Origin of the sequence: Aeromonas sp. A35_P (assembly GCF_002259925.1) — a bacterium.
Classification (GTDB): Bacteria; Pseudomonadota; Gammaproteobacteria; order Enterobacterales; family Aeromonadaceae; genus Aeromonas; species Aeromonas dhakensis.
The window spans coordinates 1-55977 of sequence record NZ_NEVB01000253.1 but is presented as its reverse complement, the minus strand read 5'-3'; the positions used below and the strand labels follow the sequence as shown (position 1 = coordinate 55977).

Below are 55977 nucleotides of genomic sequence, written 5' to 3'. Positions count from 1 at the left end.
GAGGGCGACCCCGTATTTGGCGAGGATCTCCCGCGCCTTGGCGACCGAGCTCATGTCGATGATGTCATCGGTATCGAGCAGCACGCCGTAGCAATCCTCCAGCTGGGCGATCAGGCCCATGTGGGCGACGGAGTCCCACTGGGGAATGCTGTTGTAGGCCAGCTGGTCGCTGACAGTGCTGACGTCGATGCCGAGGGAATCGGCAAAAACCTGTTCCAACGCTGTAGTCATCTGAAAAATCTCCGTAGCCGTTCTCGAGCGGCATAATAGTCGGCGGGCTGCAGTTCGAGGGCGATGAAGTCGCCCTGTTGCCCCTGTTGGCGATAACCGAGTTGCGCGTTGAGACGCAAAGCGGCGTCGTTGCCGCTGCGCACCAGAGTGCGGATGCAGCCGAGCAGGAAAGTATCGAAGCCCTGATCGAGCTGTGACAGGGCGGCGGCGACGGCCAGCATGGGGTGACGCACGCTGGAGCGGCCCAGATAGAGGCCGGCATCGGCCACCGGCTGCCCCTGCAGCGATTGCCGCGTCTCCCCTTTCAGATTGACGTAGCCAGCCCGCAGGCCGCGGCACCAGAGCACCCAGTGCTGCTGGTCAGCCCGTTCAAGGCTGCTGACGAACCACTGCCGTTGCTGGCGGGGGGAGATGAGCGCCTGCTCCACCATCTGCAACCGCACCTCGTCCAGGTTGCGCCAGCGTCGCAGGGTGGGCAGATCCCAGGGCTGGAGCGGGCGCAATTCGACACCATAACTCATGTTCAATACCAACGACGTCCCATCACTTGCCCATGTTATCGACCATCACCGGGCAATTCCGTAGCAAAGCTCAATAATATAAGATGAAAACTCGGTATAATCTCAAAAATAATCAACGAGTTGTCATCAATTATCCGGCTCGGCGACCACGTCGGGCTCCTCAGGGAGAGAGCATCATGGCCATCGCCATCATCCCGGCACGGGGCGGCAGCAAGCGCATTCCCCGCAAGAACATCCGCCCCTTCTGCGGCTTGCCCATGATTGCCTACGCCATCGGGGCGGCCAGGGACTCGGGCTGTTTCAGTCGGGTGGTGGTCTCCACCGATGACCCTGAGATCGCCGAGGTGGCCCGTCGCCTCGGGGCCGAGGTGCCCTTCCTGCGGGGCGCCGCGCTGGCCGATGACCATACCGGCACCACCCCTGTGGTGATCGACACCATCCAGCGGCTCGACCAGCTTGGCATCCAGGCAGAGCACTACTGCTGCATCTATGCCACAGTGCCGCTGATCCAGGCCGCCGACTTGCGCACTACCCACGCTCGCCTGCTCGCCAGCCAGGCTCCCTTCGTCTACACGGTGGCCGAATTCGGCTTCCCGATCCAGCGAGCGGTACGCATGGACGCGCAAGGCAGGGTCACACCGTTCTGGCCGGAGCAGATGGCGAAACGCTCCCAGGATCTGGAGCCCGCCTATCAGGATGCTGGCCAGTTCTACTGGGGCAGCCGCACAGCCTGGCTGGGAGGGATCAGCCCGGTGGGGGGAGAAGGGATTGGCCACATATTGCCGCGGCACAGAGTGGTCGACATCGATACGCCGGAAGATTGGCACCTGGCCGAACTGCTCTATCAAGTGCTGGCCCAAGATGACGTTTAAGGTTGCCTTCCGGCTCGACGCCGGCGCCGAAATAGGGCTGGGCCACCTGATGCGCTGCCTGGCCATCGCCGATCGGCTGCACGCCGCCGGGGCCGAGTGCCACTTCCTCTGCCGCGATCTGCCGGTACACCTGCTGGCGCTGCTGCGGCCCCATCACCACCATCCCCTGAGCGCGCTGGATGACGCCGGCCCGCTGCCCGGCTTGCAGCCCGATTGGCTGGTATTCGATCACTACCAAATTGACCACACAATCGAACAAAAACTGGCCGCCCACTGCGGCCGCGTGCTGGTGATCGATGATCTAGCCGACCGGCCGCACCACTGCCAGCTGCTGCTGGATCAGGGCCCCTTGCGCCGCGTCGCCGATTACCAGCCCCTCACCCCCGCCGATTGCCGGCTGCTGCTGGGTACCGACTACGCCCTGCTGCGCCCCGCCTATCGCCAGCTGGCGCGGCAACACGCCAGTCAGTGGCGACGGGGGCTTGTCTGCTTTGGCGGCGCCGACCCGGCGGGTGCCTGCCTCGTCACCCTCAACAGCCTGGCCAAGCTGCCCTGGGCCCGCACCATCCAGTGGACCCTGGTGGCGGGCGGCGCCAATCCCTTCTGGCCCGAGCTGGAACAGAGGGTGGCCGAACTGGCCCACCTCGACCTGGCGCTGCTGCGCCAGAGCGACCAGATGGCCGACCTGATGAGCCGGCACGACTTCGCCATCGGCGCCGCCGGCGGCATGACCTGGGAGCGGGCCTGTCTCGGCCTGCCGACCCTGGCGGTGCCCATCGTCGACAACCAGCAGTTCAACGACCAGGTGATCGCCCGCTTTCAGCTGGCCGAGCGGCTGACCCTGAGCGAGCTGGCCGAGCCTGAGCGGCTGCTGCAGGCCCTGCAACGCCTTGAACAACAGTCAGACGACTACCGCCGCCGCGCCCAGCAACAAGTGGATGGACTGGGGCTGGATCGGCTCACCGCCTGGTTGCTGCAACAATCGGATTATCAGCTGTTACCAGATGGCCAACAGTGGCAACTACGCCATGATGACCGCCCGCTGCTCACCCTGACCCTGAATGGCCAGCAACTGACTTGGCAGGCCACCCGGCCACTGCAACCAGCGGAGTGGCAAGAGCTGGCACATCGCTTGCAAACAATTTTCTCCCAATTTCCCCTCTATCTTGCCGAGCCACCGCAGATAGCGCCCCCTGCCCCCTGGCAGCCGGCGCCGCAAGGCTGGCAACTTGGCACAGGAGTCTGAACACAGATGCAGATCGCCCATCAATCCATCGGCCCGGCGCAGGTTCCCTACGTGATCGCCGAGCTGTCGGCCAACCACAACGGCAACCTGGATCGCGCACTGGCCATCATGACCGCCGCCAGGGAGGCCGGGGCCAGCGCGGTCAAGCTGCAGACCTACCGGCCCGACACCATCACCCTCAACAGTGACAGGCCCGAGTTCCAGATCCACGGCGGTTTGTGGGATGGCCACAACCTGTATGACCTCTATGAGTGGGCGCACACCCCCTGGGAGTGGCATCAGGCCCTGTTTGCCAAGGGGCGCGAGCTGGGGCTGACGGTCTTCAGCAGTCCGTTCGACTTCAGCGCGGTGGATCTGCTGGAATCCCTTAACTGCCCGGCCTACAAGATCGCCTCCTTCGAGCTTGTGGATCTGCCCCTCATCCGCTATGCCGCCCAGACCGGCAAGCCGCTCATCATGTCCACCGGCATGGCGAACGAGGCCGAGATCGCCGCCGCGGTCGAGATGGCACTCAAGCACGGCAACGGCCAGCTGGCCCTGCTGCACTGCGTCAGCGGCTATCCGGCGCCGGCAGCCGAATACAACCTGCGTACCATCCCTATGTTGCGCCAACGCTTCGGGGTCGAAGTGGGGCTCTCCGATCACACCCTGGGATCGGCCACGGCAATCGCCGCCACTGCGCTCGGGGCCACCCTCATCGAGAAGCACTTCACCCTGGCCCGCGCCGACGGCGGGCCGGATTGCGCCTTCTCCATGGAACCGGCCGAACTCACCGAGCTGGTAGCCTCGGTCAATACCGCCCATGCCGCCCTCGGGGTGGCCGATTACCAACTCACCGCCAGTGAACAGGGCAACCGCGCGTTTCGCCGCTCCCTCTATCTGGTCAAGGAGATGGCAGCCGGCGAGGTGCTCACCGCAGAACATATCAAGTCGGTGCGCCCCGCCCTCGGCCTGCCTCCCGCCGATTACGATCGACTCATCGGCAAACGGGTCAACCGTAGCCTGAGCGCCAATCAACCGCTGAGCTGGGAGTGGATAGACAAGGATGAGTGATGATCTCTTCAACCAGCACGGCAGGCTCATCAGCCAGCGCTGGCCCGCCCTCTGGCCCCGCCTGCTGGCACAGGATGTGGAAAGCCTGCCGGCCGAGCTGACCGAAGGGCTCGGCTCCACCCTCAGCCTCCACGGCATCCAGCTCACCAGCCGGCACGACCGAGTGAAGGAAGCCGAACTGCAGGCCGCCAGCCTGCCCGAGCAAGCTGTGCTGCACCTCTACGGTACCGGGCTTGGCGATCTGCCGCGCGCCCTGCTGGGGCGCAGCAGCCTCAAACGGCTGGAAGTGAAGATCATGAATGGCGCCCTGTTTGCCCTGGTGCTGCGGCTGCTGGACCAGCAGGACTGGCTGACGGACCCCAGGGTCGAGCTGATGATGGCCGGCGACGAGGGGGAAGTGCGGCTGCCCTTCTTCGCCCTGCCGCCCGAGCTGCTGCTGGTGGAGGATGCCGCCGCCCGCATCCGCGACCGGCTGGTGAGTGAAATAGACTTGCCGTTCGCCCGGGCCAGGTTCGACGCCGAGCACCCCGACGTCACCCGGCGGCTGGCCGAAAACCGTGAACTGGTGGCCGGCGACGGCGATGTGGCATCCCTGTTCGGTCTGGCCCAGGGCAAGCAGGCCCTGATCGTGGCGAGCGGCCCGACCCTGCAACACAACCTGGCCACCCTGCAGACCCAGCTGCAGAGTCGTCGGCAGGACTACCTGCTGATCAGCGTCGATACCGCGCTGGCCTTCTTGCTTGGCCACGGCATCCGACCCGACATCGTCATCACCATAGATGACGCCATCCACGGCAACCGGCTACCCGCCGCCCAGTCGGCCCAGACAACCCTGGTCTATTACCCCACGGTACCCACGGCGGCCCTGCTGGCCTGGCAGGGGCCGCGCAAGACCGCCTACTCCCGCAGCCCCATGTACCAGCAGTTGCGACAGACGCTCCCCAAGGGCGTGCTGCACTCGGGCGGCAGCGTCATTCATCCCGCCGTGGATCTTGCCGTGCAGATGGGTTGCCGCCAGGTCATCCTGCTGGGCACCGACTTCGCCTTTCCCGGTGAGCTCACTCACTCGGGCTGGGCCGATGGCGCCCTCGGCCCCAGCGCCGCGCTGGCGCTCAGCTGGGCCCTCGACGGCCATGGCCGGCGGGTCAAGACCAATCCGAACTTTTCCGCCTACCGCACCGAGCTCGAGCGCTACATAGCGCGCCACCCCGAGGTGCAGTTCTGGAGCTGCAGCCGGGAAGGGGCGGAGATCGCCGGCTGCCACTATCACCCGGAGTACGTGCAATGAAAAGCGGCCAGATCACCCGCCTCACCGCCCTGGCGCACCAGTTTCGGCTGGGGCAGTCGGTCGCCGCGAGTCAGGCATTGCCGGAACTGCTGCAAGAGGTGCTCACCGAGCAGGGCGACCTGCCGCCCGGACTGGTAGCCGCCCTGCTGCAGTGCCAGGAACGCCAGGACTGGCTGGGACTGGCCGACTACCTCGAATATGAAGTGGTGCACTGCCTGTCGACCCCGGCCGGCGCCCCCCCCACAGGAGACCATCGATGATCAAGGCCATGTCCAACGCCTCTGAGCAGGAGTTGTCACGCCGCCAGACCTTCAGCGAGTTGCTGCACGCCAGCCCGCTGCCCGCGGCCGAACTGCAGAACAACCTGGGCCTCTACCTCAAGCGCCAGTCGCTCTCCCGCATCCTGTTCATGCACGAGCTGTATCAGAAGATCGTGCCGGTCCACGGCGTCATCATGGATTTCGGCACCCGCTGGGGTCAGAACCTGGCGCTCTTCTCCTCGTTTCGCGGCATGTATGAACCCTACAACTACAACCGCAAACTGGTGGGATTCGATACCTTCAGCGGCTTCCCTTCCCACGCCCCGCAAGATGGCAGCGACGCCGCCATCCAGCCCGGCGCCTACGGGGTGACGCCGGGCTATGAGCAGCATCTGTCCCAACTGCTCGCCGCCCATGAGGCGGAAAGCCCGCTGGACCATATCGTCAAGCATGAGCTGGTGAAGGGGGATGTGACCGAGACGCTGCCGGCCTATCTGGCCCGTCAGCCGGAGACCATGATTGCGCTGGCCTATTTTGACTTTGATCTCTACGAGCCGACCCGCCACTGCCTCGAGCTCATCAAGCCGCACCTGACCAAGGGATCTGTGCTGGCATTTGATGAGCTCAACTGGCCCGCCTTTCCGGGGGAGACCCTGGCCCTCAAGGAGGTGCTGGGGCTGGATCGCTACGCCATCCGTCGCACCCCGCACAACCCGGGGCCGGCCTATCTGGTCATCGAGTAGTCCGGTTGCGGGCCGAGGCGACGCAGCAGCCCCGCCTCCAGCAGCATCCGTGCCAGCGGCTCCACTCGCCAGAACGGCGCCCCTATGGTCTCGGCGATCTCGAACAGGGTCAGCTTGCCATCGCTGTAGGCCAGCAGATTCATCATCTCCCGCACCTGCCAGCCCGAATAGCGGGTCGACAAATCCGGGTAGAGCCCCCGCTTGCCGAGCTGGGGTTCGCCCAGCACGGTGACCTCGCAGCGCTCGTCCAGCTCCAGACACTCGATGGCGCGGCGCAGCGCTAGGAAGCCGCCAGCCAGCCCGGCCGGCGTCACCAGCGAGAGGTCATCGAGCGAGGTGTGGTACTCGGCATAACAGCCATATCGGCTGCGCATCACAGAGGTGACCGGCAGATCGATGCCGGGCGCGCACAGCTGCCGTTCGTTGGAGCCCCGCTCCAGGAAGCTGTAGGCCTTGTAGCCCGGCGCAAGATGACCGAGCACATGGCGACCGATGCGATCCGCCAGCGTGTTGCCCTGGCGGGAAGGGAGGAAGGAGTAGCTGCGGTCATCGCCAAGGCAGGTCAGATTGAAGCCGGCCAGAGTGTGCTGCTTGAGCTGGTCCAGATGGCGGGAGAGATAGACGATGGCCCCCAGGGTTTCAGGCACCAGCATCAGCCGGTAGCTGTAACGGCGTGTGGGCAGTGACGCCAGCCAGGCCATCAGGAAGACGCCGACACAGGGGCCGGAGAGCTCGTTGTTGGCCATGGAGGGGTGACAGGTGTAGCTCGACAGCAGGATCTCCTGCTCGCTCTCCCCCGGCAGCACCCAGTCGCCATAAGTGAGCGAGCCCGGTGCCAGGGTGGCATCGATCACCACCTGATATTCTCCCTCCGGCAGCGCCTCACGCAGCCGATGGGGCAGACAGAAGCCCCAGCGGCGCTTGTAGTAGGAGGTCACATAGGGAATGGCGTCCGGTTGCTCGGGCAGAGAGTGAAGATGGGGCTGCAACTCGGCCAGCGAGAGGGTGCAGCGCACCGGCTCCGAGTAACCGACCAGATGCAGGTTGTGATCCTGGAAGTCCACCACCCTGCGTCCATCCGGCCCCACTATGTAGGCCTCCCGCACGTTCCACTCGTCAGGCACGGTCCAGTCGAAACACTCGGTGCCACTGGCCACTTCATGGATCTGCAGCTCGGGCAGGCAGTGCTCGCGCCACAGGGCCAGCGACTGCCGAACCCCGTCCCCGGTCAGGCTGCGATTGAGCGGAAACAACAGGGTGAGCAGCCGATGCAGCTGTTCACCGACCTGTACCTGGTCGTCCCAGTCGGTGGGCAGATAGCCGCTCTTGGGTGGAAAACTCATGGGGTGGGTGCCTCGATCAATTCGACAATGTGGCCAAGGGGGCTCAGGAAAAACTGGACGTGGACGCCGCCAAACGCGATGGCCGGCTGGCTGGGCCCGAGGGGCAGGTGGCGCGGTGTGCGCAGCCGTTCGGCACTCTCTCGCAGGTTATTCACCCGATAGGCAAGGTGGTTGATGACGTTGCGCCGGGTCTTGAGCACCTGGGCGACCGGGCTCTCCTCGCCGGCCGGTGCGACCAGCTCGTAGCAGAGGCCATGGTCGTCATGCACGAACTGCACCCAGACCCGTTGCAGCGGATCTTCCACCGCCGCCGAGAAGCGGCTCAGCCCCAGCACGTCGCGGCAATAGGCCACACCGCTCGCCAGGTCCGGCACCACCAGTCCGATGTGATCAAACTGCATGAGGTTCTCCTCCCGCCCGGATCAGGGCGTATGGGGCCGCCGCCAGCAACTCGCCGGCGGCCAGGATGAAGTCACGGCACGACACAGCCCAGACCGGCACCCGCTGGCACAGCGTCTGGCGCCAGGCGCCCCGCTCCTGCAACAGGGCCACCAGCCGGGAGAGGTCGATTTCGCTGGCCAGCGACAGGTCGCGCACATAGTAATCCGCCTGCCACTCTCGCACCCGGCCATCGACGCACACCTGGCCCGCAAACATCTTGTGATAGCGGTAGGGGACGGCCAGCCGCTGCTCCACGTAGTGGGTGAAGGTGATGCGGTCGGGGTGGCAACCCAGCCCCAGCAGCCAGCCGTCCTGCTCCGCCAGCCAGCCGAACGGGCTCTCCTGACCGAAACAGTCGTGACACTCCCGGGCCACCAGCGCAGGCCCCTGCGGGCCGCTGATCGCCATGCTGAAGACGGGATCGAGCGTGCGCACCACCCCTTCCCGCTGGCGGAACAGCTCCGTCATCAAGCCCACCTTGCTCGGGGTCTGCGCAGGGTCGAAGCACTCGTCCGCCATCGGGCTGTAGCTGAAGGTCGGCACCAGCAGGTGCCCGCCCAGCCACTGCTCGAGGCATGTCCAGAAGGCCGCGATGCCTGCGGCGTTGCCCATACCGGCAAACTGGGCCACCACCATGGCATCCGAGTGCACCATCAGGGCGCCGCCTCTGGGGATCCCCAGCTCGGTCAGCGCCTGCTCGAGTGCCTGCTTCACACGGCAACCCCTTTGCTCTGCAAGGCTTGCTGGATGTCGGCCAGACTCTTCAACTCGGCCAGCTCGTGCGGCTCGAACCGCACGGCATAGTGCTGCTCGACCAGCAGCAGCAGGTTGAAGTGACCCAGAGAGTCCCACTCGGGAAAGCTGCCGAGGGCAGACTGTGCGTTGATGCTGGCCTGGGGGAACTGCTGGTGTGCCAGCGCGATAAGGTCATTCATTGGCATAGAACTCCAAAAACGGGAGAGAAAGAGAGCAGAGATCAAGCGTGAGGAACAGCTCGTCCGCCAGCGGCAGCAAGCCCGCTGGAGTGGTTATCGGCCGGGTTGGCAGGCTCGCCAGAAAATCCCGCGCCGGCTGGTTGCGGGTGGTGGCAACCAGGCTGATGACCAGCTCGCTCACCCCTTGCGCCCGCAGATGGTTCGCCAGTTGCGCCAGCAGATGGTTCGCCAGTTGCGCCAGCAGCCAGTATTCAAAGCCGCGCCCCAGCACCCGGCAGCTGATGGCCAGGGTATCCAGCAGCGCCCTGCCCTCCTCGAGCGGGCGTACCACCAGCAGGGCCGTCATGCCGTGATCGGCGAATCGGTCTCGCAGGCTGGCCAGCCAGACCTCACCCCCCTCGCTGGCCAGCCGAGCCAGCTCCGCCGCCTGATAGCGGCGGCCGGAGAGGTTGAACTGATTGGTCTTCTGGCTGAGCTGTTCGGCTCGCAACTGGTTGCCCGGGGAGAGCGGCTGCCAGTCGGCCTGCAGCGCCAATTGCCACAGGAAGACGTGCTCGTCGCCCAGTTGCCGGCGCACCGCCTCGGCCTCGGCCTGGGCCTGATAGGAGTGCTGCCGCAGGCCGTCATCCCGGCTCTGGTGGCGACTGCACAGGGCCGGCAGCGTCAGCAGGACATCCGGCCAGCTCCAGAGATCGGCCGGCGGGGTCATCACCAGCACCTCGGGGCAGTTGGCCCGCACCTCAGCCCGCTCCAGTTCGCTGTCATCCCAGAAGACCAGGCTGTCCAGCCCGACATTGAGGCGCGCGGCCAGCCGCCGCAGCCCCTGGGATTTGGGCTCCCAGCCGATCTCGGCGGCGGCGATCTGCGCCCGTGTCAGCACCATGCCCGGATGATCGTCAAACAGCCGCCACACATCGTCCGCCAGATTCTTGGAGCAGAGCGCCAGCACTATGCCCTGCCCGTGCCAATGACTGGCCGCCTGCTGGAAGGCCTGGTAGAGCCGGCCCATCCCGTCCTGTCCCAGCAGGACGCCGCCGACACCGTCTTCGCCGACCACACCGCCCCACAGGGTGTTGTCGCAGTCGAGCACCAGCACCTTGTGGGCGGGTTGCTGCAACCGCTGCAGCAAGGGGAGCATCCACTGCGCCAGGCTGGCCAGACCGGCCATGGAGAAGGGGCAGGACATCAGATAGAGGTTGCGCCGGTCGAAGCAGTGCTGGCGGCCATGTTGTTGCAGCCAGAGCGGCAGGTGCAGGTCGTCCAGACCGGGTTGCTGCAGGCGCAGGCGGGCCATCTGCTGCTCGAACGCACTGGCCAGCGCGGCGAGCACGGCAGGGGTCGTGCCATAGACACAGAGCGGAGCATGGCTGCAGGCCCCCACCAGCAGATGATCCTGCGGGCGGCGCTGCAGATGCTGCAATAGAGGCTGACAGAGCGCGTCGACAAAGGCGGCGACCGCCAGCTGCTGCTCGTCCTGCGCCAGACGGCCCCACTCCTGCAGGGTCCGGGCGGGCACCAGATCTTCCCACAACCAGATGATGATGTGGATCCCGGCCGCGGCATCGGCGCCCTGATTCATCAGGATCTGCAACCACTGGCCATGGGGGGCCACCTGCACTTCGCCATATTCAGCCAGGGGGCGCTAGGCGAGGTTGCCCGGCATCAAGAACGAACTGCCACTGAGATGAAGCATGGTCATGACCTTCCCCCTGCACTACCGGGACCATCCCGGCAACCGACAAATGGGATGATCGTGTTTGATCTTCATGAAAAACAAAAGCTTTTTTGGCCGTATTCAGTAGTTGATGCTGACGTAGGGCACCTCGTCCACCTGCCACAGCTGCTTGAGGTAGACGGTCAGAACGAAGAAGAAGTTGGCCAGCAGGTTGGCGAACCGATAGAGGATGGGGTCGAAGCACACCCCGCTCTCCTCCAACCGCACCAGCAGCCGCACCACCTTCTTGCTGCCGCAGCGGCACAGGTGCAGGGTCGGGATCGGCTGCGGCCCTTGCGGCAGCACGAAACCGGTGACCCGGCCGCGGCTCGCCTCGTTGTAGTGATCGTAACGCCCCTTCAGCCACGCCAGATCCTCCTCGAAGATGCCGAGCCGGCCGCGCACCGAGCCGTTGAGGTTGTAGATAAGCCGCTGCAGCGCCGCGAGATCCGCCTGCATGGGCGCAATCTCGGCCTCCGGAGCCAGCTGTGACAACACGGCGCCCACCTGGCAGCAGAGCTCGTCGGTGGCGATCTCGTAGTCACACTGGAACTGGGTTTCGAAGATGAAGGGGTAGCAAAGCTCGCGCTTGTCTCTGGGCTTTTTCGGGTTCATGGGCTGGCCGGATCGGGAAAAAGGCCAGTTTGCCAGCCCCTGCAGGAGCTGGCAAACGGCCGGTCATGGTCCTTCTCAATCCAAAACGGTTCAGACGCTCTTGCTGCTGGTATCCGTCGCCGGCTGGAACTGGCCGATCATCCGCAGCGCATCCAGCATCCGCTGGTTGAAGCTGGTGAAGCTGCCCACCTGGGCCGGATCGCTCTGGCCACGGGCCGCCAGCACCGCCGGCGTCAGCGCCTGCTGCTGGGATGCCGGCAGCAGGGCATCCGCCTGCTGCTGCACCTGATCCAGCTTGGGCAGGTAGTCGGCCAGCGGCTTGAGCATCTCCTGCAGGGAGTGCGCCCCCTGATAGGTCTGGCTCAGCTTGAGGCTCTGCTTGAGCTTGAGCGAATAGGAGGCCAGCTGGCTGTCATCCAGCTTCAGCTCGCCCGCCTTCTTCAACAGGTCGTCGAAATTGCCGGAGAAGAAGCTGCCGGCCAGATCGTCGATCCCCTTGACCAGCTTGCCGATGGAGTCCATCTCCTCGCTGCTCAGGTTGCCCTCCAGCGAGAAGCTGAAGCTCTGGCTCGACTTGAGGCTGAACTGGCTGCCGCTGTCATCCTTCTGGGACTTGGTCTGCCAGCTGTCGTTGAAGCGCAGCACCACCTTGTCGCCATCCTTGGTCTGGATCTCCAGCGAGCCCTGCTGGCGGCTGGCCATCTCGGCCTGGCCCATGTCGGTGGTGGAGACCTTGCCGAAGAACTCCTTCTCGAACTGGTCGAGCCCCTCCTGGATCAGCTTGTAGCTCTGATCCATGCCGGTCTTGATGTCTTCGTTGTCCGCCCAGTCGCCAAGCTGTTTCCTGGCGTCATCAAAGCCCTTGTCCACCCCCTTGCGGGCCTGCTCCATCATGCCGGTCAGGCTGTCGTCCGACTTGCCGTCGGCCCGGGCAGCCCCCAGCCGGCCGGTGACGAACTGCAGCACGTTGTCGGCCACCGACTGGAAGTCGAACAGGGTATCCGGGGTCACCGCCTCCGGCTGATCCTGCGCCTTGGGCGCCTTGTAGCCCTGGCCGTTGATCTCCAGCGCGAACTGCAGCGCCTGCTGCACCAGCACCTGCGCCCATTTCGGCGCCTTGTGCAACGAGACTTCATCCTCGTTGTTGGTCTGCTTTGCTTCCGCCTGCTGGGGCGATTTGGGAGCAACACCCACTCCCTTGGGTTGGGCCGCGCCCACTCCGTCGATCTGCATAATGTGTCCTCCCACCATGCCTGTAGATCAGCTATCGGCCTGACTGCACACTTCTTGACCACAAAATGCTGGACAATCCGCAGCGGCCTTTTAAAATCGGGCCCCTTTGGGTGGCCGCAGGCTTCCCCCGATTTCGTCCCGGCCAGACCGGTGTGCATGTGAGGTAAATCATGACCCAATCCCAGCAGGTTTCCGCCGACCCGGAGCCCCTTCGAACCCCGGCCGACTACCAGGCCCAGCTCGACGAGAAGCGCGAGCGCCTCTGCGGGTTGTTCGCCGACTTCACCCTGCCTGCGCTGGAAGTGCACGCCTCCCCCGCCGAACACTACCGGATGCGCGCCGAGTTTCGCATCTGGCACGACGGTGACGACCTGTACCACTGCATGTATGCGCCGGCCACCAAGGAGATCATCCGGGTTGACCAGTTCCCCACCGCCAGCCGCCTCATCAACCAGCTGATGCCGGTGCTGCTGGAAGGGCTGCGCCCGCACCCCGTGCTGCGCCGCAAGCTGTTCCAGATCGACTACCTCTCCACCCAGTCCGGCCAGATCTGCGTCAGCCTGCTCTACCATCGCAAGCTGGAGAGCGAGTGGCAGCAGGCTGCCGAAGCGCTGCAGGCCGACCTGCGGGCCAAGGGATTCGAGCTGCAACTGATTGGCCGTGCCCACAAGCAGAAGATCTGCCTGGGGGAGGAATTCGTCATCGAACGGTTGAATGTGCAGGGCCGCGAGCTGGTCTACAAGCAGGTGGAAAACAGCTTCACCCAGCCCAACGCCGCCATCAACGAACAGATGCTGGGCTGGGCGCTGGACGTGACCAAGGGGAGCGAGGGCGACCTGCTGGAGCTCTACTGCGGCAACGGCAACTTCTCCATCGCCCTGGCGCAGAACTTTAGCAAGGTGCTGGCCACCGAGATCGCCAAGCCGAGCGTGGATTCCGCCCAGTTCAACATCGCCGCCAACGGCGTCGACAACCTGATCATCCTGCGCATGTCGGCCGAGGAGTTCACCATGGCGATGCGCGGCGAGCGGGAGTTCAACCGCCTCAAAGGGGTCGATCTCTCCGCCTACCAGTGCAACACCATCTTCGTCGACCCGCCCCGGGCCGGCCTCGACGACGCCACCGTCAAGCTGGTGCAGGATTACGACAACATCCTCTACATCTCCTGCAACCCCGAGACCCTGCAGGCCAACATGCAGGTGCTCGGCGAAACCCACGAGATCGCCCGCTTCGCCCTGTTCGATCAGTTCCCCTGGACTCACCATATGGAAGCCGGCGTCTATCTCAAGCGCAAGGCGGGTTGATGTCACAGGGGAGAGCACGTCGCCCTGTCCGAACCACTTCCCCCTGGGTTCACTACATGGAAGCCGGCGTCTATCTCAAGCGCAAGGCGGGCTGATACCGCCGGGGCACAGCCCCCGCTCGACCAGCAAAACAAGACAGGGCCCGCGGGCCCTGTTTGATTATTTATCCAAGTGCATGGGGCGGCCGGAGCCGCTATGCTGGCGGCACGCGCATCCGCGCCACAGTCTGGGTGTCATGCCACCATGCAACGCATTCTTTTTGTTGAAGATGATCCCGAGATAGGCCAGCTCATCAGCAGCTGGCTGGCCCGCCACGACACGGAAGTGCTACTGGAGCCGAGGGGCGATCTGGCGCTCGCCAGGGTCGAGGCCGAGCAGCCGGACCTGGTGCTGCTCGACATCATGCTGCCGGGTCAGGATGGTCTCTCCCTGTGCCGGGATCTGCGTCCGCGCTTCGCCGGCCCCATCGTCATGCTCACTTCGCTGGACAGCGACATGAACCAGATCCTGAGCCTGGAGCTGGGGGCCAACGACTACATCCTCAAGACCACGCCGCCCCCCGTGCTGCTGGCCCGGCTGCGGGTCCAGTTCCGCCAGCAGGGGCAACAGGCCCCGCAACCCGTGGTCGCCGGCTCGCCGCCCCAGCGCCTGCAGTTCGGCCGGCTGCAGATCGACGGCCCGGGCCGGGACGTGCGCCTCGACGGCGACAGCATTCCCCTCTCCACCGCCGATTTCGACCTCCTGTGGGAGCTGGCCTGCCACGCCGGCCAGATCCTGGGGCGGGAGGCGCTGTTTCGCAGCCTGCGCGGTCGCGACTACGACGGCCAGGATCGCAGCATGGACGTGGCCATCTCCCGCCTGCGCCGCAAGCTGGGGGACGACACCAGCAACCCGACCCGCATCAAGACGGTGCGCCAGAAAGGCTACCTGCTGGTACCTCAGGCCTGGGAATAAGCCCCGCCGAATGACCTTGATGCTCTCTGCTCCCTTCTCCCCTTGCGGGAGAAGGGTTGGGAATGAGGGGGCAACAAGGCAATGCCCAGACGCAATCCAGGCAAGAGGAGAGCCCGATGCGACGCCTGTTTATCCAGTTCTATCTGCTGCTGATCGGCTGTTTCACCCTGGCCATCCTGCTGGTCGGCATGGTCTATCAGGTCACCGCCGAGCGGGCGGGAGATCGCTATCTGGAGCGGATGATGCAGGGCTCTCTCGGCCTGCTCACCGGCGAGCTGGCCCGCTTGCCGGCCGAACACTGGCCTGCCCGCATGGCGGAGCAGAGCCGCCAGCTCACCCTGCCGCTGCAGATCGGCGCCCTCGCCAACCAGCCGCTGGCCAGCGAGGACCAGGCCTTCCTGGAGGCGGGCAACATCGTCATCGTCGAGGAGGATGACACCTTCCTGCAGCGCATTCCGGGCACCGATCAGGTGCTGATCGTCGGCCCCGTGCCCTATCTCTCCTACCTGCACGAGCTGCACTGGGTCGACGTGGGGCTGCTGCTAGCCATCGGTCTCTCGCTGGGGCTGCCGATCCTGCTCTGGCTACGCCCGCACTGGCGCGGCCTGCAGCAGCTCGAACAGACCGCCCGCCGGGTCGGTGACGGCGATCTCTCCTGCCGCACCCGTTTGCCCCCAGGCAGCAGCCTGGGCCGGGTCGGCCGCACCTTCGACCAGATGACCGAGCAGCTGCAGGCCATGCTGGCCAGCCGCAAGCAGCTGACCGACGCCATCGCCCACGAGCTGCGCACCCCGCTGGTGCGGCTGCGCTACCGGCTCGCCATGCTGGACCCGGCACCCTCGGCCGACGAGCAGCAGGGGCTGGAGCGGGATCTCGGCGCGCTGGACGCCCTCATCGAGGAGATGCTCACCTACGCCAGGCTCGATCGCCCCGAGCTGCCGCTGCAGTGCAGCGAGCTGGAGCTCGGCAGCTGGGCCGGCAGCCGCCTCGCCGACTGGCAGGCGCTGCGACCGGACAAACGGCTCGACTTCGTGCGCCCGGCCATGGCCCTGCCCTGGCGCGGCGACATCCGCCTGCTGGATCGGGCGCTGGAGAACCTCATCGGCAACGCCCTGCGCCACGCCGCCAGCCGGGTGACCCTCAGCATGGCGCGCCAGCAGGATCACTATCTGCTGGAGGTGGCCGACGACGGCGCCGGCATCGATCCGGCACTGGCGCCGCAGATCTTCGAGCCCTTCGTGCGGCTGGATCAGAGCCGCGACAGGCGCACTGGCGGCGCCGGGCTGGGGCTGGCCATAGTGCGCAGCATCGCCCGCCACCACGGCGGCGAGGTGCAACTGCTGCCAAGCAGCAGCGGTGCCCGTTTCTGCCTGATGCTGCCTGTACATTTGGATACAAACCGTCACCAGTCACTCACTGAACCGCGAGTCGAACAGCCCTAGGATGAAGTCATGGAGAAACGCTCCATGTCATCAACCCGAATGAGGAACTGGAATATGAACAAGCTGATCCCCCTGAGCCTGGCTGCTGTCTTCGCCCTGACCTCCGGCTTCACCATGGCTGCCACTCCGACCAAGGCTGCCGCTCCCCAGGCTACCCAGACCAAGGTCGTGAAAAAACACCACAAGGCTGCCCACGCCAAGGCGCCGGCCGTCAAGGTTGCTCCCAAGACCAAGTAATCGACCAGCAAGCTTCCCGTAATGAAAAGGGGCCCCGACATGGGGCCCCTTCTGTTTTCTGCACGCTTGCCGTGACTCAACCCAGCATGTAGTCCGCCGGCAGGGCGATGCGGGCGACGCCGGACTCCACCGCCGCCAGCGCCACGGCGCGGGCGACCCGCGGCAACAGACGGGCATCCATCGGCTTGGGAATGACGTAGTCCTTGCCAAAGGCGAGCTCGCTGACGCCGGCGGCGGTCAGCACCTCGGCAGGCACCGGCTCCTTGGCCAGACCACGGATCGCCTCGACCGCCGCAATCTTCATGGCATCGTTGATGCGGCTGGCACGGGCGTCGAGGGCACCGCGGAAGATGAAGGGGAAGCAGAGCACGTTGTTGATCTGGTTCGGGTAGTCGGAGCGACCGGTACCCATGATGAGGTCGCCGCGCACTCCGTGGGCCAGCGCCGGCTTGATCTCGGGGTCCGGGTTGGAGCAGGCGAAGATCACCGGATTGGGAGCCATCAGCGCTACCGCCTCGGCGGGCAGCACGTCCGGGCCGGAGACGCCGACGAAGACGTCAGCCCCATCGATCACCTCCATCAGGGTGCGCAGAGGGGTGTCGTTGGCGAAGCGCTGCTTGTACTGGTTCAGATCGGTGCGACCGCTGTGGATCACGCCCTGACGGTCCAGCATGAAGATGTTGTGGGGCTTGGCGCCACACTTGATCAGCAGGTCCATGCAGGCGGTGGCGGCAGCGCCGGCCCCCATGCAGACGATGCGGCTGTCGCCAATCTGCTTGCCCTGCACTTCCAGCGCGTGGAGCAGGGCTATATCCGCAGCACGGTGACCATCAACGGGGAAGGGGTCAGGCGGCGGTGACGATGGCGGTGCCGTGCTGGTCATCGTGGAACACCGGAATGTCGCAGCGCTCGATCAGCGCCTGTTCAATCTCGAAGCACTCGGGGGCCTTGATGTCTTCCAGGTTGATGCCGCCGAAGGTGTCGGCGATGGCGGCGACCGTGTCGATGAACTGGGCGCTGGTGTCGTGCTTCACCTCGATGTCGATGGCGTCGATGCCGGCAAAGCGCTTGAACAGCAGGGCCTTGCCCTCCATCACCGGCTTGGAGGCCAGCGGGCCCAGATTGCCCAGCCCCAGAATGGCGGTGCCGTTGGAGATGACGGCCACCAGATTGCCCTTGCCGGTATAACGGTAGGCATCGGCCGGGTTGGCGGCGATCTCGCGCACCGGCTCGGCCACGCCCGGGCTGTAGGCCAGTGCCAGATCGCGGGCGGTCTCGGCGGGCTTGGTGAGGGCGATGGCGATTTTGCCCGGCACGGGCTGGGCGTGGTAGTCGAGTGCCTGTTGGCGGAGATCGTGCTGCTGATCGGACATGGGGGACCCCGATACGGTAGTGAATGAGTGGTGCATTGGCTCGCCCACGGGCGAGGGCTGGGGATCATAAAGAAAACCACCGGGCTTTCACAGAGGAAAGTATCGCCAACCCGCCAATGACAAGCCAGTAATTAGCATGTCACACCACTTACCAATACCTATTTAGTTATAGATATGGTTTCAATCCATGACGGGGATTCCCGCCATGGCCTCCGCCTTCCGGGCGATCGCCTCGGTCATGCCCTGGAAGATGAAGAGGTGGAACGGCAGCATGGCGAGCCAGTAGGCCAGCCCCCAGGCCCCCTGCGGATGCCAGTGAGCCGTCACCTTGAGCCGGGTCAACCCCGATTCCTCCGGCAGTATGTTGAACTCCAGCCGGCCGACACCGGGGGCCCGCATGTTGAACAGCAGATCCAGCCTGCGCCCCTCGTCCACCCCAAGGATCTGCCAGGAGTCCAGCATATCCCCCTTCACGAAGCGATCCGGGTTGGTGCGACCACGGGTCAGCGCCGGGCCGCCGATCAGGTGATCCATCCATTCGCGCACCACCCACAGCTGGTTCATGTAGAAGTAGCGCTGCTCGCCCCCCAGCTGCTGCAGTACCTGCCACACCACCTCCGGCGAGGCGAGGCTGAGGGCATCGCCGCTGGCGGTGCGGTCATAGAAGCCGTACTCGGGGTGGCGCCAGCGCAGGCCGAGCGGGGTCTCCTCCCCCTGCTGTTCGGCGCCGAGCCGCTGCTCCAGAGATAGACTCTCGGCCAGCGCCTCGTCGAAGCTGAGCAGGGTTTGCGGCAGCAGGGCCCGCAACGGGCCATCATCGGCCGGGATGTCGTGCTTGAGGCCGCCCACCAGCGCCTTGGCCACAGGTTGCGGTACCGAGGTGACGAACTGCAGCCACCAGGCGGAGAGGCGCGGGCTCAGGAAGGGGATGGGAATGATGGGGCAGCGCTTGCCGATATGGGCGGCAAACTTCTGCAACTGCTGCTGGTAGCTGAGCAGCTCGGGGCCGGCGGCGTTGAAGATCTGGCCGTCCACCCCGTCGGCCTCCACCAGCCCGCCCAGATAGTGCAGCAGGTTGGACAGTGCAATCGGCGGCGTGCGCGAGCGCACCCACTTGGGGGTCACCATCAGCGGCAGGTTGAACACCAGATCCCGCATCACCTCAAACGCCGCCGAGCCGGGGCCAATGATGATGCCGGCGCGCAGCTCCACTGTCGGTACGCCGGCGCCCCGAAACAGCTCGCCACAGTGACGGCGGGAGTTGAGATGGCGGCTGTTGCACTGTTCCGGCTGGATGGCGCCGAGATAGATGATGCGGCGCACCCCGGCGACGCGGGCGGCAGCGGCGAAGTTCTTCACCCCCTGCTGCTCCAGCCGGTGAAAGTCGGCCCCTGCCCCCATGGCGTGCACCAGATAGAAGACGGTGTCGATGCCCGCCAGCGCAGGCAACAGGGTGATGGGCCTGAGGCTGTCGGCGAGGCGAAACTCCACCCCGGGCGGCAACCGGCAGGGGCGCCGCGCCCCGGCAATTACCCGATAACCCAGCTCCTGCAGATGGGGCACCAGGTAAGAACCTATGTAGCCCGCCGCCCCCATCACCAGACAATTCCTCATTCACTCGCTCCTGCTCTGCATCCCTCGTCAACCACACCACCATAGGGCAAAGCGGGCCCTTACAGAACGCCGACCAATAAAAAAGGCGCCCATCGGGCGCCTTTTTCAGAATTCTTCAGAAGTAAAATTACTTCTTGGTGGTCATCGCACCGAAACGCTTGTTGAACTTGTCTACGCGGCCGCCGCTAGAAACTTCTTTCTGCTTGCCGGTGTAGAACGGGTGGCACTCGGAGCACACGTCCAGGTTCAGATCTTTACCAACGGTAGAGAAAGTGTTGATGACGTTACCGCAAGAGCACTTGGCGGTGATGGCTACGTAGTCAGGGTGGATACCAGCTTTCATGGACAACCTCAAAGTAATAGGCCGTGTCGCCATCCGATCTTCTGTCGGACACCACACGATTGTTGAACACAGTTTCAAAGGCTGCGAATAATATAGGAAATGCCTGAGATCAGGCAAGTGGCTTCGCAGAAAAAATAGGCAATCTCTGGTGAATTCTTCCCAAACGCTGGATCTGGTTCGTGTGGCTGTGCCGGTGCCGTTACGCCGTCATTTCGACTATCTCTCCCCCCTGCCCTTGCCTGCCCCCGGCTGCCGGGTCGAGATCCCGTTCGGCCCGCAAACCCTGGTCGGACTGGTGGTGGATCACCCGGCTGACAGCCTAGTGCCGCGCAACAAGCTCAAACCCATCAAGCGGGTATTGGATGTGGCGCCAGTGCTGGGGCCGGATATCCTGGCGCTGATGAACTGGAGTGCCAGCTACTACCAGCATCCATTGGGGGAGGTGCTGCCCCACGCCCTGCCGGTGCTGGTGCGCAAGGGGGAGCCCGCCGCCTATCGGGAGCTGGAGTTCTGGTTTGCCACCGAGGCCGGCATGGCGGTCGATCTCAACGAGCTCAAGCGGGCGGCCAAGCAGCAGCAGGCCCTCGCCTTGCTGCGCAAGGGGCCGCAGACCCCCTCCGCCCTCAAGCAGGAGGAGATCCAGAGTGCAGCACTCAGCGCACTGGAGAAGAAGGGGCTGCTGGAGAAGCGCTCGCTGGAGCCAAGCCATGAGGGCGACTGGGCCGCCCGCTTCGAGCCGGGCGAGGGGCTGCGCCTCAACGGCGAACAAGCGCTGGCGGTCTCTGCCGTCACCAGCCAGAGCGACAGGTTCGGCGCCTTTTTGCTGGACGGCATCACCGGCTCCGGCAAGACCGAGGTCTACCTGAGCATCCTCGAGCCCCTGCTCAAGGCGGGCAAGCAGGCGTTGGTGATGGTGCCGGAGATCGGCCTCACCCCGCAGACCATCAATCGCTTCCGCCGCCGCTTCAACGTACCCGTGGTGGCGATGAACTCGGCCATGAACGACAGGGAGCGGCTCGACGCCTGGCTGGCCTGCCGCGACGGCGGCGCCGCCATCCTGATCGGCACCCGCTCCGCCGTGTTCACCCCGTTCCACAACCTCGGCATCATCATCATCGACGAGGAGCATGACGGCTCCTTCAAGCAGCAGGACGGCTTTCGCTACCACGCGCGGGATCTGGCGGTGATGCGGGCCCATCGTGCCGGCATTCCGATCCTGCTGGGCTCTGCCACCCCGTCGCTGGAGACGCTGCACAACGCCCGCAGCGGCAAGTATCACCACCTCAGCCTGACCCGCCGCGCCGGCAACGCCCAGACCGCCCGCCAGGTGATCCTGGACATCAAGAACGTGCGGCTGCAGGCCGGCCTCTCACCCCAGCTGGAGCAGCTGATGGCGGAGCATCTGGCGGCCGGCAACCAGGTGATGCTGTTCCTCAACCGCCGCGGCTATGCCCCGGCCCTCATCTGTCACCAGTGCGGCTGGAGCGCTGCCTGCGAGCGCTGCGACGCCTGGTACACCTGGCACCAGGCCGGGCGGCGGCTGCACTGCCACCACTGCGACAGCGTGCGCCCCCTGCCCCACCACTGCCCGGAGTGTGGCAGCGTTGATCTGATCGGATCCGGGGTCGGCACCGAACAACTGGAGCAGCTGCTCGGCACCGTGTTCCCGCAATATCCGGTGGTGCGCATCGATCGGGACAACACCCGTCGTAAGGGGGAGCTGGAGAGCCGCCTCGGCGACATCAAGGCGGGCAAGTACAAGATCCTGATCGGCACCCAGATGCTGGCCAAGGGCCACCACTTCCCGGACGTGACATTGGTAGGATTGCTGGATGTGGATGGCGCCCTGTTCAGCGCCGATTTTCGCGCCGCCGAGAAGCTGGCCCAGCTCTACACCCAGGTAGCGGGCCGTGCCGGTCGCGCCAGCAAGCCGGGGCTGGTGGTATTGCAGAGCCATCACCCGGAGCACTCCCTGCTGCAGGATCTGACCCAGAACGGCTATGGCCACTTTGCCGACACGGCGCTCAAGGAGCGTCGCCTGCTGGGGCTGCCGCCGTTCAGCTATCAGGGGCTGTTTCGGGCCGAGGCCAACGGCCGCGACGAGGTGCAGCTGTTCCTCGCCCGCCTCGCCGACACCCTGCGCAGCGCCCGCTACCCACATGTGCAGGTGCTGGGGCCCATCAGCGGCTTCATGGAGCGCAAGGCGGGCAAGTTTCGCATGCAGTTGCTGGTGCAGGGGCCGAGCCGGGCACCGCTGGCCCAGCTGCTGGATTGGGCGGTGAAGGAGCTGGAGGGGTGGCCCGAGACCAAGCGGGTGCGCTGGAGCCTCGATATCGACCCCACCGAGCTGAACTGAGTCAGGTGCTGGTCGCTGACGGTGAAGCGGTCGCCAACGTGCAGCGTCAGCGACTGGGTTTGCCATGCGGGCGCAGGGCTCAGACCCGCAGGTCGACCTGCTGCACCCAGCCCCCTTGCCCTGCTCGGTCACATAGAGGCCGGACTGGCGCAGCACCCCCTGATTGCCGTTTTCCCCCAGATGGTTGAAGGGGGTGTCGAGGGGATGCAGCAGGATGGCGCCTATCCCCAGCTCCACCAGAGCGATGGGTGACTGATCCGGCTGCCAGAACTGCAGCGCCGAGAACTGGCTGTCCCGCTCGTCCAGCACACCATTGCCATCCTCATCCAGGGTCGCCAGCTCGCCAAACCCGTTGCCGGAACGGGCCCCGAACAGCTCGCCGCCGTCATCTATGGTGCCGTTGCCGTTGCGATCCAGCGCCACGAAGCCGCTCCCCTCACTCAGGCCAGGCAGGCTGTCCGCCTTGCCATCCTGATCGAGGTCGAAATTGACCCGGGCGTCGGTCAGGCCGGCGATTTTTCCATCCAGATTGAGCACCAGCGGATCCTTGAGGGCATTGAGGGTGGTGCGGCGCTGGCTGATGTCGAGCTGACGCCAGTCCAGCACAAACCCAAGATCCAGCTGCAGGGTCTGGCCATCCTGGGTCTGCACATTCGCCGCCGCCACCACGTTGAGCTGCTCTTTTTGCAGCAGGCTGTCGGTCACCTCCACCAGCTGATCCGGCTCGGCGGCAGGCTGGGTCCCCTCACCCGTCGGGGCACTCACCCCCTCCGCGCCCTGCTCGGCCGGCTTGATGGGATCCGGCAGCTCTATCTTGTGGCCCAGCATGGCCTCGATCATCAGCTTGATGAGCCGCTGACGATTGTCGAGCCCGTCGTTGGGCATGCCATCCTGTTCGCTCTTGCCGGTCTCGGTGGACTTGGCCGAGGCAGGTTCAGGGGCGCTCTGAGCCGGGCCGGCGGCAGTGCGGCTGGCCATCTGCAGCGTCAGCAGGCTGCTGCGGGTGAAGGTGAGCTGACTGCCGCCGCCGGCAGCAGCGGGGGCAGAGTCCGCCGGCGCCGTGGCAGGGGACTGCACCTGGCTGGCTGGCGGCACGGGGCCAAGCCTGCGCACCTTGCGGGCCTGGGCCTGCTGTTGCTGGTATTGCACCTCCCCCTGGAGGTCGTAGTGATCGATGCGCATATCTTCGCCCTCGGCGCCATACATCTGGTCAGTTATCGACCAGCTGCCGGGGCGGGCTTAACACCGATTGGCTATATCAGCCGGCAGACACCTCGCCATCGGCACATAACAGCGCCAATGCCAGCGACCTTGCCTGCACCAGTGCCTGCGGTTGTTGATAGCTGTGCGCCATCACCACGGCCCCCTCCAGCAACAGGCAGATGCCGGTGGCTTGCGCCTCGTGGCAGTCGAGCCTGGTGCAGACCCAGTCCAGCAGCGCCTGCTTGTGCGCCACCACCAGCTTGCGAACCGGGTGACGGGGATCGGCAAACTCGGCGCTGGCGTTGATGAAGTTGCAGCCATAGAAGTCGCTGCGGCCAAACCACTCCCCGAAACCGTCGAACAGGGCGTGCAGGCGACTCTCCCGCCCTTCCTGCCCCTGCAGGCGCGCTTCCAGCAGGGCGAAGAACTCCCGCTCGCGGGACTGCAGCACCTCCTCGATCAGGGCATCCTTGGTGGGAAAATGACGATAGAGAGTGCGCTTGGTGCTGCCGGCCTCCGCCCAGATGCGGTCGATGCCGGTGGCGTGAAAGCCATGGCGGTTGAACAGACGGTAGGCCGTCGCCACCAGCTGCTGCCGTTTTTCGCTCATCGCGTTTTTCCTCTTGAAGTACACCGATCTGTCTACCTAATGTGCCTAATCACGGCTGACAAACCAAGAAGGAAACCGTGATGACGAGATGGTATGGCCCCTTGTGGGCAGGAGTGGGGGCGGCACTGGCGATAGGTGTGCTGGGCTGGTTGAACATCAGCTGGCATGCCGCCCTGATCATGGCGCCCTTCGGGGCCAGCTGCGTGTTGCTGTTTTCCCTGCCGACGAGCCCGCTGGCACTGCCGTGGAACGTGCTCGGCGGCCATCTGCTGACGGCCACCGTCGGCTTGCTGATGCAGGAGCTGCCCCTGCCGCTGGAGCTGCAACTGGCTCTGGGCGTGGGGCTGGCCATCGCGCTGATGCAGGGGCTGGATCTGATCCACCCGCCTGCCGGCGCCAACCCTCTGCTGGTGTTGATGACGGGGCAACAATGGCCCTTTCTGTGGCACACGGTACTGCCCGGCGCCCTGCTGCTGATCCTGCTGGGCTACGGCTTCCAGCGGGTCAAATGGCAGCGACGGCTTGGCACCGGCTGAACAGACGAGGGAGGCCTGGGCCTCCCTCGTCGCTCATGCTGACACCCAGGTCATTGCGCCTGCTGGGAGACCCCTTCCAGCCGCACTTCCACCCGCCGATCCGGTGCCAGGCAGGCGATCAGCGCCGGTCTGGAGCCGCTGCTGCAGTTGTTGCCGGTGATCGGAGAGGACTTGCCGCGCCCCTCGACCCGCACCTTGTCGGCAAACAGCCCCTTCGCGATCAGGTAGTCGGCCACGCTGCGGGCGCGCTGCTCGGAGAGCGCCTGGTTGTAGGCGTCGGAGCCGATGCGATCGGTATGGCCGATCACGGTCGCCACCCCGTCTTTCGGATTGGCCGCCACTATCTGGCTGAACAGGGCGTCGAGCGCCTGGCTGGCAGCCGGCTTAAGGGTCGCCTTGTTGAATTCGAACAGTACGTCCGAGCTCAGGCTGAAGGTCTTGGGCACCACCACCACGGCGGGAGCAGGCGCCGCCGCCGGGGCCGGTGCGGGAGCAGCCACTTCGCCGCCCTGCTGGCCGAAGCGATAGAGCATGGCGAAGGCCAGCAGGCCGTTGTCCATCTCGATGCCTGACTCCTCGGGAGAGGTCTTGCCAAGCGGCGTTGTGTATTGATATTCGAGGCGAGCGGCCCAATCACGATCGATCGCGTATTCAATGCCCAACGCGCCCACAAATGCGGCACCATGATATTTGTGCCCCTTGCTATCGAATGAGAGATCGTTGGCCGGATTGGCTGAGTCGCTATACCACCCGGAATAAGCGCTCTCAGTCCAGGCGTAAGCCCCCCCCAGCCTGCCATACACATCCAGCACCGAGGTTGCCGGCAGGCTCATTTTCATCGTGGCCTGCACCATCTGTGCCTTGGCTTCACCATTCAGCCCGGCAGACTGGGTACCCTGTGATACCGTCTTGTCCAGTTTGTACTTGCCCAGCCAGTCATAGCCCAGCTCGAAACCCAGATTGGGATTGAGCTGGTAACCGACAAATGCCCCCACGCCAAGATCACTGTGCTTCTTGTCTGGTTCAACAAGGTCGACAACGGCTTTGACCTGCTCGTTGTAGTCCACACCGTAAAAATTGGACCAGCCGGCCTTGCCGCCGACGTACCAGGTGTTGTCCTGAGCGGCAGCCTGCACGCCCCCGCTGACGAGCAGGCCGCTGACCAGCACGGCAAGTATCGATTTGTTCATGGTAAAAGCCTCTGCAATGAGTCGTGATGGGCGCTCTTGCGCCTCTCTTCCCTGATGGGGCAAACCCGGCCCCGCCCATCAGGTTATCCCATCTGTTGTCAGCCTCAAATGACTTGGGACTCAAGAGTGTGAAGCGCACGGCATTCCCGACCGTAAAACGCCCCAAGCAGGGGTATCCGCGGGTGCGCCGGCAGCGCCATGAAAAAGGGAGGCCGATGGCCTCCCTCTTGCTGCTTGCAGCGCGCCTAGCTGGCCAGAAACAGCCGGTAGGCGGGGTCGTCGCTCACCTCTTTCCAGCCGTAGCCAATCTCGTGCAGGTAGTCGTGGAATGACACCACGTCCTCGTCCGGCAGCTCGAAGGCACAGAGCACCCGGCCATAGTCAGCGCCGTGGTTGCGGTAGTGGAACAGGCTGATGTTCCAGCGACAGCCCAGGGTCTCCAGAAAGCGCATCAGGGCGCCAGGCTGCTCCGGAAACTTGAAGCTGTAGAGACGTTCACCGAGGGGCCGGGCCGGGCGGCCGCCAATCATGTAGCGCACGTGATTCTTGGCCAGCTCGCTCTCGGTCATGTTGACCACCGGGTAGCCGTTGCCGCCGAGCTGATCGATGATCTGGCCCAGCTCCTCGTCACCGCCGTTGAGGCGCACCGAGACGAACAACGACGCCAGCTCGGCATCCGCATAGCGATAGTTGAACTCGGTCACCATGCGCGGCCCCAGATTGTGGCAGAAATCGAGGAAGGCCCCCTTGCGCTCGGGGATGGTCACCGCCAGCATGCCCTCGCGCTTCTCGCCTATTTCACAGCGCTCCGACACGTAGCGCAGGCTGTGGAAGTTGACGTTGGCACCGGAAAGAATGGCCGCCATCCGCCCCCCCTTGACCTGCTCCCGCTCGCTGTAGGCCTTGAGGCCCGCCAGGGACAGGGCACCCGACGGTTCGGCGATGGCGCGGCAGTCGTCAAAGATATCCTTGAGCGCGGCGCAGATCTGGTCGTTGGAGACGGTCACCACCTCGTCCAGATACTGGTTGCACAGGCGAAAGGTCTCCTCGCCGATGCGCTTGACCGCCACCCCGTCCGCAAACAGGGAGACCCGCTCCAGATTGACCGGCTCACCGGCCGCCAGTGCAGCCTTGAGGCAGGCGGAGCCCTCCGCCTCCACCCCGATCACCTTCACATCCGGCAGCAGCTGCTTGATGTAGACCGCCACCCCGGCGGCCAACCCGCCGCCCCCCACCGGCACGAAGACGTGGGTAAGATGGGTATCCTGCTCCAGCAGCTCCTTGCCGATGGTGCCCTGCCCGGCGATCACTTCGACGTCGTCAAACGGCGGGATCAGGGTGTAGCCCTCCAACTCGGCGAGGCGGCGGCTCTCGCCGTAAGCCTCGTCGAAGCTGTTGCCAAACAGCATGACGTTGCCGCCCTGGCGGCGCACCGCATCGATCTTGATGTCCGGCGTGGTCTTGGGCATCACGATGATCGCCTTGATGCCGAGCCTGGCGGCCGACAGGGCGACCCCCTGGGCATGGTTGCCGGCGGAAGCGGCGATGACGCCGCGATCCTTCTGCTCCTGGGTCAGGGTGGCGATCTTGTGATAGGCGCCGCGCAGCTTGAAGGAGTGGACCGGTTGCAGATCCTCCCGCTTCAGGCTGACGTGATTGCCGAGCCGCTCGGAGAGTTTTTTCAGGGTTTGCAAGGGGGTGACCCGCGCCGCCTCATAGACGGGGGAGAGCAGCACCTTGCGTAGATAATCCGCCGCAGAGACCATGACTTATTCCCCCAGCATCGAGCGATCGCGCCACATCAACCCTTTGTCGGCGCAAAGACCGACCAGTCGGGTCGACTGCTCATAGTTCATATTGGAATTCATCTTTATTCCCCCAACAGGGTGCGATCACGCACCGCGCCTTTATCTGCGCTAGTGGCGAACATGGCGTAGGCGCGCAGGGCAAAGGAGACCTGACGCTGGCGATCGAGCGGCTTCCAGCCACGAGCTTCGACGGCAACGCGGCGGGCGGCCAGCACGCTGTCGGCCACCTCCAGCACCATGCTGCGAGCCGGGATGTCGATGTTGATGATGTCGCCATCCTCCACCAGACCGATAGTGCCGCCAGAGGCCGCCTCCGGCGAGACGTGACCGATGGAGAGGCCCGAGGTGCCGCCGGAGAAGCGGCCGTCGGTGATCAGCGCACACGCCTTGCCCAATCCCATCGACTTGAGATAGGTGGTGGGGTAGAGCATCTCCTGCATGCCGGGGCCCCCTTTCGGACCCTCGTAGCGGATCACCACTACTTCACCAGCCTGGACTGTGCCATCCAGAATGCCGGCGACCGCCGTGTCCTGGCTCTCGAATACCCGGGCCGGGCCACGGAAGGTGAGGTTCTCCTCGTCCACCCCGGCGGTCTTGACGATGGCGCCGTTAAGCGCCAGGTTGCCGGCCAGCACGGCGAGGCCCCCCTCCAGGCTGTAGGCATTGTCCAGCGAGCGGATGCAACCCTCGGCTCTGTCCAGATCCAGCTCCGGCCAGCGGTAATCCTGGCTGAACGCCTTGGTGGTGCGGATGCCGGCCGGGCCGGCGCGATAGAAGTCCACCACCTCCTGGCTCGGCTGGCGGCTGACGTCATATTCGGCCAGCAGCTCCACCAGCGAGGTACCCAGCACGTTGCGGGCGTCGCCGTGCACCAGACCCGCTTTTTCCAGCTGGCCCAGGATGGCGATGACGCCGCCGGCACGGTGCACGTCTTCCATGTGGTATTTCTGGGTGGAGGGCGCCACCTTGCAGAGCTGCGGCACCTTGCGCGACATGCGGTCGATGTCGGCCATGGTGAAGTCGACGCCAGCCTCCTGGGCCGCCGCCAGCAGGTGCAGCACGGTATTGGTGGAGCCGCCCATGGCGATGTCGAGCGCCATGGCGTTCTCGAACGCCGCCTTGGTGGCGATGTTGCGCGGCAGCGCCGAGGCATCGTCCTGCTCGTACCAGCGCTTGGCCAGGGTCACGATGCGCTGGCCCGCCAGCTTGAACAGCTGCTCGCGATCGGCATGGGTCGCCAGCAGCGAACCGTTGCCCGGCTGGGAGAGACCGAGCGCCTCGGTCAGGCAGTTCATGGAGTTGGCGGTGAACATGCCGGAGCAGGAGCCGCAGGTGGGGCAGGCGCTGCGCTCCACCTGTTCGCTCTGGGCATCGGAGACCTTGGGGTCGGCGCCCTGGATCATGGCGTCCACCAGATCCAGCTTGATGATCTGATCGGAGAGCTTGGTCTTGCCCGCCTCCATCGGGCCGCCGGAGACGAAGATCACCGGGATGTTGATGCGCAGGGCGGCCATCAGCATCCCCGGGGTGATCTTGTCGCAGTTGGAGATGCAGACCATGGCGTCGGCACAGTGGGCGTTGACCATGTACTCCACCGAGTCGGCAATCAGCTCGCGCGACGGCAGGGAGTAGAGCATGCCGCCGTGGCCCATGGCGATGCCGTCATCCACGGCGATGGTGTTGAACTCCTTGGCGACGCCGCCGGCGGCCTCGATCTCGCGCGCCACCAGCTGGCCCAGATCCTTGAGGTGAACGTGACCCGGCACGAACTGGGTGAAGGAGTTGACCACGGCGATGATGGGCTTGCCGAAATCCTGATCGGTCATGCCGGTGGCACGCCAGAGGGCGCGGGCCCCGGCCATGTTACGTCCGTGGGTGGTGGTGGCGGATCTCAACTTCGGCATGTCTCTACTCCCTGAATGCCCAGCGGGCTCATTATCTTTGGAAATGAAAAAGTGACTCTCGGATCGGGAATCGATCCTGGTGAGGGCACCGCGCAGTACCCTCACCGGAAGCGACTCGGGGAGGCACATCGCCTCCCCTCATTTGTCAGTCAGCCACCGGCGTCAACCAGCCCCACTTGTCTTCGGTCTGGCCGTTGAACAGGCCGAAGAAGGCATTCTGCAGCTGCTCGGTCACCGGACCGCGGCAACCGGCACCCACCTGCATGCGATCGACGGAGCGCACCGGGGTCACCTCGGCCGCTGTGCCGGTCATAAAGATCTCGTCCGCCACATAGAGCGCCTCGCGGGGCAACGCCTGCTCGCGCACCTCGTAACCCAAGTCACGCGCCAGCGTCATGATGGTGTCGCGGGTGATACCGGGCAGGATGGCGGCGGTGGCGGGCGGGGTAAACAGCACGCCGTTCTTCACCAGGAACAGGTTCTCCCCCGCCCCTTCGCTCAGGTAGCCGTTCACGTCCAGCGCCAGCCCCTCGGCGAAGCCGTTACGCTTGGCCTCGCGGCTGATCAGCTGGGACGACAGGTAGTTGCCACCCGCCTTGGCACCGGTGGGAATGGTGTTGGGGGCGAGCCGGTTCCAGGAGGTGACGCACACATCCACCCCGTTCTTCAGCCCCTCTTCCCCCAGATAGGCGCCCCAGGGAATGGCCGCAACGATCACGTCGGCCTTGGCATCCTTGGGAGGATGCAGGCCAAGGCCCACGTTACCGATGAAAGCCAGCGGGCGCAGGTAGCCGCTCTTGAGATCGTTCTCGCGCACCACGGTGCGGCAGGCTTCGTTGATCTCGGCCTCGCTGAAGGGGACCTCCATCCAGTAGATCTTGGCGGAGTCGAACAGGCGGCGGGTGTGCTCCTGCAGGCGGAAGATGCAGGTTCCCTTGGGAGTGTCGTAGGCACGCACCCCTTCGAACACCGAGGAGCCATAGTGCAGGGCGTGGCTCATCACGTGCACCTGGGCATCCTGCCAGGGCACCAGTTTGCCGTTGAACCAGATGTATTGGGGATGAGTGGCGGATTCGGAAGGCTGTGACATTGGCTTGGCTCCTTAAGCTCTGATCCGGGGTTGCTGTTCCAGTGCATCGACCCGGGAGACGTCCACCAGCTTGACCAGCTGGCTCCACAACTGCTGGATGGGACGCACCGACTCGACAGTAACCGTGATCCGCAGTTGTTGGCAATCCTGCTCCATGTTGAGGGCGCAGAGGTTGAAACCGCGGTGACGCACCACCCGCAGCACCCGCTCCATCACTTCGGGTCTGGGCTGGGCATGGATTTGCAAGGTATTGAACTGACTCATGGGCGTTGCTCCATCATTTGGTGGTTGGCGACTCCTGGCGGAACCAAGGGCCAGACGTTTTCTTCCTCTGAAATGGCCACATGCAGCAGATAGGCGCTCTCACTCGCCAGCAGACGGTCGAGGGCCGGGGCTATCTCCTCCTTGCATGTGATGGTCTCGCCCGGAATGCCGAAGGCGGCGGCCAGGGCGACGAAATCGGGATTGTCGGAGAGGATGGTCTCGCTGTAGCGGCCGTCGAAGAACAGCTCCTGCCACTGGCGCACCATGCCGAGGCGCTGGTTGTCCAGCAGCACCATCTTCACCTTGAGCTGGGCCCGGCGGATGGTGCCAAGCTCCTGCACGTTCATCATGAAAGAGCCGTCGCCGCTCACCAGCACCACCTCATCTTCGGGGCGCGACATCTTGGCGCCGATGGCGGCGGGCAGGCCGAAGCCCATGGTGCCGAGACCGGCGCTGGAGAGGTGGTTGCGCGGGCTGGTGAAGCGCATGTGCTGGGCCACCCACATCTGGTGCTGACCCACGTCGCAGGCCACCACGCTGCTCTCCGGCAACCTGGCAGAAAGCTGCTTGAGCAGTGCCGGGGCATAAATGGGCTGGCCGGGATGGTCGTAACGAAAGGCGTACTCGCGGGCCATGTTCGCGCAGTGCTCACGCCATGGGTCGACGGCAAGGGACATGGCGAGGCGCGGCAGCACCTGTTTCAGATCCTGGGTGATGCCCACTTCGGCGGCGCGGCGCTTGCCGAACTCGGCGGCATCCACATCGAGATGGATGACTTTTGCCTCGGGGGCGAACTCCTCCAGCTTGCCGGTCACCCGATCATCGAAACGGGCACCCACCACCAGCAGCAGGTCGCACTGCTGCACCGCATAGTTGGCGGCCTTGGTGCCGTGCATGCCGAGCATGCCCAGATAAACGGGGCTGTCGGGGTCGAGCGCGCCTATTCCCTTGAGGGTGGTGACCGCCGGCATGCCGGTGGCGGCAGCAAAGTTGCGCAGCTGCTGCTCGGCGTTGGCCATCCCCACCCCGCCGCCGACGTAGAGCACCGGGCGCTCGGCGGCGGCCAGCAGGGTGCGAGCGGCCGTCAGCTCGGCCGGATTGAGATGCTCGGGCTCCGCTACCGCAAACAGCGGGCTCTGGGCCGGCACTGCGGCCAGTTGCACGTCCTTGGGCAGATCGATCAATACCGGGCCGGGGCGCCCTTCACTGGCGATGGCGAAAGCCTCGGCAATCACCTGAGGCAAATCCGCCACGTCCGTCACCATAAAGGAGTGCTTGGTGCAGGAGAGAGACATACCGAGCACGTCCACTTCCTGGAACGCATCGGTCCCCACGGCGGCGCAGGGCACCTGACCGCTGATGGCCACCAGCGGTACCGAGTCGAGCAGCGCCTCCGCGAGGCCAGTCACCAGGTTGGTGGCACCCGGGCCCGAGGTGGCGATGCAGACCCCCACCTGACCGGAGGCGCGGGCATACCCCACCGCCGCCATGGCGGCCCCCTGCTCGTGGCGGCAGAGCTGGTGCGCCAGACCGCCGTCATACAGGGCATCGTAGACCGGCATGATGGCCCCGCCCGGGTAACCAAACACCTGGGTCACACCCTGTTTCTTGAGAGCCTGTACCAAAAACTGCGCGCCGTTCATCTGGAAAATCCTGTCCTTTGGTCGAAAAAAACCCCCGGGCCGTGAGGCTCGGGGGTCGCTTGTTTCGTTCTGTCCGGTGGTGGGTCTATCCCTTGTTCCGTGCAGCTAAACGAGCCCCGAGCGGTGAGATAATAATCACCACTAGGACCACAATAATGCTGACGAAACGGGAGGCCATGTTCATAGTTACAACCGGAAATCCTGTGAAATTGGGGCGGTTTTTACCGCGAATGGCTATTAGAACTAGCACGGTGAATTTTATTGGGCAAGCGTTTTTTGCCTGACAAGACTCTGATTTTCACTGAGTCCAATCGCATCGGTTGGAACAAAAAACTAATAAAAAACGGTTAACCAGCATATACATCAAACCAAGGACGGGATTTATGTCATTAGCTGTGGTTTATAGCCGTGCCAGCTTAGGTGTCGCGGCCCCGCAAGTCACGGTGGAAGTGCACCTCTCCAACGGTCTGCCCGCCTTCAACATGGTGGGACTGCCGGAAACCTCGGTGAAGGAGTCGCGGGATAGGGTGCGCAGCGCCCTGCTCAACGGCAATTTCGAGTTCCCCTCCAAACACATCACGGTCAATCTGGCTCCCGCCGATCTGCCCAAGGAGGGGGGCCGTTTCGATCTGGCCATCGCCATCGGTATTCTCGCCGCATCCAAGCAGATACCTGCAAAATACCTGCTGGATCACGAATTTTTGGGGGAACTGGCCCTGACCGGCGAGATCCGCCCCGTGCTCGGTGTGCTGCCCGCCGTGCTCGCCTGCCGCGATGCCGGGCGCACCCTGCTGGTACCGCGAGATAACGGCCCCGAAGCCTCGCTGATCTAGGACGCCGAAGTGCGCACCGCCCACCAGCTGCTGGCCGTCACCGCCTGGCTGGCGGGTCAATACGAGCTGCCACTGCCGGATCCCCAGACCACGGATGCCCTGCCCGATGTACCGGATCTGCAGGATGTGATCGGCCAGTCCCAAGCCAAGCGGGCGCTGGAGATCGCCGCCGCCGGCAGCCACAACCTGCTGTTCATCGGCCCGCCCGGCACCGGCAAGAGCATGCTGGCCAGCCGCTTGCCCGGCATTCTGCCACCGCTGAGCGAACAGGAGGCGCAGCAGACCGCCGCCATCCACTCCATCGGCGGCCTCACCCCGCGCGCCGGTCACTGGCACCACAGGCCCTATCGCACGCCGCACCACAGTGCCTCGGCAGTGGCGCTGGTGGGAGGCGGCAGCCACCCGCGGCCCGGTGAAATATCCCTGGCCCACAACGGGGTGCTGTTTCTGGATGAACTGCCGGAGTTCGAGCGCAAGGTGCTCGACTCCCTGCGCGAGCCGCTGGAAACGGGCCACATCACCATCAGCCGGGCCGCCCGTCAGGTGGATTTCCCCGCTCGCTTCCAGCTGGTCGGCGCCATGAACCCCAGCCCTTGCGGTCACTATGGCGACGGCCAGACCCGCTCCAGTCCGGATCAGATCCTGCGCTACCTCGGCAAGCTTTCCGGCCCCTTCCTCGACCGCTTCGACCTGACGGTAGAGGTGCCGCTGCTGCCCAAGGGGAGCCTGACCGGCAAGGCGGAGCGGGGGGAGTCGAGCGGTCAGATCCGCGAGCGGGTGCTAGGGGCGCGCGAGCGCATGCTGAACCGCAACGGCAAGCTCAACAACCTGCTTGATAGCCGTGAAATCGAAGAAATTTGCCGCTTATCGTCGCAGGATGCCGAGTTTCTGGAGAACGCCATCCAGAGGCTGGGGCTCAGCATCCGGGCCTGGCACCGCATCCTGCGGGTATCGCGCACCATCGCCGATCTGGCGGGGCACGCCGCCATCGAAAGAGAGCACCTGATCGAGGCGCTCGGCTATCGGGCCATGGATCGGCTGCTGTCACGACTGCGCAGCGGTTGATCGACGGGAAAGCATGAGTCCTTCTTCGTGACGGCTCTTAATGGTCTCGCGGGCCATCGGCTGATATTATGGCCACAGATCTGACCACTTGATGGCCCTTTATCGACAGCAAGACGGACCCGACCCATGCCCAACAAGCTGATTGAGCGACTGCGCGGCAGCCTCTCGACCCTGCTCTATTTTCTCAACACCCTGTTCTGGTTTATCCCGATCCTCTCGCTGGGCCTGCTCAAGTTGGTGCTGCCCCTCAAGGGCTGGCGCACCTTCTGCAATACCCTGCTGGATGGCAGTGCAGGCTGCTGGATCGGTTTCAACAACCTGATCCAGAAAACCATCATCAAAACCCCTTTCGATGTGGTCGGAGTGGACAAAGGGCACCGGAATGAGTGGTATATGGTGATTGCCAACCATCAGTCCTGGGTCGACATACTGGTACTGCAGCGGGTTTTTAATCAAAAAATCCCCTTCCTGAAGTTTTTCCTCAAGAAAGAACTGATTTGGGTACCTTTCCTCGGGCTGGCCTGGTGGGCGCTGGACTTCCCCTTCATGCAGCGATATTCCCGTAAACTGCTGGAAAAGAAGCCCCATCTGAAGGGAAAAGACATAGATACCACGCGCAAGGCCTGTGCCAAGTACCGCCACATGCCGGTGAGCGTGATGAACTTCGTGGAGGGCACCCGCTTCACCGCCCGCAAACACGACAAACAGGCAGCGCCCTATCGCCACCTGCTGCACCCGAGGGCTGGCGGCATTGCCTTCACCCTGGCAGCCATGGGCGATCAGCTGCACAAACTGGTGGATGTCACCATCGCCTATCCGGGCGGCATCCCCAGCTACTGGGACTTCATGTGCGGTCGGGTCAAGGAGATCAAGGTTCGGGTCCGCTTTCTGCCGATCGAACGCAATCTGGTGGGGGATTACTTCAATGACCCCGTGTTCCAACAAGAGTTTCAGCAGTGGTTGAACGGGATCTGGCACGAGAAGGACCAGACCCTGAACCAGCTGCTGGCAGACAAGACGCCCCAAACTACGCCATGCTAAGCCTGCTCCCGGGTCCGCTGGTGCTGCTCATAAGCGCCAGCCTGACCATACTGTTTACCGCCCTGTGCGCCAGCCTGATCCTGCTGGTGTCGCTGGTCAAACTGCTGCCCGTTCCGCCCCTGGCCCGTACCTGCAGCCGGCTCAACAACCGCTTCATGCGGCTGTGGCTGGCCTGCAACGCCCTGGTGATCCGCCTCACCACCCGCATCGACTGGCAGGTGGAGGACGACACCCGGTTGCGCAAGGATGGCTGGTATCTCATCATCAGCAACCACATGAGCTGGACCGACATAGTCGTGCTCGGCCACCTGTTTCGCGACCGGCTACCGGTGCCCAAGTTCTTCATGAAGCACGAGCTCATCTACATTCCGCTGCTGGGGCTGGCCTGCTGGGGGCTGGACATGCCCTTTATGCGTCGCTACTCACGGGAGTTCTTGCTGCGCAACCCGCATCTGCGAGGCAAGGATATCGAGACCACCCGCAACGCCTGCGAGCAGTTTCGCCACATCCCCACCACCGTCATCAACTTCGTGGAAGGGACCCGCTTCACCGAGGCGAAGCGCGATGCTTCCCGCTCCCGATACCAGCATCTGATGCCGCCCAAGGCGGCGGGGCTGGCCTTCACCCTGGCGGCCATAGGGGATCAGTTCGACAGCCTGATCAACGTCACCATCAGCTATCCGGACAACGTCGAGACCCCCTTCAAGGACTTCCTGATGGGGCGGATGAAGCGTATCCGGGTGCGGATCGAGGAGCTGCCGGTGGACGAGCAGCTGGTGGGGGATTACTTCAATGACAAGCAGTTCAAGCGCGGCTTCCAGGAGTGGCTGAACCAGCGCTGGCAGGAGAAAGACGCCGTACTGGCGCAGTGGCAGGCGACCGATGCGGCGGCTCAGACCGAGCCGCAGGCAGCCGAGGCGAGCGCCGAGGCCAGCTCGGGCAGCTGATCCTCGCTGAACACGGCGATGCCATGGCGACGCAGCAGGGCAGTGGTCATGCCCTCGCCCGCCACGGATTGCCCCTCGAAGCGGCCGTTGTAGATACGGCCGCTGCCGCAGGAGGGGCTCCCTTCTTTCAGCAGGGCGAAGCGAATCCCCTGCTGCTGACAAGTCGCCAGCGCCAGTGCGGCGCCACGCGCAAACTCCGCCGTGACATCCAGCCCGCTTGCGGTCATCACTAACTCCCCTTGCCGCTCGGCAGGGGGGCGTGGCGTCGGCAGGCCACCCGCCACCTCGGGACAGAAGGCCAATGCCCGCCCCTCGGCGCCCAGCTCGCGCAGCCAGTCGCTGACGATGCCCTTGCTCTGGCCGTCGTAGCGAACCGGCTGACCCAACAGGCAGGCGCTCACCAGCACCTTGTGCACGCTGGTCTCACTCATGCTTTGCTCCCCCGCTGGCTAAAAAACCTGGGCCCTCGTAGCGCAACGAACATGGACCCAGCAGACAGGCGCTTACCAATACCTTGTGCACACCTGCACCACTCATGCTTCCGCTCCGTGCATCACCTGATCGAACATCACGCAGCAGGGGCTCTCCAGCCGGTAGAGGATGGCGGGACGCTGCTTGCCGGTGCGCTTGCGGCCGGTGTCCACCAGGATATCGGCGCGATGGATGCGCTTGCGAAAGGCGGCCGTGTTCATCGGCGTCTGCAGGATGATCTCGAAGGCCCGCTGCACCTCGGAGAGGGTGAACTCGGCCCCCAGCAGTTGCAGTGGCAGGGTGCTGTAACGGCTCTTGATGCGCAGCCGCTCCAGCCCTCTGGCGATCAGCTGGGTGTGGTCAAATGCCAGGCTGAGCCCCGGCAGGGCAGCGAGCGGGTGCCAGCAGCCATGGAGAACCTCCACCTCGGGATCCACCAGACAGAGGTAGACCAGGGTGGTGGACCAGCCACGGGGATCCCGCTCCAGGTTGCCCAAGGTGCAGACCTGCTCGCTGTAACAGTGGCCCAGTCCCCACTCGCTCAGCAGGCGATGGCGAGCCGCGTCCAGATCCCGATCCCGGGTCTCGTCGATGCGCAGGGCCGGCAGTTGCCAGCAGTGGGCAAAGGGCGGGCGATCGCGGGTCTCCAGCAGCAGCTCGAGCCGCTCCTCGTTCAACCGCAGCACCACCATATCCAGACTCATTCTCAACATGCCGATCGCCCTGCTCGCCTTCGATTAATGTTTGGTAGATAATATCACACGAATAGTATGTGCAGGAGCCACTCAATGGGAACCGTCGCCAGCCTGGATATTGATGCGCAGAAGGGGTTTACGCCCCTCTGCCCGAACGAACTGCCCGTCGCGGGCGGGGATGATATTGTGGCTGCGCTCAACGCTCAGGCCACCCTCGCCAGCCTGCGGGTCGGCAGCAAGGATTCACACCCGGCCAACGCCGCCTGGGCCGTCAGCGACCCTGCCGGCATGTTGCTGCCGCTGGATCTGCCCAACGCCGACCTCACCTGGCCGGTGCACTGCGTGCCGGGTACCCGCGGCTTCGAACTGCTCGACGGTCTGCCGGCCCCGGTCGATTACGACTTCTTCGTCTGGAAGGGGGTCGAGCCGGATCTGCACCCCTACGGCACCTGCTTCCACGATCTGGCCGAGCGCCGCAGCACAGGGCTCATCGAGTTTCTGCAGTCCCGAGGCGTCACGACCGTACTGGCCGGCGGCCTCGCCACCGACTACTGCGTCAAGACCAGCGTGCTGCAGCTGCGTCGTGCCGGTTTCCGGGTGATCGTCCACCTCGATGCCTGCCGTGGCATCGCCCCCGAAACGGTCGCTCAGGCCCACTCCCAGATGATCGAGGCTGGTGCCGAACTGGCCCAGACCCTTGCCGATGTACAACGCCTGCTGGACGCCTGATATGCCTCCTATTCTCAACAGCCTGCTCGATACAGATGCTTACAAGCTGCACATGCAGCAGGCGGTGTTCCATCGCTATCCGGATGCCGAGGTGGTGGCCGAGTTCCACAGCCGCAACGAGGAAGATCTGCTGCCCATGATGGGTCAGATCGAGGAGCAGCTGCGTCTCGCCGGCTCCCTGCGCCTGACCCGGCCCGAGCTCAACTTTCTGGCGGAGCGCCCCTTCTTTACCCCTGATTACCTAGACCACCTGCGCCGCAAGCCGCTGGATGCCTCCCTGCTCAAGGTGTTCGAGCAGGATGGTCGCATCAACGTGCGGGTCGAGGGCCCCTGGCAGGACGTGATCCTGTGGGAGATCCCGGTGCTCGCCATCATCAGCGAGATGCGCAACCGCTTCCGCTACCCCCAGTTTGGCGTCAACCAGGCACTGGAGCGGCTCGATCAGAAGCTCGACAAGCTGGAGCGGGAGCTGAGCCGGGAGGAGATGAGCGAGTTCAACCTCATCGACTTCGGCACCCGTCGCCGCTTCTCCCTCGCGGTGCAGGATGCGGTGGTGGGTCGCCTCCAGGAGCGGCTGCCGGCGTTTCGCGGCACCAGCAACTACCTGCTGGCCCAGAAGTACGGCCTGCCGGCGGTAGGCACCCAGGCCCACGAGTGGTTCCAGGCCCATCAGCAGCTCGGCTTTCCGCTCGAGCACAGCCAGCGTGCCGCCCTCACCAGCTGGCTGGATGAGTTCACCAACCACCTCGGCATCGCGCTCACCGACTGCATCACCATGGATGCCTTCCTGCGCGACTTCGACTTCGAGCTGGCCAGCCGCTATCAGGGGTTACGTCACGACTCCGGCGATCCCGTGGTGTGGGGCGAGAAGGCCATCAGCCACTATCAGCGGCTCGGCATCGACCCCACCGAGAAGACGCTGGTCTTCTCCGATGGCCTCAATCTCGACAAGGCCGTCGAGCTGCTGCGCCACTTCCGCGGCCGCATCAACACCAGCTTCGGCATCGGCACCAAGCTCACCTGCGATCTGCCCGGCGTCAGCCCGATGAACATCGTCTTCAAGCTGATCGAGTGCAACGGCGGCCCGGTCGCCAAGATCTCCGACAGCCCGGGCAAGACCCTGTGCCGGGACGCGGACTTCATCCGCAACCTCAAGCAGGCCTTCCACGTCGGGGTCTAACGCCTATTTTTGGGGGCGCATCTTGCGCCAGTGGCCAGTGGCCCCCTACCATTCTCTCCTCGTCAGGTCCGACTGGTGTCGGGCCTTTCTATTGCCCGAACGACAGCCCACCAAGGAATGCACCATGACCCGCAAATGGATATTCGCCCTCACCACCCTGTTCACCAGCCTGAGCGCCATCGCCACCGAACCGCTGCGGGTCTCCGCCATCCCGGACGAGGCCCCCACCGAGCTGCAACGCAAGTTTGCCCCGCTGGGTGACTACCTGGCCGAGAAGACCGGCCGCGAGGTGGTGTTCGTGCCGGTCAACGACTACGCCGCCGTTGTCGAGGCGCTGGCCGCCGGCAAGCTGGACATGGCCTGGCTCGGTGGCTTCACCTATGTGCAGGCCCATCGCCGTGCCGACAAGGTGGTGCCCCTGGTTCAGCGCCAGGAGGATGCCCAGTTCACCTCCAAGTTCATCGCCAATGCCGACAGCGGTATCAAGACCCTGGCCGACACCAGGGGCAAGGACTTTGCGTTCGGCTCCCCCTCCTCCACCTCCGGCCACCTGATGCCACGCCACTTCCTGGCCGAGCAGGGCATCAACCCGGAGCGTGACTTCGCCCACGTCGCCTTCTCCGGCGCCCACGACGCCACCGTCGCCTGGGTCGCCTCCGGCAAGGTGCCGGCCGGTGCGCTCAACGCCTCCGTGTGGGAAAAACTGGTGGAAGAGGGCAAGGTCGACACCGCCAAGGTCAAGGTGATCTGGACCACCCCCACCTACTTTGACTACAACTGGACCGTGCGCGGCGGCCTGGCTCCGGCCCTGCAAGAGAAGATCAAGCAGGCCTTCCTGAGCCTGGATCCGGCGGTGCCCGCCCAGGCCGAGATCCTCAAGCTGCAACGTGCCAGCCGCTTCATCGAGACCAAGCCCGAGAACTACCTGGGCATCGAAGCCGCCGCTACCCAGGCCGGCCTGCTGAAGTGATCGCCGTCGCGCTGGACGGGGAAGGATTGCGGCTCGGCCAGAGCCGCATCCTGCAGCCGTTCAACCTGCAGATAGCCGCGGGCGAGTGCGTGGCCGTCATAGGGCCGAGCGGCGCGGGCAAGACCAGCCTGCTGCGGCTGATCGGCACCGAGCTGCGTGGCGAGGGCAGGCTCACCCTCTGGGAGCAGGATCCCTGGAGTCTCTCCACCCGGGACCGCCAGCGGCTGCGCAGCCGGATCGGCATGGTCTGGCAGCAACCGCCGCTGCCCGCCTCCCAGCAGGTGGTGACCGCCGTGCTGGCCGGCCGGCTCGGCATGGTCTGGCAGCAACCGCCGCTGCCCGCCTCCCAGCAGGTGGTGACCGCCGTGCTGGCCGGCCGGCTCGGCCAGTGGTCCCTCGGCCGCTCCTTGCTCTCCCTGCTGCGCCCCTGCGACCCAGCAGGGGCGCGGGCCGAACTGGCCCGCCTCGGCCTTGCCGACAAATGGCAACAGCGCTGCGGCGAGCTCTCCGGTGGCCAGTTGCAACGGGTCGGCATCGCCCGGGTGCTCTATCAGCAGCCTGATCTGATCCTGGCCGACGAGCCCGTCTCCGCCCTCGATCCCGTGCTCGCCCAGAGCAGCCTGGATGCCCTGCTGGCCCAGGCTAGAGCCCGGGGCAGCACACTCATCGCCAACCTGCATGCGGTCGAGCTGGCGCTCGGCCGCTTCCCTCGCATCATCGGTCTGCGCGAGGGGCGAGTGCAGTTCGACTGTCCGGCGACGGCCGTCACGCCGGCCATGCTGGCCGAGCTCTACGCCGGTGACGACGAGGCGGCCCAGTGCACGCCTTGACCCACCGCTGGCGCCATCCCCTGCCCTGGCTGTTGCTGCTGATCGGCTACAGCCTGTGGCAGCAGGCCGACGGCTGGCTCGGTCTGTTCGACGGCCAGAGCTGGCGGCAGATGGGCAACTTTCTCGCCACCAGCTGGCCACCCCGTTTTGATAGGGACTTTCTGGCCCTGACCCTGACCGCGACCCTGGAGAGCCTGGCGGTCGCTACTCTGGGGCTGGCTGGCGCCCTGCTGCTCGGCGTCCCGTTTGCCCTGCTCGGCTCGCGCGCCCTGTCGCTGGCCGAACTGGGGCCGATTCCCAGCCCGCTGCGCAGCGCCTTGCGGGCCCTCTCGCGCCTCGTCGCCATCGTGCTGCGCAGCCTGCCCGAGCTCATCTGGGCGCTGCTGTTCGTGCGCCTGTCCGGGCTCGGGCCGCTGGCCGCCATCCTGGCCATCGCGGTCAGCTACGGCGGCATGCTGGCCAAGGTCTACAACGAGATCATGGAGAGCGGCGCCCTGCTATCGGCCCGCGCCCTGCTGCTCGGCGGCAGTGGCCGGCTGCAGGCACTCTGGTACGGCGTGCTGCCCGCGGTGCGCCAGGAGCTGCTCTCCTACACCGTTTACCGCTGGGAGTGCGCCCTGCGCGCCTCCGTCATCATGGGCTTCGTCGGCGCCGGCGGGCTCGGCCAGCAGTTCGAACTCTCCCTGCGCATGTTTGCCGGTGGCGAGGTGGTGACCCTGCTGCTGGCCTTCATCCTGCTGGTGACCCTGGCGGATGGCCTCAGCGCCTGGCTGCGCCATAGCCGCTCCCCCGGCCTGCTGTTGCTGACCTGCCTGGGACTGGCCGCCACCTTGGCTTGTTACCGGCTCGACTGGCGCATGCTGAGCTTTTCCTTCGGGGGGCTGGGCTCCTTTCTGGGGGAGTTTTTGCAACCGGACTGGTCATGGCCCTTCCTCAAGACGGTGGCCAGCGGCCTGCTCGATACGGTGCAGATGGCGCTGCTGAGTACCCTCTTCAGCGCCCTGCTGGCCCTGCCGCTGGCCTGCCTCGCTCGCCACTGCTGGCCGCTGCGGCTGCTGTTCAACCTGCTGCGCTCGGTACCCGAGCTCATCTTCGCCAGCCTGCTGGTGATCGCGGTCGGGCTGGGGCCGGTGGCGGGCATACTGGCGCTGACCCTGCACACCAGCGGGGTGCTGGCGCGGTTGTTCGTGGAGACCCTAGAGAACGCAGATCCCGCCCCCCGCCTCGCCCTGCAGCTGAGCGGGGCCGGGTCCATTGCCAGCTTCTGGTACGGGCTGTTTCCCCTGGTCACGCGCCAGTGGCTGGCCTACAGCCTCTATCGCGGCGAGATGAACCTGAGGGCTGCCACCATACTCGGCGTGGTCGGCGCCGGCGGGCTGGGGCAGCAGCTCTATGTCTCCCTGAGCCTGTTCCGTTACGATCAGACTTCCACCCTGCTGCTGGCCATCCTGCTGCTGGTCTGGCTGGCGGAGGCCATCAGCCGCCGCACCCGCTTGCCGCGCCCGGCCCCCACTCAGCGGGATTGCCAGATCTGACGCAGGCTCCTGATAAACAAAAAGCCCGCCGGTTTGCACCGGCGGGCTTTTTTCATGGGATCAGACGAGGTCAGTCTTTCTTGGCCAGCAGGAATTTCACCAGCTGGTTGAACTGCTCCTGGGAAGTAATGGATTCGATTTTCACCATGTACTTGCCATTGACCAGGAAGGCCGGCACACCGCGGATGTTGTAGCTCTCGGTGTTGCGGTCAAACTGGGAGACCATGCCGGAGACGGCGAAGCTGTCGACGGCACCGTCGAACTCTTCGGCCGGTACGCCGTTGTCCACGAAGATCTGCTTCACGTCGGCGCGGCTCTGCGGGATCTGACGCTGGGTGTGGATCTTGTCGAAGATGGCCGGGGTCAGCTTGCCTTCAACGTTCAGCAGGCTGGCAACGGCGTAGGCACGCTGCATCTCCGGACCCATTTCGCGGCCCAGGAAGGCCACCGGGTTCTTCTTCATCGGCACGCCTTCCGGCAGGTTCTTCTTCAGATCCTCGGCAATCGGCTCGAACTTGGCGCAGTGGGGGCAGTAGTAGGAGAAGAACTCCAGTACTTCCGGCTGGGCGCTACCGGTCTGCTTGACCACATCATAGTTGACGCCTTCCTTGAATTCGGGGGCGGCGTGAACCATGGGCATCATCAGCATGGCAGCAAGGAAAAACAGAATTTTTTTCATGACGTTTCCTGTTAAGGGATCACTGTGAGGCACGCCCGGCGAACCGAAGCAGTGCCAAGCCTATTGCGTCACCACTGCACAGTCAATGATCAAGCAGGGGGCGAGTCCCATCCCTCGCGTACCAGGTCGTCAACCTCTCTTCCCGCCCCCCGCGTCAGTACCGACGCCTTGATAGCCTGCCGCGGGTCTGCGGCAGGCATGGCGAACGGCCGACAACCCGCCGCATCACCAGCCCGGCATCAGGGTCAGGGGCGGCGCCTTGAGCGCCTCCAGCTGATCGTGCAGGGTGGCGATCTGCTGGCGCCAGTAGTGATCGGTGTTGAACCAGGGGAAATGGCGGGGGAAGGCGGGATCCTCCCAGCGCCGCGCCAGCCAGGCCATGTAGTGGACGATGCGCATGGCCCGCAGCGGCTCGATCAGCGCCAGCTCGCGCGGGTCGAACTCCATGAACTCCTCGTAGCCCGCCAGCAGGGTGTCGAGCTGGATCTGCTGCTCGCTGCGCTCACCGTTCAGCATCATCCAGAGATCCTGGATGGCCGGACCGGTGCGACAGTCGTCGAGATCGACAAACATGGGACCGTCGCGCCACAGGATGTTGCCCGGATGGCAGTCCCCGTGCAGGGAGATCTGTGCCACATCCAGGGTCATGGCGTCGCCGACATGCTTGATCAGCTCGTCCAGCACCCCGAAGAACTGCTTGGCCAGCCCGCTAGGCAGCCACTCGCCGGACGCCAGCAGCTGACGCGGCTCGTGCAGCATGGTCTCCACGTCGAGCCGGACGCGATGGTGAAACGGCTTGCTGGCACCGAGCTGATGGATGCGGCCGAGGTAGCGCCCCACCCACTCCAGCTGGTCGAGGTTGTCCACCTCGAACTGGCGTCCCCCCACGCTCTGCCAGATGGCAAACGGGTAGCCCTGATGCTCCAACAGGGTCTCGCCGGCAAAGGCGATGGGAGCAGCGACCGGGATCTCCGCCTCGCACAGGCGAGCGGCAAACTCGTGCTCCTCGAGGATCTGGGCCCGGCTCCAGCGGCCGGGACGATAGAATTTCACCACGTAGCGGCGACGATCCTCGTCCTGGAACTGATAAACCCGGTTTTCGTAGCTGTTGAGCTCGATGAGGCCAGAGTCGAGCCGCAGACCGCTGAGGTCCAGCGCATCCATGATGAGGTCGGGAGTGAGATCGGAATAGTTGAAACGCATGTCATCCACCATAAGAAAGGGGCGCCGTTGCGCCCCATTCTATCACTACTGTCCGCCGTTGCCGTGCATGGCGGTGTGCCTTGCCGTCACAACCGGCTGATGAACTTGCTGGGCTGGCGCAGGGTCCCCTTGCTGTCGTCCGGCGCCGCCCCTTCCCGTTTGAGCACGAAGCGGATGTCCAGAGTCGGCTTCTTCAGGTTGAAGGGGTCGACCGCCACGCTCACCGGCAGGGTATAGATCTCGCCGGCCTTCAGGGTCACCTCGCGCGGACCGAACCACTCGTGCTCCGGCAGCCCCTCCACATCCAGCTGATAGGTCTGGGGATGCAGGGTCTTGTTGAGGATCTTGAGGGTATAGGTGTTCTCGATGAGCCCCTCGCTGTTCTCGCGGAACAGCTGGTTGCGATCCCGCAGGATGTCGAGCCCCATCGGCATGATGGACATGGCGTTGTAGACGAACACACCCAGCATGATGGCCATCACCAGGCCATAGCCGATCAGCTTGGGCCGCGCCACATGGGTGGAGTCGTTGGCCAGCTTGTGCTCTGTGGTATAGCTGATGAGCCCTTTCGGATAGCCCATTCGCTCCATGGTCTGATCGCAGGCGTCGACGCAGGCACCGCAGTTGATGCACTCGTACTGCAGGCCGTCACGGATGTCGATGCCGGTCGGGCAGACCTGCACGCACAGATCGCAGTCGATGCAATCCCCCAGTCCTAGCGCCTTGGGATCGGCCTTGCGGGAACGGGCACCCCGGGTCTCGCCGCGTTTGGTGTCATAGCCGACGATGAAGGTGTCCTTGTCGAACATGGCGGACTGGAAGCGAGCATAGGGGCACATGTGAATGCACATGATGGCGCGCATCCAGCCGGCGTTGCCGTAGGTGCAGGCGGCGAAGAGCACCACCCAGAAGATGACCCAGCCGCTGGCCTGCAGGGTGAAGAAGTCAGGCACCAGCTGGAACACATCCTGGAAGTAGGCGACGAAGGTGAGGCCGGTGCCCAGCGACAACAGGAGCCAGGCCAGGTGCTTGGCCCCCTTGCGGGCCAGCTTCTCGCCGTTCCAGGGCGAGGCGTCCAGCTTGCGGCGCTTGTTGGCGGAGCCTTCCAGCTTCTCTTCGAACCAGATGAACATGAAGGTCCACACCGTCTGCGGACAGAGGTAGCCGCACCAGACCCGACCCAGGAAGGTAGTCACGAAGAAGAGAGCAAAGGCGGCGATCATGAAGACCCAGGCCAGCAGGGTGAGGTCCTGCGGCCAGATGGTGGCGCCGAAGATGTGGAACTGCTGATGGCCGATATCGAACAACACGGCCTGTCGACCGTCATAGCGCAACCAGGGAATGGCGACGAAGAGCACCACGAAGAACCAGCCCATGGCCTTGCGCATCCGCTGCCAGTAGCCGGTCTGGGCCCGGACATAGATGCGGTTGCCGGGGTTGAACCTGTCGTCGCTGGCTTTGAAGGTATTGGGGTTGAACGTCCCCGTTACATCGCCGGTGACATCCTTGATATCGATCTTGTCCTGGTCGGCCATTGCAACACTTCGCTCCATTAATTAATTGTTATGGGGCGGATTATATCTTAAACAGCCTGCTAATTGTGTGGGCAAAATGTATCTAATGTTCGAGTGGTGTCGCAATTTCAAGCAACAAAAAAGACGTATCGCCAGTTGACGAAACGCCTTTTCAAGAGATTCCTTTGAAAACCTTCAAGCTTCCAGCAAGCGCACCCTTTACTTGATGCCGCGGGCCTTGAGCAGGGCTTCCTTGAAGTCGGGCACGTGGTCCTTGGCCAGACCGGGGATCATCGCCTGCTTGTCGGATTCACGCATCTTGAGGTGGTAGATCAGCATGTCGTCGGTCAGCTCGGACAGAGGCCCTTCAAATCCCGCTTCTTCGGCCAGTTTGGCAACAAACTGTACCAGGCTGAGATCCTGTTCCTTGATCCAGGCAGGCTGCAACAACTCCAGCAGCTCTTCGATACGATGACATTGCATAGACGACCTCTTTAATCTGTCTTGTGAAACTCAGGCAACCTTACCCATCAAGGCTACTTCGATACGATCCCGCCCATTATGCTTGGCCTGATAGAGGGCCGCATCCGCTTTTTGTATCAGCTCGCTGATGGAGAGGGTCTGATCCGGTACCAGGGTCGCCACCCCGAAACTGCAGCTGACCCGACCGGAAACCAGGGACTTCTGATGGGGAATGCTCAACTCCTTGAGGGCCACCCGCACGTTCTCGGCGATCTGCATGGCCCCCTGCATGCTGGTGCAAGGCAGCAGCAGCGCAAACTCCTCGCCGCCGTAGCGGGCGGCGAGATCGTCCTCCCGCCGCTGCACCTCGGCCAGCAGACCCGCCACCTGCTGCAGGCACTCGTCCCCCAGCTGATGGCCGTAGAGATCGTTGAACTGCTTGAAGTAGTCCACATCCACCAGCACCAGCGACAAAGGAGCCCGGGCACGGTGGCAGCGCCGCCAGGCGCGCTCGAGGCAGTAGTCGAGGTGGGCCCGGTTGGCGATGCCGGTCAGCCCGTCCAGCCGGGAGGTGAGCTTGAGGTGCTCGGAGACCGCCTTCAGCTCGGCCACCAGGTCGGCGTTGGAGAAACGGTGATAGAGGGAGGCCACCTGATCCCGCCGCAGGCGACGCAGCAGGGTCGGCAGGAAGACAAACAGGTAGCCGGCCAGCATGCTGGAGACGATCCGCTCCTGCTCGTTGCCCGCCCCCAGTTCGAACACCATGGCGAGCCCGAGCGGCAGCACGGCGCCATAGAGGGAGCGGCGACTGCCGAACAGCATGATGGCACTGCCGGTGAGGATCAGGCTGGCGAGCATCATCATGGCGGCGCGGTAGGTATCGGGCAGCTTGTCCATGTAGAGCAGCACGCCCAGCGCCCAGATGATGGAGGTGATGGTCACCCCGATGAAGAGTTCGCGCTCCAGCACCGGCAGCGGGATCTGTGCCAGCCGGGGCTGGCGCCAGCGCAGATGCCAGCCCCGGCAGAGCAGCAGCAGCATCACGCTCGCCAGCCAGCCGAGCGCCTCGCTGGCCGGCAGGTAGTCGTGGAACAGCAGGCTCCAGCCAAGTGCCAGCAGACCCAGGCAAGGCAGGCTGAATGAGGCGTGGGTATAGAGCTGGACCATGATGGCCTGCTTTACCTGACGTGTCACACTCTGGGTCAACTGCGTACTCCCTGTACAAGAGCCGCACAGTCTACCACTACCCCTTCGGAGCCAACAATAAAACGTCCGTTATTAAGCGGTTAGTCAGCCTCGCTCCAGCTCGTCGAGGATCGGGCACTCGGGGTTCTCGTCCCCGTGGCAGCAGCCGACCAGCCCCTCGAGGGAGCTGAGCATGGCCTGCAAGCCGGCGATGCGAGCGCGCAGATCGACGATCTTCTCCTGCGCCAGCTTCTTCACCTGGGCGCTGGTTCTGTGCTCGTCCCGATAGAGCGCCAGCAGCTCCTGGCACTCCTCCAGATTGAAGCCTGTCTCCCGCGCCCGCTTGACGAAGCGCAGCTCGCGCAGGGCCGAGTCGGTGTAACTGCGATAGCCGTTGTCACTGCGTACCGGCGCCGAGATGAGGCCGATGCTCTCGTAGTAGCGGATGGTCTTGGCGGTCAGTCCCGTCGCCTTGGCTACCTTGCTGATGTTCATGGATGACTCCTTAACGGTTCGATTCAGTGCTGACATGGTGGCTGGCATGGGCAAGCGCCCGCGGTTGCCAGCGTTTCAGTAACAGGGAATTGCTCAAGACTGTGATGCTACTCAGGGCCATGGCCGCCCCCGCCAGCTCGGGACTGAGGTAACCCAGCGCCGCCAGCGGAATGCCGATGATGTTGAACACGAAGGCCCAGAACAGGTTCTGCTGGATGGTACGCCAGGTGGCCGCCGAGATGTCGATGGCATCGGCCACCAGCCGCGGATCAGAGCGCATGAGTGTGATGGCGGCGGTCTCCATCGCCACGTCGGAACCCGAACCCATGGCGATGCCCACGTCCGCCGCCGCCAATGCCGGGGCGTCGTTGACCCCGTCCCCCACCATGGCGACCAGCCCGCGAGTTTGCGCCCGCAGCGCCTCGACCTTCTCCACCTTGCCGGCCGGCAGCACTGAGTCGAAGGCCCCGTCCAACCCCAGCTTGGCGGCGATATGGGCCACCGGCGCTGGCGCATCACCGCTCACCAGCCAGCTGGCGATGCCGCGCTGGCGCAGGGTGGCGATGGCTTCCGGACTCTCGGGGCGCAGGGTATCGGCCAGGGCCGCTATGCCGACCACCACGCCGTCGATGGCCACCCAGACCCGGGTCGCGCCGTCGGCGGGTCGTTCATCCTGTTGTGGCGGTTCAATACCGAGCTGGGCCAGTAGACTGGCATTGCCGATGGCGACCGAGTGGCCCGCCACCTGGCCGACTATGCCGGCACCGACCCGCACCTCCACCGCCTCCGGCTGGGGCAGCACGGCATCCTGACCGACCGCCTCGCGCATGGCCAGCGCCAGCGGGTGTTCGCTCGCCTGCTGCAGGGCAGCAGCAAGGCGCAACTGCTCGTCGTTGCCGCTCCAGCTGGCCAGCACCGGCCGCCCCTGAGTGAGCGTGCCTGTCTTGTCGAAGATCAGCGCCTTGATGGCGTGGGCCTTCTGCAGGGTATCCACATCCTTGATCAGAATACCGTGGCGCGCCGCCACCCCGGTGCCGGTGACGATGGCGGCCGGCGTGGCCAGCCCCAGCGCGCAGGGGCAGGCGATCACCAGCACCGCCACCGCCGCCAGCAGCGCCTGACCGAAATCGTTGCCGATGGCGTACCACACCAGCAGGGTAAAGAGGGCGATGGCCATCACCACCGGCACGAACACGGCGGAGACCTTGTCCACCAGCTGCTGCAGCGGGGCCTTGCCCATCTGGGCGCTCTCCACCAGGGCGATGATCTTGCTGAGGCTGGAGTCCTCCCCCACGGTAGTGGCCTCGATCTCCAGCACGCCGGAGCGGTTGATGGCACCGCCGAGCACCTTGTCGCCCTCGCCGCGCGGCACCGGCAGGCTCTCGCCGGTGAGAATCGACTCGTCCAGCTCGCTCTCGCCGCTCACGATTCTGCCGTCCACCGGTACCCGCTCACCCACCAGCACCCGCAGCCGATCGCCGCGCAGCACCTCGTCGATGGCGACGCTCTGCCAGCTCTCACCGCGCCAGACGGTGGCGGTTTCCGGCCGCAGTGCCATTAGTTCGCGAATGGCGGACTGGGTGCTGCGTCTGGCGCGGGCCTCCAGCAACTTGCCGAGGGAGATCAGGGTGATGATGATGGCGCTCGCCTCGAAATAGAGCTGGCCGCTGGCGGCCATCCCCAGGGTCAGCAGCAGATAGAGGCTGTAGAAGTAGGCCGTGCTGGTACCAGTCGCCACCAGCACGTCCATGTTGGCGGAGCGGTTCTTGATGGCGAGCCAGGCACCGCGATAGAAGCGGGCCCCGATCCAGAACTGTACCGGGGTGGCGAGCACCAGCTCCAGCCAGGCGGGCAGATGCCAGGGCAGCAGACCGGCCATGGCCAGCATGCCCGCCAGCAGCGGCAGGGTCAGCAGCGCCGAGACGATGACCCTGATTTGCGCCTGATGGGCGCTGGCGGCCTCCTGCGCTTCCCGCTCCAGCAACTGCTGGCGGCGACCGCTAGCCGAGCCCTGCGCCAGCTGGGCGCCAAAGCCGAGCGCCTCGATCTGCTCGCGCAGGCCTGCGGGCGTCTGCATCCCGGGTACCAGCACGATACGGGCCTGCTCGAGCGAGAAGTTGACGTCGGCGGAGATGACGCCGGGCAGCGCCGCCAGCATCTTGTTCAGGCGGGCCGAGCAACCGGCACAGGTCATGCCGCTGATCTGGAAGGAGAGCGTCTCGTGGCCATAGTCATAGCCCTGTGCCTGAATGCTCTCCAGCACCGCCGGCAAACGGTCGGGGCTGGCCAGGTCGATGGCGGCCTGCTCCAGCGCGAAGTTGACGGTCGCCTCGACCCCCTCCAGCTTGTTGAGGGCGGTCGTGATGCGGCTGGCACAATTGTCACAGCTCATGCCTGTGAGCGGCAGCTGCAGATGGATGGGTAATTGAATATGAGTGGTCATCTTGTTCCTCCCCGGAACCCGTCGGCCAGAACGAGCACCGACCAGCAAACCCTAACCTTTACTGTAAGGGTAAGCTCAAGCCACCTAACTCACTTTTTGCAGATGAAAAAATGGCGCCCGTTTGCTGCCAGAGAGCAAACGGGCGCCGCATTCAACTATTACGCGGTGTGATCGGCTCAGATGCCGTACTGGGCGCGGTACGCCTTCATGGCGGCCAGTTGCGTAGCCAGCTCCGGCTGCTCGGCCTGCTTCTCTTCCAGATAAGCGATCAGGTCGCTCATCTGGATGATGGCGATGATGTGGGCGCCGTAGTCACGCTCCACTTCCTGAATAGCGGAGAGCTCGCCCTTGCCCTTCTCCTGACGGTCAAGCGCGATCAGCACGCCAGCCAGGGAGGCGCCGTTGGCCTGGATCAGATCCATGGATTCGCGGATGGCGGTGCCGGCGGTGATGACGTCATCCACCAGCATGATGCGCCCCTTGAGCGGGCTGCCCACCAGATTGCCGCCTTCACCGTGATCCTTGGCCTCCTTGCGGTTGAAGCACCAGGGCACGTCCACGTCGTGCTGCTCCACCAGCTGCACCGCGGTGGCGGAAGCGATGGGGATGCCCTTGTAGGCCGGGCCAAACAGCACATCGAATTCGATGCCGGCATCCATCAGGGCTGCGGCATAGAAGCGGCCGAGACGGGCCAGATCGCGGCCGCTGTTGAACAGGCCGGCGTTGAAGAAGTAGGGGCTCTTGCGGCCGGATTTCAGGGTGAACTCACCGAATTTGAGGACCTGTTTCTCCAGGGCGAACTCGACAAATTGACGCTGGTAGGCTTTCATTCTGGCTCCTTGCTTGGCTTGTCGTTGTCTTGTGTGGGGGTATAAAAAAACGCGGTCAATGCCGCGTTTTTAAAATCATGCAAGCGACTGCTTCTGCAGCGCAATGATGTCGGCGATGCCGCCCTTGGCGAGCGCCAGCATGGCCAGCAGCTCTTCGTGGGTGAAGGGTTCGGCCTCCGCGGTGCCCTGCACTTCGATGATGCGACCATCTTCGGTCATCACCACGTTCATGTCGGTCTCGGCGGCGGAGTCTTCGATGTACTCCAGATCGCAGATGGCTTCCCCTTCGAACATGCCGACGGAGACGGCGGCGATCATCTGCTTGAGCGGGCTCTGCTTGATCATGCCCTTCTCCACCATCCAGTTCAGCGCATCCACCAGCGCCACACAGGCACCAGTGATGGCGGCGGTACGGGTGCCACCGTCGGCCTGCAGCACGTCGCAGTCAACTGTGATGGAGTGCTCGCCCAACGCGGTCAGGTCTACCGCGGCGCGCAGGGAGCGGGCGATCAGGCGGGAGATCTCCAGGGTGCGGCCGCTCTGCTTGCCGGAGGCCGCTTCGCGGTTCATCCGAGAGTGGGTGGAGCGCGGCAGCATGCCGTACTCGGCAGTGACCCAGCCCTGGTTCTTCCCTTTCAGGAAGCGCGGTACGCTGGTGTCGACGCTGGCGGTGCAGAGCACGCGGGTGTTGCCGAATTCCACCAGCACGGACCCTTCAGCATGCTTGGTGAAGTGGCGGGTAATGGTGACCGGACGAAGCTGCGCGGCAGTGCGATCGCTGGGACGTGACATGGGACGGACCTCTGGGCTGGCTCAAATTGGCGGGCGATTATAAGTGATCCCGCCCCAAATATCAGCCGCTAAAACCACGCTGTCGGCTGACGGAGCAGGCCTGGCTGAGTATACTGGCCCCACACTTCATCAAGCCCGGAACAATCAATGATTCACAGCATGACCGCCTACGCCCGCAAGGAACTCAAGGGCGACTGGGGCACAGCCGTTTGGGAAATTCGTTCGGTCAACCAGCGCTATCTGGAGACCTACATTCGCCTGCCGGAACAACTGCGCAGCCTGGAGCCGGTTCTGCGTGAGCGCTTCCGCGCCAAGCTGCAGCGCGGCAAGGTGGAGTGCAACCTGCGCTTCGAGGCCGCCCAGGCCGCTGCCAGTCAGCTGCACATCAATGAAGAGCTGGCCAAGCTCATCATCGACAGCGCCAACTGGGTGATGAAAGAGGCGGGCCAGGGTCAGCTCAATCCGGTCGACGTGCTGCGCTGGCCGGGCGTGATGGCTGCCGCCGAGCAGGACATGGACGTGGTCGCCACCGAGCTGCTCGGCGGTTTTGACCAGACCATGGAAGATTTCCTCGCCTCCCGCGCCAGCGAAGGGGCCAACCTCAAGGCGCTGATCGAACAGCGTCTGGCCGGTATTCAGGTAGAAGTGAAGAAGGTGCGCGTGCACCTGCCGCAGATCATCGAGTGGCAGCGCCAGAAGCTCACCGACCGGCTGGCCGAAGCCAAGGTGGAGCTGGATCCGGCCCGCATCGAGCAGGAGATCGTGCTGCTGGCCCAGAAGATCGACGTGGCGGAAGAGCTGGATCGGCTGGAAATGCACATCAGCGAGACCAACAAAATCATGAAGAAGGGTGGCGCCTGTGGCCGTCGCCTCGACTTCATGATGCAGGAGTTCAACCGCGAGTCGAATACGCTCGGTTCCAAGTCGATCAACGCCGAGGTGACCCAGTCCGCCGTGGAGCTGAAGGTGCTCATCGAGCAGATGCGCGAGCAGATCCAGAACATCGAATGACATCGGTTCGATAGCGTGAAAAAGCCATTGGAAACAATGGCTTTTTCTTTTTATGCGGAGCAGGCGAGCACAGGGTGCGCGCAGCCGGTGGGCTCGGCCGCCGGGCCGAGATCCCGCACTATGTCGCGGATCACCGCCTCCAGCTGATGAAGGCTGTGATGATGAGGCAGGGTGATGAGGTGGGAGTGCTCACCCGAGGTCGCCAGGCAATGACGCTTCCAGGTGCGCTCCGAGGGGCGCGGGAAGACCACGGTAATGGAGTGCGGATGCCGCCAGGCCGGCACCCCCTGCTGATTCAGCCGCTCCACCAGCTGCTGGGCCATGGCCAGGCAGCGCCCGGTCCGCTCACGCCACTGGGCCAGCGTCCGCCCCTTGATGGCGGCCCACATCAACAGGGGCGTGAAGCCGTTGCGCGATCCGCTGATGGTCTGATCGCTGGCCGAGATGTAGTCCACCTCCACGGCGATGCGATCCACAAAACGCCGCCTGGCCAGCACGATGCCACAGGGGATCGGCGACCCCATCATCTTGTGACCCGAGACACTGATGGAATCGATGCCGTCGGCAAATGAAAAGGCCGGCGCATCGTCCACAAACGGCAGTATCATGCCACTCAGGGCTGCATCCGCGTGCAGGTAGTAGTCCTGACGCGGGATGCCGATGGCCGACAGCCGCCGTTGAATGGCGCCGATGTCATCGACCGCTCCCTTCATGGTGGTACCTATATTGGCAAATATGATGGGATGACGCTCGCCATCATCCACTATCTGCTCTGCCAATTTATCGCAGTCAATTTCCCCGGTGGGTAGAGTGGGAATTTCCTTGGCCTTGATCCGCAGCAACCTGATTATTTTGGCAACCGAATAGTGTGTCTCTTGTGAATAATAGAGGGTGCCTTCAGGAAACAACTCTCTGGCAAGATAACAGCCAAACATATTGCCTTCGGTACCGCCATTGGTCACATAACCCCAGCTCTGCTCTGACGGGATTGAAAATAGCGATGAGAAATAGTGCATGACCTCTCGCTCAAATTCGAAGGTATTGAGCAAATAATTTCCTGGCGCGCCCCAGTCGCCACAGTTATTGATAGAAAACTGTAAAAACTTGTGCAGCTGGGAATAATCAAAGTCGGCAGCCTCCGGATAACCGACATTGAAATACTGATGGGTAAGGCAGAACTGCCAAAACTGCTCGAGCCTGTGCTGATCTTCTGCTGACAGCGTCATGATGGTGTCCGTGGCGAGCGCCATGATCTGGCGCCGCCCTTGCTGAATGATAAGAGCAATGCGTGAAATGAATTGAATATATACAGCCAGTCAGGCCGCCTGGGAGCCGCTCAGGAGCGCCCACCAGGCTGACAAGGTGGGCCTGCGCGCCAGCTCGTCAAAACCGACATCGACCCCCTGTGCCTTCAGCTCTGCGGTAAAGCGCATGATACTGAGGGAGTCCAGCCCATACAGCACCAGGCTCTCCTCCGGATCCAGTTCCCCCTCCTCCACCAAGGGAAAGTGCGAAAAAGTCCTTGATGTGAGATCATGAACCCCACTTGGCATCAGGGATGAGGTTCAGCATGAGTCACCAGCTCACCTTCGCGGACTGCGAGTTCAATGGCAAACGCCGTAAAACCCGTAAAGAGATATTCTTGGCTCGCATGGAGGCTGTGCTCCCATGGCCAAGGATGCTGGGGGTCATCGAACCCGTCTATCCCAAAGCTGGTAACGGGCGTCGTCCCTACCCACTCGATACCATGCTCCGCATTCACTGTATGCAGCAGTGGTACAACCTCAGCGACGGCGCCATGGAGGACGCACTCTACGAAATTGCCTCAATGCGTCTGTTTGCCAAACTCTCCCTGGACCAGGCTATCCCTGACCGCACTACCATCATGAATTTCCGGCATCTGCTGGAGCAGCACCAACTGGCACGCCAACTATTCGAGGCCATCAACCAGTGGCTCTGTGACGCTGGCATCATGATGAAGCAAGGCACGCTGGTCGATGCCACTATCATCGAAGCCCCCAACTCCACCAAAAACAAGCGGGGAGAGCGTGACCCCGAGATGCATCAGACCAAGAAAGGCAATCAGTGGTATTTCGGCATGAAGGCTCATATCGGCGTTGATGCCAAGAGTGGCCTCACCCACAGTCTGGAGACCACGTCAGCCAACGAGCACGACCTCAATCAGGTGGGGAATCTGCTCCATGGCAAGGAAGAGTTTGTGTTCGCTGACGCGGGATATCAGGGGGCAGAAAACCGTGAAGAGCTGGCCGATGTGAAGGCTGAATGGGCGATTGCCAGGCGCCCTGGCAAACTCAAGGAACTCAAAAAGCATCCTCGTAAAAACAAGACAGTAATTGCTTTTGAGAGGCTCAAGTCCAGCGTCCGCGCCAAAGTGGAACATCCGTTCCGGCTCATCAAACGTCAGTTTGGCTTTGTGAAAGCACGGTACAAGGGGCTGCGGAAGAACGACAACCAACTGGCGATGTTGTTTACGCTGGCGAATCTGTTTCGAGTGGAGCAGATGATACGGGGATGGGGTAGCTGCGTCCAAAATGCGAGGTAAGCCCCGAAAAGGGGGGGGTAATGGAACAAAAAGTCAGATTTGGGAGTAAATACGTCCGAATTTTGAAGTAATGAAATTTTAAAATGTGGGCATATTACTCATGATGAAGGTGCGATCCACTTGTTCGCACCTTCCCTA

Annotated in this window: 52 protein-coding genes and 3 pseudogenes (1 of these 55 only partly in view); 22 read left to right on the top strand and 33 right to left on the bottom strand. The window is 64.1% G+C overall.

Annotation, left to right across the window (positions count from 1 at the left end):
* Positions 1-231 carry the 5' portion of an acyl carrier protein gene (locus tag CAK78_RS21270; protein ID WP_094698614.1) on the bottom strand. 3 nt of this gene lie to the left of the window's left edge, so only the first 231 of its 234 coding nucleotides appear in the window; the start codon lies at positions 229-231; the stop codon falls past the left edge of the window.
* Entirely contained in the window at positions 228-764 is a 537-nt protein-coding gene (locus CAK78_RS21265) for a GNAT family N-acetyltransferase (RefSeq protein ID WP_094698613.1), read from the bottom strand. The genes CAK78_RS21270 and CAK78_RS21265 overlap by 4 nt, the downstream gene beginning before the upstream one ends.
* A gap of 164 nt (positions 765-928) precedes the next feature.
* On the opposite strand from CAK78_RS21265, the gene pseF reads away from it, so the two are divergent.
* Genes pseF through CAK78_RS21235 form a run of 6 tightly spaced genes read left to right on the top strand, consistent with a single transcriptional unit; the run spans position 929 to position 6214 of the window.
* Positions 929-1624 (top strand): pseudaminic acid cytidylyltransferase, encoded by a 696-nt coding sequence (gene pseF, locus CAK78_RS21260; RefSeq protein ID WP_094698612.1) that lies wholly within the window; start codon positions 929-931, stop codon positions 1622-1624.
* Entirely contained in the window at positions 1614-2870 is a 1257-nt protein-coding gene (pseG, locus tag CAK78_RS21255; RefSeq protein ID WP_094698611.1) for a UDP-2,4-diacetamido-2,4,6-trideoxy-beta-L-altropyranose hydrolase, read from the top strand. The genes pseF and pseG overlap by 11 nt, the downstream gene beginning before the upstream one ends.
* A 6-nt stretch (positions 2871-2876) precedes the next feature.
* On the top strand, positions 2877-3923 hold the full coding sequence (gene pseI / locus CAK78_RS21250) for a pseudaminic acid synthase (RefSeq protein WP_094698610.1): 1047 nt from the start codon (positions 2877-2879) through the stop codon (positions 3921-3923).
* A complete protein-coding gene (locus CAK78_RS21245; RefSeq protein WP_094698609.1) occupies positions 3916-5211 on the top strand; it encodes a motility associated factor glycosyltransferase family protein in 1296 nt (431 codons plus the stop codon). Before pseI ends, CAK78_RS21245 begins: the two co-directional genes overlap by 8 nt.
* A complete protein-coding gene (locus CAK78_RS21240; RefSeq protein WP_094698608.1) occupies positions 5208-5471 on the top strand; it encodes a hypothetical protein in 264 nt (87 codons plus the stop codon). Before CAK78_RS21245 ends, CAK78_RS21240 begins: the two co-directional genes overlap by 4 nt.
* Entirely contained in the window at positions 5468-6214 is a 747-nt protein-coding gene (locus tag CAK78_RS21235) for a class I SAM-dependent methyltransferase (protein ID WP_094698607.1), read from the top strand. The genes CAK78_RS21240 and CAK78_RS21235 overlap by 4 nt, the downstream gene beginning before the upstream one ends.
* Here CAK78_RS21235 and CAK78_RS21230 read toward each other — a convergent pair.
* From CAK78_RS21230 to CAK78_RS21200, 7 genes are all read right to left on the bottom strand, one after another.
* Entirely contained in the window at positions 6196-7557 is a 1362-nt protein-coding gene (locus CAK78_RS21230) for a DUF4910 domain-containing protein (protein ID WP_094698606.1), read from the bottom strand. The two genes, CAK78_RS21235 and CAK78_RS21230, sit on opposite strands and share 19 nt — an antisense overlap.
* Positions 7554-7958, bottom strand: coding sequence for a VOC family protein (locus CAK78_RS21225; RefSeq protein ID WP_094698605.1), 405 nt, complete (start codon positions 7956-7958; stop codon positions 7554-7556). Before CAK78_RS21225 ends, CAK78_RS21230 begins: the two co-directional genes overlap by 4 nt.
* A complete protein-coding gene (locus tag CAK78_RS21220; protein WP_094698604.1) occupies positions 7948-8712 on the bottom strand; it encodes an AAC(3) family N-acetyltransferase in 765 nt (254 codons plus the stop codon). Before CAK78_RS21220 ends, CAK78_RS21225 begins: the two co-directional genes overlap by 11 nt.
* Positions 8709-8933 (bottom strand): acyl carrier protein, encoded by a 225-nt coding sequence (locus CAK78_RS21215; protein WP_094698603.1) that lies wholly within the window; start codon positions 8931-8933, stop codon positions 8709-8711. Before CAK78_RS21215 ends, CAK78_RS21220 begins: the two co-directional genes overlap by 4 nt.
* Positions 8926-10569: an HAD-IIIC family phosphatase gene (locus CAK78_RS21210; protein WP_369597530.1), complete on the bottom strand. Its 1644-nt coding sequence runs from the start codon at positions 10567-10569 to the stop codon at positions 8926-8928. The genes CAK78_RS21215 and CAK78_RS21210 overlap by 8 nt, the downstream gene beginning before the upstream one ends.
* Positions 10570-10728: 159 nt before the next feature.
* Positions 10729-11262: an ATP--cob(I)alamin adenosyltransferase gene (locus CAK78_RS21205; protein ID WP_025202502.1), complete on the bottom strand. Its 534-nt coding sequence runs from the start codon at positions 11260-11262 to the stop codon at positions 10729-10731.
* A 90-nt stretch (positions 11263-11352) separates the two neighbouring features.
* Positions 11353-12495 carry a DUF5610 domain-containing protein gene (locus tag CAK78_RS21200; protein ID WP_094698602.1) on the bottom strand — a complete coding sequence of 381 codons (1143 nt, stop codon included), beginning with the start codon at positions 12493-12495 and terminating at the stop codon, positions 11353-11355.
* 170 nt (positions 12496-12665) lie between these two features.
* Between CAK78_RS21200 and trmA the strand changes: the two genes are divergently transcribed.
* The 4 genes from trmA to CAK78_RS21180 all read left to right on the top strand — a co-directional run bounded on the left by trmA (position 12666) and on the right by CAK78_RS21180 (position 16432).
* Entirely contained in the window at positions 12666-13799 is a 1134-nt protein-coding gene (trmA, locus tag CAK78_RS21195; protein WP_094698601.1) for a tRNA (uridine(54)-C5)-methyltransferase TrmA, read from the top strand.
* A gap of 243 nt (positions 13800-14042) precedes the next feature.
* On the top strand, positions 14043-14753 hold the full coding sequence (gene rstA, locus CAK78_RS21190) for a two-component system response regulator RstA (protein WP_176452882.1): 711 nt from the start codon (positions 14043-14045) through the stop codon (positions 14751-14753).
* A gap of 116 nt (positions 14754-14869) precedes the next feature.
* The gene (gene rstB, locus CAK78_RS21185) at positions 14870-16195 is read left to right on the top strand and encodes a two-component system sensor histidine kinase RstB (RefSeq protein WP_094698599.1); all 1326 of its coding nucleotides are present in this window, start codon (positions 14870-14872) and stop codon (positions 16193-16195) included.
* Positions 16196-16249: 54 nt separating this feature from the next.
* On the top strand, positions 16250-16432 hold the full coding sequence (locus tag CAK78_RS21180; protein WP_010635722.1) for a hypothetical protein: 183 nt from the start codon (positions 16250-16252) through the stop codon (positions 16430-16432).
* 76 nt (positions 16433-16508) lie between these two features.
* Here the strand turns inward: CAK78_RS21180 and CAK78_RS21175 are convergent.
* The 3 genes and pseudogenes from CAK78_RS21175 to rpmE all read right to left on the bottom strand — a co-directional run bounded on the left by CAK78_RS21175 (position 16509) and on the right by rpmE (position 19762).
* A pseudogene (locus CAK78_RS21175) lies at positions 16509-17805 on the bottom strand (malic enzyme-like NAD(P)-binding protein).
* 180 nt (positions 17806-17985) lie between these two features.
* Positions 17986-19419 carry a DUF2867 domain-containing protein gene (locus CAK78_RS21170; RefSeq protein ID WP_094698598.1) on the bottom strand — a complete coding sequence of 478 codons (1434 nt, stop codon included), beginning with the start codon at positions 19417-19419 and terminating at the stop codon, positions 17986-17988.
* 127 nt (positions 19420-19546) lie between these two features.
* Positions 19547-19762, bottom strand: a complete 216-nt coding sequence (rpmE, locus tag CAK78_RS21165) for a 50S ribosomal protein L31 (RefSeq protein WP_005306787.1) — start codon at positions 19760-19762, stop codon at positions 19547-19549.
* A gap of 148 nt (positions 19763-19910) precedes the next feature.
* On the opposite strand from rpmE, the gene priA reads away from it, so the two are divergent.
* The gene (gene priA / locus CAK78_RS21160) at positions 19911-22118 is read left to right on the top strand and encodes a primosomal protein N' (protein WP_094698597.1); all 2208 of its coding nucleotides are present in this window, start codon (positions 19911-19913) and stop codon (positions 22116-22118) included.
* A gap of 79 nt (positions 22119-22197) precedes the next feature.
* Here the strand turns inward: priA and CAK78_RS21155 are convergent.
* Together CAK78_RS21155 and CAK78_RS21150 are read right to left on the bottom strand one after the other, a co-directional pair.
* Positions 22198-23324 (bottom strand): annotated as a pseudogene (locus tag CAK78_RS21155) (hypothetical protein).
* A gap of 52 nt (positions 23325-23376) precedes the next feature.
* Positions 23377-23931 carry a TetR/AcrR family transcriptional regulator gene (locus CAK78_RS21150; RefSeq protein ID WP_094698596.1) on the bottom strand — a complete coding sequence of 185 codons (555 nt, stop codon included), beginning with the start codon at positions 23929-23931 and terminating at the stop codon, positions 23377-23379.
* An 80-nt stretch (positions 23932-24011) separates the two neighbouring features.
* On the opposite strand from CAK78_RS21150, the gene CAK78_RS21145 reads away from it, so the two are divergent.
* Complete coding sequence (locus CAK78_RS21145) at positions 24012-24467, top strand: HPP family protein (RefSeq protein WP_094698595.1); 456 nt, start codon at positions 24012-24014, stop codon at positions 24465-24467.
* Between the two features lie 50 nt (positions 24468-24517).
* Here CAK78_RS21145 and ompA read toward each other — a convergent pair whose 3' ends face one another.
* The 6 genes from ompA to ilvG all read right to left on the bottom strand — a co-directional run bounded on the left by ompA (position 24518) and on the right by ilvG (position 32366).
* Positions 24518-25657 carry a porin OmpA gene (ompA, locus tag CAK78_RS21140; RefSeq protein WP_094698594.1) on the bottom strand — a complete coding sequence of 380 codons (1140 nt, stop codon included), beginning with the start codon at positions 25655-25657 and terminating at the stop codon, positions 24518-24520.
* Between the two features lie 245 nt (positions 25658-25902).
* Positions 25903-27423, bottom strand: coding sequence for a threonine ammonia-lyase, biosynthetic (gene ilvA, locus CAK78_RS21135; protein WP_094698593.1), 1521 nt, complete (start codon positions 27421-27423; stop codon positions 25903-25905).
* A 104-nt stretch (positions 27424-27527) separates the two neighbouring features.
* Complete coding sequence (ilvD, locus tag CAK78_RS21130) at positions 27528-29369, bottom strand: dihydroxy-acid dehydratase (RefSeq protein WP_094698592.1); 1842 nt, start codon at positions 29367-29369, stop codon at positions 27528-27530.
* A 145-nt stretch (positions 29370-29514) separates the two neighbouring features.
* Positions 29515-30459, bottom strand: a complete 945-nt coding sequence (locus CAK78_RS21125) for a branched-chain amino acid transaminase (RefSeq protein ID WP_094698591.1) — start codon at positions 30457-30459, stop codon at positions 29515-29517.
* Between the two features lie 12 nt (positions 30460-30471).
* Positions 30472-30723, bottom strand: a complete 252-nt coding sequence (ilvM, locus tag CAK78_RS21120; protein WP_005306810.1) for an acetolactate synthase 2 small subunit — start codon at positions 30721-30723, stop codon at positions 30472-30474.
* Positions 30720-32366, bottom strand: coding sequence for an acetolactate synthase 2 catalytic subunit (gene ilvG / locus CAK78_RS21115; RefSeq protein ID WP_042005583.1), 1647 nt, complete (start codon positions 32364-32366; stop codon positions 30720-30722). Before ilvG ends, ilvM begins: the two co-directional genes overlap by 4 nt.
* A gap of 383 nt (positions 32367-32749) precedes the next feature.
* Here ilvG and CAK78_RS21110 point away from each other — a divergent pair.
* The 3 genes and pseudogenes from CAK78_RS21110 (at position 32750) to CAK78_RS21100 (ending at position 36252) form a co-directional block, all read left to right on the top strand.
* Positions 32750-34264, top strand: a pseudogene (locus CAK78_RS21110) (YifB family Mg chelatase-like AAA ATPase).
* Between the two features lie 126 nt (positions 34265-34390).
* On the top strand, positions 34391-35305 hold the full coding sequence (locus CAK78_RS21105) for an acyltransferase (RefSeq protein WP_094698590.1): 915 nt from the start codon (positions 34391-34393) through the stop codon (positions 35303-35305).
* Positions 35299-36252 carry an acyltransferase gene (locus CAK78_RS21100; protein ID WP_176452881.1) on the top strand — a complete coding sequence of 318 codons (954 nt, stop codon included), beginning with the start codon at positions 35299-35301 and terminating at the stop codon, positions 36250-36252. Before CAK78_RS21105 ends, CAK78_RS21100 begins: the two co-directional genes overlap by 7 nt.
* Here CAK78_RS21100 and CAK78_RS21095 read toward each other — a convergent pair.
* Both CAK78_RS21095 and CAK78_RS21090 read right to left on the bottom strand, forming a co-directional pair.
* Positions 36198-36683, bottom strand: coding sequence for a DUF523 domain-containing protein (locus tag CAK78_RS21095; protein ID WP_094698588.1), 486 nt, complete (start codon positions 36681-36683; stop codon positions 36198-36200). The genes CAK78_RS21100 and CAK78_RS21095 overlap by 55 nt on opposite strands.
* A gap of 102 nt (positions 36684-36785) precedes the next feature.
* Positions 36786-37436: an NUDIX hydrolase gene (locus CAK78_RS21090; protein WP_094698587.1), complete on the bottom strand. Its 651-nt coding sequence runs from the start codon at positions 37434-37436 to the stop codon at positions 36786-36788.
* Positions 37437-37511: 75 nt separating this feature from the next.
* On the opposite strand from CAK78_RS21090, the gene CAK78_RS21085 reads away from it, so the two are divergent.
* The 5 genes from CAK78_RS21085 (at position 37512) to phnE (ending at position 42662) form a co-directional block, all read left to right on the top strand.
* The gene (locus tag CAK78_RS21085) at positions 37512-38147 is read left to right on the top strand and encodes a nicotinamidase (RefSeq protein ID WP_042050031.1); all 636 of its coding nucleotides are present in this window, start codon (positions 37512-37514) and stop codon (positions 38145-38147) included.
* A 1-nt stretch (position 38148) separates the two neighbouring features.
* Complete coding sequence (gene pncB, locus CAK78_RS21080) at positions 38149-39327, top strand: nicotinate phosphoribosyltransferase (protein WP_094698586.1); 1179 nt, start codon at positions 38149-38151, stop codon at positions 39325-39327.
* A 124-nt stretch (positions 39328-39451) separates the two neighbouring features.
* On the top strand, positions 39452-40297 hold the full coding sequence (locus tag CAK78_RS21075) for a putative selenate ABC transporter substrate-binding protein (protein WP_094698585.1): 846 nt from the start codon (positions 39452-39454) through the stop codon (positions 40295-40297).
* Positions 40294-41127, top strand: coding sequence for a phosphonate ABC transporter ATP-binding protein (locus CAK78_RS21070; protein WP_094698584.1), 834 nt, complete (start codon positions 40294-40296; stop codon positions 41125-41127). The genes CAK78_RS21075 and CAK78_RS21070 overlap by 4 nt, the downstream gene beginning before the upstream one ends.
* Positions 41115-42662, top strand: a complete 1548-nt coding sequence (gene phnE, locus CAK78_RS21065; RefSeq protein ID WP_094698583.1) for a phosphonate ABC transporter, permease protein PhnE — start codon at positions 41115-41117, stop codon at positions 42660-42662. The genes CAK78_RS21070 and phnE overlap by 13 nt, the downstream gene beginning before the upstream one ends.
* Before the next feature lie 70 nt (positions 42663-42732).
* Here phnE and CAK78_RS21060 read toward each other — a convergent pair whose 3' ends face one another.
* From CAK78_RS21060 to rph, 9 genes are all read right to left on the bottom strand, one after another.
* Positions 42733-43341: a thiol:disulfide interchange protein DsbA/DsbL gene (locus tag CAK78_RS21060; protein ID WP_005306845.1), complete on the bottom strand. Its 609-nt coding sequence runs from the start codon at positions 43339-43341 to the stop codon at positions 42733-42735.
* 225 nt (positions 43342-43566) lie between these two features.
* Complete coding sequence (locus CAK78_RS21055) at positions 43567-44556, bottom strand: serine/threonine protein kinase (RefSeq protein WP_094698582.1); 990 nt, start codon at positions 44554-44556, stop codon at positions 43567-43569.
* A 74-nt stretch (positions 44557-44630) separates the two neighbouring features.
* A complete protein-coding gene (ccoG, locus tag CAK78_RS21050) occupies positions 44631-46079 on the bottom strand; it encodes a cytochrome c oxidase accessory protein CcoG (RefSeq protein WP_005306854.1) in 1449 nt (482 codons plus the stop codon).
* 198 nt (positions 46080-46277) lie between these two features.
* Entirely contained in the window at positions 46278-46541 is a 264-nt protein-coding gene (locus CAK78_RS21045) for a YihD family protein (RefSeq protein WP_005306857.1), read from the bottom strand.
* Positions 46542-46571: 30 nt separating this feature from the next.
* On the bottom strand, positions 46572-47726 hold the full coding sequence (locus CAK78_RS21040; protein WP_176452880.1) for a GGDEF domain-containing protein: 1155 nt from the start codon (positions 47724-47726) through the stop codon (positions 46572-46574).
* Between the two features lie 84 nt (positions 47727-47810).
* Positions 47811-48200 (bottom strand): Cu(I)-responsive transcriptional regulator, encoded by a 390-nt coding sequence (cueR, locus tag CAK78_RS21035; RefSeq protein WP_005306864.1) that lies wholly within the window; start codon positions 48198-48200, stop codon positions 47811-47813.
* Positions 48201-48210: 10 nt separating this feature from the next.
* Positions 48211-50643, bottom strand: a complete 2433-nt coding sequence (locus CAK78_RS21030) for a heavy metal translocating P-type ATPase (RefSeq protein ID WP_094698581.1) — start codon at positions 50641-50643, stop codon at positions 48211-48213.
* Positions 50644-50819: 176 nt separating this feature from the next.
* Positions 50820-51473 carry an orotate phosphoribosyltransferase gene (gene pyrE / locus CAK78_RS21025; protein WP_094698580.1) on the bottom strand — a complete coding sequence of 218 codons (654 nt, stop codon included), beginning with the start codon at positions 51471-51473 and terminating at the stop codon, positions 50820-50822.
* A gap of 75 nt (positions 51474-51548) precedes the next feature.
* Positions 51549-52265, bottom strand: coding sequence for a ribonuclease PH (rph, locus tag CAK78_RS21020; RefSeq protein ID WP_026141559.1), 717 nt, complete (start codon positions 52263-52265; stop codon positions 51549-51551).
* Positions 52266-52412: 147 nt separating this feature from the next.
* Between rph and CAK78_RS21015 the strand changes: the two genes are divergently transcribed.
* Positions 52413-53276, top strand: a complete 864-nt coding sequence (locus CAK78_RS21015; protein WP_054543738.1) for a YicC/YloC family endoribonuclease — start codon at positions 52413-52415, stop codon at positions 53274-53276.
* A gap of 50 nt (positions 53277-53326) precedes the next feature.
* On the opposite strand, the gene CAK78_RS21010 is transcribed toward CAK78_RS21015, so the two are convergent.
* Positions 53327-54526, bottom strand: a complete 1200-nt coding sequence (locus CAK78_RS21010; protein WP_094698579.1) for a histidine decarboxylase — start codon at positions 54524-54526, stop codon at positions 53327-53329.
* Between the two features lie 66 nt (positions 54527-54592).
* The gene (locus CAK78_RS21005) at positions 54593-54829 is read right to left on the bottom strand and encodes a phosphopantetheine-binding protein (RefSeq protein WP_303396027.1); all 237 of its coding nucleotides are present in this window, start codon (positions 54827-54829) and stop codon (positions 54593-54595) included.
* Positions 54830-54846: 17 nt separating this feature from the next.
* Here CAK78_RS21005 and CAK78_RS21000 point away from each other — a divergent pair, with 17 nt between their 5' ends.
* Positions 54847-55839, top strand: a complete 993-nt coding sequence (locus tag CAK78_RS21000) for an IS5 family transposase (RefSeq protein WP_094698362.1) — start codon at positions 54847-54849, stop codon at positions 55837-55839.
* Positions 55840-55977 lie beyond the last annotated feature (138 nt).

What these genes read in the sequence shown, in the direction of transcription:
- pseF (WP_094698612.1), top strand. Translation starts at nt 929, where the DNA reads ATGGCCATCGCCATCATCCCGGCACGGGGCGGCAGCAAGCGCATTCCC.
- pseG (WP_094698611.1), top strand. Translation starts at nt 1,614, where the DNA reads ATGACGTTTAAGGTTGCCTTCCGGCTCGACGCCGGCGCCGAAATAGGG.
- pseI (WP_094698610.1), top strand. Translation starts at nt 2,877, where the DNA reads ATGCAGATCGCCCATCAATCCATCGGCCCGGCGCAGGTTCCCTACGTG.
- CAK78_RS21245 (WP_094698609.1), top strand. Translation starts at nt 3,916, where the DNA reads ATGAGTGATGATCTCTTCAACCAGCACGGCAGGCTCATCAGCCAGCGC.
- CAK78_RS21240 (WP_094698608.1), top strand. Translation starts at nt 5,208, where the DNA reads ATGAAAAGCGGCCAGATCACCCGCCTCACCGCCCTGGCGCACCAGTTT.
- CAK78_RS21235 (WP_094698607.1), top strand. Translation starts at nt 5,468, where the DNA reads ATGATCAAGGCCATGTCCAACGCCTCTGAGCAGGAGTTGTCACGCCGC.
- CAK78_RS21230 (WP_094698606.1), bottom strand. Translation starts at nt 7,557, where the DNA reads ATGAGTTTTCCACCCAAGAGCGGCTATCTGCCCACCGACTGGGACGAC.
- CAK78_RS21225 (WP_094698605.1), bottom strand. Translation starts at nt 7,958, where the DNA reads ATGCAGTTTGATCACATCGGACTGGTGGTGCCGGACCTGGCGAGCGGT.
- CAK78_RS21215 (WP_094698603.1), bottom strand. Translation starts at nt 8,933, where the DNA reads ATGAATGACCTTATCGCGCTGGCACACCAGCAGTTCCCCCAGGCCAGC.
- CAK78_RS21205 (WP_025202502.1), bottom strand. Translation starts at nt 11,262, where the DNA reads ATGAACCCGAAAAAGCCCAGAGACAAGCGCGAGCTTTGCTACCCCTTC.
- CAK78_RS21200 (WP_094698602.1), bottom strand. Translation starts at nt 12,495, where the DNA reads ATGCAGATCGACGGAGTGGGCGCGGCCCAACCCAAGGGAGTGGGTGTT.
- trmA (WP_094698601.1), top strand. Translation starts at nt 12,666, where the DNA reads ATGACCCAATCCCAGCAGGTTTCCGCCGACCCGGAGCCCCTTCGAACC.
- rstA (WP_176452882.1), top strand. Translation starts at nt 14,043, where the DNA reads ATGCAACGCATTCTTTTTGTTGAAGATGATCCCGAGATAGGCCAGCTC.
- rstB (WP_094698599.1), top strand. Translation starts at nt 14,870, where the DNA reads ATGCGACGCCTGTTTATCCAGTTCTATCTGCTGCTGATCGGCTGTTTC.
- CAK78_RS21180 (WP_010635722.1), top strand. Translation starts at nt 16,250, where the DNA reads ATGAACAAGCTGATCCCCCTGAGCCTGGCTGCTGTCTTCGCCCTGACC.
- CAK78_RS21170 (WP_094698598.1), bottom strand. Translation starts at nt 19,419, where the DNA reads ATGAGGAATTGTCTGGTGATGGGGGCGGCGGGCTACATAGGTTCTTAC.
- rpmE (WP_005306787.1), bottom strand. Translation starts at nt 19,762, where the DNA reads ATGAAAGCTGGTATCCACCCTGACTACGTAGCCATCACCGCCAAGTGC.
- CAK78_RS21150 (WP_094698596.1), bottom strand. Translation starts at nt 23,931, where the DNA reads ATGAGCGAAAAACGGCAGCAGCTGGTGGCGACGGCCTACCGTCTGTTC.
- CAK78_RS21145 (WP_094698595.1), top strand. Translation starts at nt 24,012, where the DNA reads ATGACGAGATGGTATGGCCCCTTGTGGGCAGGAGTGGGGGCGGCACTG.
- ompA (WP_094698594.1), bottom strand. Translation starts at nt 25,657, where the DNA reads ATGAACAAATCGATACTTGCCGTGCTGGTCAGCGGCCTGCTCGTCAGC.
- ilvA (WP_094698593.1), bottom strand. Translation starts at nt 27,423, where the DNA reads ATGGTCTCTGCGGCGGATTATCTACGCAAGGTGCTGCTCTCCCCCGTC.
- ilvD (WP_094698592.1), bottom strand. Translation starts at nt 29,369, where the DNA reads ATGCCGAAGTTGAGATCCGCCACCACCACCCACGGACGTAACATGGCC.
- CAK78_RS21125 (WP_094698591.1), bottom strand. Translation starts at nt 30,459, where the DNA reads ATGTCACAGCCTTCCGAATCCGCCACTCATCCCCAATACATCTGGTTC.
- ilvM (WP_005306810.1), bottom strand. Translation starts at nt 30,723, where the DNA reads ATGAGTCAGTTCAATACCTTGCAAATCCATGCCCAGCCCAGACCCGAA.
- ilvG (WP_042005583.1), bottom strand. Translation starts at nt 32,366, where the DNA reads ATGAACGGCGCGCAGTTTTTGGTACAGGCTCTCAAGAAACAGGGTGTG.
- CAK78_RS21105 (WP_094698590.1), top strand. Translation starts at nt 34,391, where the DNA reads ATGCCCAACAAGCTGATTGAGCGACTGCGCGGCAGCCTCTCGACCCTG.
- CAK78_RS21100 (WP_176452881.1), top strand. Translation starts at nt 35,299, where the DNA reads ATGCTAAGCCTGCTCCCGGGTCCGCTGGTGCTGCTCATAAGCGCCAGC.
- CAK78_RS21095 (WP_094698588.1), bottom strand. Translation starts at nt 36,683, where the DNA reads ATGAGTGAGACCAGCGTGCACAAGGTGCTGGTGAGCGCCTGCCTGTTG.
- CAK78_RS21090 (WP_094698587.1), bottom strand. Translation starts at nt 37,436, where the DNA reads ATGTTGAGAATGAGTCTGGATATGGTGGTGCTGCGGTTGAACGAGGAG.
- CAK78_RS21085 (WP_042050031.1), top strand. Translation starts at nt 37,512, where the DNA reads ATGGGAACCGTCGCCAGCCTGGATATTGATGCGCAGAAGGGGTTTACG.
- pncB (WP_094698586.1), top strand. Translation starts at nt 38,149, where the DNA reads ATGCCTCCTATTCTCAACAGCCTGCTCGATACAGATGCTTACAAGCTG.
- CAK78_RS21075 (WP_094698585.1), top strand. Translation starts at nt 39,452, where the DNA reads ATGACCCGCAAATGGATATTCGCCCTCACCACCCTGTTCACCAGCCTG.
- CAK78_RS21060 (WP_005306845.1), bottom strand. Translation starts at nt 43,341, where the DNA reads ATGAAAAAAATTCTGTTTTTCCTTGCTGCCATGCTGATGATGCCCATG.
- CAK78_RS21055 (WP_094698582.1), bottom strand. Translation starts at nt 44,556, where the DNA reads ATGGTGGATGACATGCGTTTCAACTATTCCGATCTCACTCCCGACCTC.
- ccoG (WP_005306854.1), bottom strand. Translation starts at nt 46,079, where the DNA reads ATGGCCGACCAGGACAAGATCGATATCAAGGATGTCACCGGCGATGTA.
- CAK78_RS21045 (WP_005306857.1), bottom strand. Translation starts at nt 46,541, where the DNA reads ATGCAATGTCATCGTATCGAAGAGCTGCTGGAGTTGTTGCAGCCTGCC.
- cueR (WP_005306864.1), bottom strand. Translation starts at nt 48,200, where the DNA reads ATGAACATCAGCAAGGTAGCCAAGGCGACGGGACTGACCGCCAAGACC.
- CAK78_RS21030 (WP_094698581.1), bottom strand. Translation starts at nt 50,643, where the DNA reads ATGACCACTCATATTCAATTACCCATCCATCTGCAGCTGCCGCTCACA.
- pyrE (WP_094698580.1), bottom strand. Translation starts at nt 51,473, where the DNA reads ATGAAAGCCTACCAGCGTCAATTTGTCGAGTTCGCCCTGGAGAAACAG.
- rph (WP_026141559.1), bottom strand. Translation starts at nt 52,265, where the DNA reads ATGTCACGTCCCAGCGATCGCACTGCCGCGCAGCTTCGTCCGGTCACC.
- CAK78_RS21015 (WP_054543738.1), top strand. Translation starts at nt 52,413, where the DNA reads ATGATTCACAGCATGACCGCCTACGCCCGCAAGGAACTCAAGGGCGAC.
- CAK78_RS21010 (WP_094698579.1), bottom strand. Translation starts at nt 54,526, where the DNA reads ATGGCGCTCGCCACGGACACCATCATGACGCTGTCAGCAGAAGATCAG.
- CAK78_RS21005 (WP_303396027.1), bottom strand. Translation starts at nt 54,829, where the DNA reads ATGCCAAGTGGGGTTCATGATCTCACATCAAGGACTTTTTCGCACTTT.
- CAK78_RS21000 (WP_094698362.1), top strand. Translation starts at nt 54,847, where the DNA reads ATGAGTCACCAGCTCACCTTCGCGGACTGCGAGTTCAATGGCAAACGC.